The sequence below is a fragment of the Klebsiella sp. EMBS2024 genome (assembly GCF_036233805.1).
In the GTDB taxonomy this organism is placed as follows: domain Bacteria; phylum Pseudomonadota; class Gammaproteobacteria; order Enterobacterales; family Enterobacteriaceae; genus Klebsiella; species Klebsiella pneumoniae.
The window spans coordinates 4759994-4802066 of the sequence record NZ_JAZARW010000001.1; the positions used below are offsets into that span (position 1 = coordinate 4759994).

Genomic DNA, 42073 nt, shown 5'->3' on the forward strand with positions numbered 1-42073 from the left:
AGACGANGANNTTGATAGGCCGGGTGTGTAAGCGCAGCGATGCGTTGAGCTAACCGGTACTAATGAACCGTGAGGCTTAACCTTACAACGCCGAAGATGTTTTGGCGNNTTGAGAGAATTTTCAGCTCTGATNCAGATTAATCNATACGTTGGTGAAACGTGTTGATAAAACAGAATTTGCCTGGCGGCACTAGCGCGGTGGTCCCACCTGACCCCATGCCGAACTCAGAAGTGAAACGCCGTAGCGCCGATGGTAGTGTGGGGTCTCCCCATGTGAGAGTAGGGAACTGCCAGGCATCAAATAAAGCAGAAAGCCCGGTCGAAAGACCGGGCTTTTTGTTTTATCTGTTGTTTGTCGGTGAGCGCTCTCCAGAGTAGGACAAATCCGCCGGGAGCGGATTTGAACGTTGCGCAGCAACGGCCCGGAGGGTGGCGGGCAGGACGCCCGCCATAAACTGCCAGGCATCAAACAAGTNAAGAGCCCATCCTGNCGGATGGGCTTTTTGCGTTTCTGTCGTCCGGCCAGCGTGCCGGNATGNCTCCCCGGTGGCGCTGCGCTTACCGGGGCTACGGGCCTGTCGCGTTCTGTAGCCCGCACCGGTACACCACATCACCACCGGTAACGCCCCGCAATATCATTGCCCCTGTAATCAGACAAGCCTTCCCCCGCCAGATACGATAAACTAACGCCGATTTTGCATCAGGAAGCCACTATGAACCACTCCCTCAAACCCTGGAATACCTTTGGCATTGAACGCTTCGCCAAGACGATAGTACGCGCCGAAACTGAGCAACAGTTGCTAAGCGCCTGGCAAACCGCTGCCGCGGCAGGCGAACCCACGCTGATCCTTGGGGAAGGCAGTAATGTCCTGTTTCTGAACGACTATGCCGGTACGGTGATCCTCAACCGGATTATGGGGATCGAGGTGAGCGAAACGCCGGAAGCCTGGCGCTTGCACGTCGGCGCCGGCGAAAACTGGCATCAGTTGGTGCAGTTCACGCTACAGCATGCGATGCCAGGTCTGGAAAATCTGGCGTTAATCCCTGGCTGCGCAGGATCTTCGCCGATCCAGAATATTGGCGCCTACGGCGTTGAGCTACAGCGGGTTTGCGAATATGTTGACTGCATTGAGCTGGAAACCGGGCGTAAGCAACGTCTTTCAGCCGCGGAATGCCGTTTTGGCTATCGCGACAGTATCTTCAAACATGAATATCAGGACCGCTATGCCATCGTCGCGATTGGCTTATCGTTAGCGAAAACATGGCAGCCTGTACTGAGTTACGGTGATTTAACGCGTCTCGATCCGCAGACCGTCACGCCGCAGCAGGTATTTGATGCGGTCTGTCATATGCGAATGACTAAATTGCCGGATCCAAAGATTAACGGTAATGCCGGCAGCTTTTTTAAGAACCCGATCGTCAGCGCTCAGGTTGCGAAAGCGCTGCTGGCGCAGTTCCCTCATGCACCGCACTATCCGCAGGCAAATGGCAGCGTCAAGCTGGCCGCTGGCTGGCTAATCGATCAATGTGAGCTCAAAGGACAACGCATCGGCGGCGCGGCCGTTCATCGACAGCAGGCGCTGGTACTGATTAATGAAGATCGAGCGACCAGCGAGGATGTGGTAAAACTTGCTCATTATGTTCGCCAGCGGGTGGGTGCGAAATTCGATGTATGGCTTCAGCCCGAGGTGCGCTTCATTGGCACGCATGGTGAAGTCAACGCAGAGGAGAGCATTGCGTGAAAGACCATACTATCCCTTTAACGCTAATTTCTATCCTTGCTGATGGCGAGTTTCACTCTGGCGAACAGCTTGGTGAGCAGTTAGGCATGAGCCGGGCGGCGATTAATAAGCACATCCAGACCTTACGTGACTGGGGCGTCGATGTGTTTACTGTGCCGGGCAAGGGTTACAGCCTGCCGGAGCCTATTCATCTATTAGATGAGAAAAAGATTTCTCAAGAGATAGACCATGGTCGAGTGACGGTCCTTCCCGTCATCGACTCTACTAACCAGTATTTGCTGGACAGGCTTGATGAGCTGACGTCCGGAGATGCCTGTGTGGCTGAATATCAGCAAGCAGGGCGAGGCCGGCGAGGCAGAAAATGGTTTTCGCCCTTTGGCGCGAATCTCTATCTCTCGATGTACTGGCGTCTGGAGCAGGGCCCGGCAGCGGCTATTGGCCTAAGCCTGGTGATCGGTATTGTGATCGCTGAAGTTCTGCAGCAGCTCGGGGCCGAACAGGTTCGCGTGAAATGGCCAAACGATATTTACCTGCAGGATCGTAAGCTGTCAGGGATCCTCGTGGAACTGACGGGGAAAACGGGCGATGCCGCACAAATCGTCAGCGGCGCGGGTATCAACCTTGTGATGCGTCGCGTGGAGTCTGATGTCGTCAATCAGGGATGGATCAGCCTTCAGGAAGCGGGGGTGGTCATCGACCGTAACCTCCTCGCCGCGCGCCTGATTAAAGAGCTGCGCCTGGGACTGGAGCTGTTCGAGCAGGAAGGATTGGCTCCCTATCTACCGCGCTGGGAAAAACTGGATAACTTTATTCATCGCCCGGTGAAACTGATTATCGGTGATAAAGAAATTTACGGCATTTCGCGTGGCATTGACGCCCAGGGCGCACTATTGCTGGAGCAGGATGGTGTAATAAAAGCCTGGGTGGGTGGTGAAATATCATTGCGCAGTGCAGAATAAAAAAGGGAGCTTCGGCTCCCTTTTTTTATTTACGTAAGCGTACCTGATTCACTGAGTGATTGGCGCTCTTAGTCATGATCAGGCTGGCGCGCTCGCGAGTTGGAAGGATATTTTCTTTAAGATTCATTAGGTTGATTTCATTCCATAGCGAAGTGGCAATATCTACCGCTTCTTCCTTCGAGAGCTTAGCGTAATTATGGAAATAGGAATCCGGATCGGTAAACGCCCCTTCCCGGAATTTAAGAAAGCGGTTGATATACCAGCTTTTCAATAATTCTTCCGGGGCATCGACATAAATAGAAAAGTCGACAAAATCGGAAACGAATACATGATGGGGATCGTGCGGATAATCCATTCCACTTTGCAGAACATTCAGCCCTTCAAGAATTAAAATATCCGGTTGCGCGACGGTTTTGTCACCGTTGGGAATAACATCATAAATCAGATGGGAATAAACCGGCGCGGTTGCCTGCGGTACCCCTGATTTGAGATCGGAGACAAACTTCACCAGGCGATGCATATCATAGGACTGCGGAAAGCCTTTTTTCTTCATTAACCCACGTTCTTTTAAAACCGAGTTAGGGTGCAAAAAACCGTCAGTGGTAATGAGTTCGACATGGCGATGCTCCGGCCAACGACTAAGCAAAGCTTGCAGAACGCGGGCGGTGGTGCTTTTTCCTACCGCAACGCTGCCAGCGATACTGATAATATAGGGAATTCGCTGACCATTGGTGCCAAGAAATTGTTCGAGAACAGCCTGGCGACGCAGGTTAGAACTGATATAGAAGTTGAGCAAACGCGACAGCGGCAAATAGATCTCGGCAACCTCTTCCAGAGAGAGATCTTCGTTGATGCCTTTTAACCGCGTGATTTCTTCCTCGGTTAACGTCATCGGGACAGAATCACGAAGTGCAGCCCATTGGTGGCGGTTAAATTGTAGGTACGGTGTCATTAACGTCTGCTCTTTTTGGCTCATAAGCATGTTCTTACTATCACCGAATACCTTGAAACGGTGATGCTTCACACGAGTTAATCAGGACAATGGGCAGGAGGGTAACACCAGATTGCCGGGAATAATAAGAAAAAAACTCATTGAATGCTGCTTTCTCGCGCCAGCATCACAAGAGAAGAATAAGTTTCTTATTCTTTGCAAAGCATGGCCTTTGCTAACAGGCTAGGCTAGCGGCCTGAATCCTTTCCGTCAGCGGTCAGCATGCGATAGAGGTAACCGGAGATGATCGGACAGCGCCTGAAGCGCCGAATTATTGGCGAATATTTGCACTCCGCTGCTTGAAATTACACCGTTTTTTCGCGTGAGAGCACAAAATGTGAGCAAGAGAACGTTTTATGCAAATTTTTAGTTGCATGAACTCGCTCCTCTCCCTAGAATGCGCGCTACTTGATGCCGACTTAGCTCAGTAGGTAGAGCAACTGACTTGTAATCAGTAGGTCACCAGTTCGATTCCGGTAGTCGGCACCATAACAATTTGGGTGGGGTTCCCGAGCGGCCAAAGGGAGCAGACTGTAAATCTGCCGTCATCGACTTCGAAGGTTCGAATCCTTCCCCCACCACCACTTTCTGGCGACGCTTTGCGGAGCCGGAGTTGGTTGGGTAAACTAATCAGCTCAATACTAAAGAGAGCAGTCTCTTTAGTATTACAGAAAGAACTGGGTAGCCGAGTTTCAGGATGCGGGCATCGTATAATGGCTATTACCTCAGCCTTCCAAGCTGATGATGCGGGTTCGATTCCCGCTGCCCGCTCCAGACGTGCTGATATGGCTCAGTTGGTAGAGCGCACCCTTGGTAAGGGTGAGGTCCCCAGTTCGACTCTGGGTATCAGCACCACTTCTTTTCTCTCCTTCCCTGTTTCTCTTCTGTTATGTTCATTCAACAAGTCGGGCATGTTGCCTGGTTGATGTGGTGATATCACCGATTTATCCGTGTCTTAGAGGGACAATCGATGTCTAAAGAAAAGTTTGAACGTACAAAACCGCACGTTAACGTCGGTACTATCGGCCACGTTGACCATGGTAAAACAACGCTGACCGCTGCCATCACTACCGTACTGGCTAAAACCTACGGTGGTTCCGCTCGCGCATTCGACCAGATCGATAACGCGCCGGAAGAAAAAGCTCGTGGTATCACCATCAACACCTCTCACGTTGAATATGACACCCCGACTCGCCACTACGCGCACGTAGACTGCCCGGGCCACGCCGACTATGTTAAAAACATGATCACCGGTGCTGCGCAGATGGACGGCGCGATCCTGGTTGTTGCTGCGACTGACGGCCCGATGCCGCAGACTCGTGAGCACATCCTGCTGGGTCGTCAGGTAGGCGTTCCGTACATCATCGTGTTCCTGAACAAATGCGACATGGTTGATGACGAAGAGCTGCTGGAACTGGTTGAGATGGAAGTTCGTGAACTGCTGTCTCAGTACGATTTCCCGGGCGACGACACCCCGATCGTTCGTGGTTCTGCTCTGAAAGCGCTGGAAGGCGACGCAGAGTGGGAAGCGAAAATCATCGAACTGGCTGGCCACCTGGATACCTATATCCCGGAACCAGAGCGTGCGATTGACAAGCCGTTCCTGCTGCCGATCGAAGACGTATTCTCCATCTCNGGTCGTGGTACCGTTGTTACCGGTCGTGTAGAGCGCGGTATCATCAAAGTAGGTGAAGAAGTTGAAATCGTTGGTATCAAAGAAACCGCGAAAACCACCTGTACTGGCGTTGAAATGTTCCGCAAACTGCTGGACGAAGGCCGTGCTGGTGAGAACGTAGGTGTTCTGCTGCGTGGTATCAAACGTGAAGAAATCGAACGTGGTCAGGTACTGGCTAAGCCGGGCACCATCAACCCGCACACCAAGTTCGAATCTGAAGTGTACATCCTGTCCAAAGACGAAGGCGGCCGTCATACTCCGTTCTTCAAAGGCTACCGTCCGCAGTTCTACTTCCGTACTACTGACGTGACTGGCACCATCGAACTGCCGGAAGGCGTAGAGATGGTAATGCCGGGCGACAACATCAAAATGGTTGTTACCCTGATCCACCCGATCGCGATGGACGACGGTCTGCGTTTCGCAATCCGTGAAGGCGGTCGTACCGTTGGCGCGGGCGTGGTTGCTAAAGTTCTCGGCTAATCGCTGATAACATTTGACGCAATGCGCAATAAAAGGGCATCATTTGATGCCCTTTTTGCACGCTTTCACACCAGAACCTGGCTCATCAGTGATTTTATTTGTCATAATCATTGCTGAGACAGGCTCTGAAGAGGGCGTTTATACACCAAACCATTCGAGCCTCAGGGCGACGGCTAATCAACTCCTTCTTTGCAACAGCAGGGCAGGGGTGACACCACCGTCAACATTGAAGCAATTTGAATAGTTAAGTGTATAATCCGAAACTTAATTTCGGTTTGGATCGCCTCGCCCCCGCGGGGTGAAATTGTTTGTAGAATACTTCTGACAGGTTGGTTTATGAGTGCGAATACCGAAGCTCAAGGGAGCGGGCGCGGCCTGGAAGCGATGAAGTGGATTATCGTTGCCGTGCTGCTGATCGTGGCGATCGTGGGCAACTTCCTTTATCGTGACATTATGCTGGCGGTGCGTGCGCTGGCCGTGGTTATTCTTATTGCTGCTGCCGGTGGCGTCGCGCTGTTGACGACGAAAGGTAAGGCGACCGTTGCTTTTGCTCGCGAAGCGAGAACCGAAGTTCGTAAAGTGATTTGGCCGACTCGCCAGGAAACGCTGCATACTACGCTGATTGTTGCTGCCGTGACTGCAGTAATGTCACTGATCCTGTGGGGACTGGATGGTATTCTGGTTCGCCTGGTCTCCTTTATCACTGGCCTGAGGTTCTGAGATGTCTGAAGCTCCTAAAAAGCGCTGGTACGTCGTTCAGGCGTTTTCCGGTTTTGAAGGTCGCGTAGCCACGTCGCTGCGTGAACATATCAAATTACACAACATGGAAGAGTTATTTGGCGAAGTCATGGTCCCGACCGAAGAAGTGGTTGAGATCCGTGGCGGCCAGCGTCGCAAAAGCGAACGTAAATTCTTCCCGGGCTATGTCCTGGTTCAGATGGTCATGAACGACGCAAGCTGGCACCTGGTGCGCAGCGTACCGCGCGTGATGGGCTTCATCGGCGGCACCTCTGACCGTCCGGCGCCGATCAGCGACAAAGAAGTCGACGCCATCATGAATCGTCTGCAGCAGGTTGGCGATAAGCCGCGTCCGAAAACGCTGTTTGAACCGGGTGAAATGGTTCGCGTTAACGACGGTCCGTTCGCTGACTTTAACGGCGTGGTGGAAGAAGTGGACTATGAGAAGTCCCGCCTGAAAGTTTCCGTTTCTATCTTCGGTCGTGCGACCCCGGTAGAACTGGACTTCAGCCAGGTTGAGAAGGCGTAAGCCGGCGATCAAAAAAGCAGCGATTTAATCGTTGCATAGGGCGCGAAATTGGCATACAATTTCGCGCCTTTTGTTTTTATGGGCCCGGCCCGTAAAACGATGTTTAATCACGGGGAGCTTCTCTGAAGCGTTAATACCCAATTTGAGGATTTAAGAATGGCTAAGAAAGTCCAAGCCTACGTCAAGCTGCAGGTTGCAGCTGGTATGGCGAACCCGAGCCCGCCGGTCGGCCCAGCACTGGGTCAGCAGGGCGTGAACATCATGGAATTCTGCAAAGCGTTCAACGCCAAAACTGATTCCCTGGAGAAAGGTCTGCCGATCCCGGTTGTTATCACCGTTTACGCTGACCGTTCCTTTACCTTTGTTACCAAGACTCCGCCGGCTGCTGTTCTGCTGAAGAAAGCTGCAGGCATCAAGTCTGGTTCCGGTAAGCCGAACAAAGATAAAGTGGGTAAAATCTCCCGCGCTCAGCTGCAGGAAATCGCGCAGACCAAAGCTGCCGACATGACTGGTGCCGACATTGAAGCGATGACTCGCTCCATTGAAGGTACTGCACGTTCCATGGGCCTGGTAGTGGAGGACTAAGAAATGGCTAAACTGACCAAGCGCATGCGCGTGATCCGTGAGAAAGTTGATGCAACTAAACAGTACGACATCAACGAAGCCATTGCTCTGCTGAAAGAGCTGGCCACCGCTAAATTTACCGAAAGCGTAGACGTTGCCGTTAACCTCGGCATCGACGCTCGTAAATCTGACCAGAACGTCCGTGGCGCAACTGTACTGCCGCACGGTACTGGCCGTTCCGTTCGCGTAGCCGTATTTACCCAGGGCGCAAACGCTGAAGCTGCTAAAGCTGCAGGCGCTGAGCTGGTAGGTATGGAAGATCTGGCTGAGCAGATCAAAAAAGGCGAAATGAACTTTGACGTTGTTATTGCTTCCCCGGATGCAATGCGCGTTGTTGGCCAGCTGGGCCAGGTTCTGGGTCCGCGTGGCCTGATGCCGAACCCGAAAGTAGGTACCGTAACTCCGAACGTTGCTGAAGCGGTTAAAAACGCGAAAGCAGGCCAGGTTCGTTACCGTAACGACAAAAACGGCATCATCCACACCACCATCGGTAAAGTGGACTTTGACGCTGACAAACTGAAAGAAAACCTGGAAGCTCTGCTGGTTGCGCTGAAAAAAGCAAAACCGACTCAGGCGAAAGGCGTGTACATCAAGAAAGTTAGCATCTCCACCACTATGGGTGCAGGTGTTGCAGTAGATCAGGCTGGCCTGAACGCTTCTGCAAACTAATGCCTTTACGTGGGCGGTGATTTTGTCTACAATCTTACCCCCACGATTCTGTCAATAAGACAGACGCTATGCGAGTCATTTGAATTGCAGCAAGGCAGCAATCGAGTGAATCACCGGGAGTGTAGTTAACTACATGACCGGTGTGAACGAGAGCAGCTAACGCCGCTGCGGTTCGAAGGACGAAGTCATAGGAAGAATTTGTTCGTTGGAGCCTGGCCTATCCAGGCCTCCGTCGAAGACCGCAGGTGTTTCGCAAGAAACTTAATCCCCTGCGTAGACGGTGACAGAACGCTAAGATTATTTTTGGATATTCTGGCTTGTTTCTGCTCACCGTATTTAGACGCTCTTTTCGTTGAATTGAGTGAAGTGAGTTCCAGAGCATAGGCTCTGGCAAACATCCAGGAGCAAAGCTAATGGCTTTAAATCTTCAAGACAAACAAGCGATTGTTGCTGAAGTCAGCGAAGTAGCCAAAGGCGCGCTGTCTGCAGTAGTTGCGGATTCCCGTGGCGTAACTGTAGATAAAATGACTGAACTGCGTAAAGCAGGTCGTGAAGCTGGCGTATACATGCGTGTTGTTCGTAACACCCTGCTGCGCCGCGTCGTTGAAGGTACTCAGTTCGAGTGCCTGAAAGACACGTTTGTTGGTCCGACCCTGATTGCATACTCTATGGAACACCCGGGCGCTGCTGCTCGTCTGTTCAAAGAGTTCGCGAAAGCGAATGCAAAATTTGAGGTCAAAGCCGCTGCCTTTGAAGGTGAGCTGATCCCGGCGTCGCAGATCGACCGCCTGGCAACTCTGCCGACCTACGAAGAAGCAATTGCACGCCTGATGGCAACCATGAAAGAAGCTTCGGCTGGCAAACTGGTTCGTACTCTGGCTGCTGTACGCGATGCGAAAGAAGCTGCTTAATCGCAGTTATCTTTGTAAAGCATTCGCTTACGTATAAACTTATTCTGATATTCAGGAACAATTTAAATGTCTATCACTAAAGATCAAATCATTGAAGCAGTATCCGCTATGTCCGTAATGGACGTTGTTGAGCTGATCTCTGCAATGGAAGAAAAATTCGGTGTTTCCGCTGCTGCTGCTGTAGCTGTAGCTGCTGGCCCGGTTGAAGCTGCTGAAGAAAAAACTGAATTCGACGTAATTCTGAAAGCTGCTGGCGCTAACAAAGTTGCTGTTATCAAAGCAGTACGTGGCGCAACTGGCCTGGGTCTGAAAGAAGCTAAAGACCTGGTAGAATCTGCTCCGGCTGCACTGAAAGAAGGCATCAGCAAAGACGACGCTGAAGCTCTGAAAAAATCTCTGGAAGAAGCTGGCGCTGAAGTTGAAGTTAAATAAGCCAACCCTTCCGGTTGCAGCCTGAGAAATCAGGCTGAGGCTGGTGACTTTTTGGTCACCAGCCTTTTTGCGCTGTAAGGCGCCAGTAGCGTTTCACGCTGTTTGACTACTGGTTTGCCTCTCAATGCTTGTTTCTATCGACGACTTAATATACTGCGACAGGTTAGGGTTCCTGGGCTGTGTAAATCGCAATGAAATGGTTTAAGCGTGATAGCAACAGGCATTGCGGAAAGTGTTCCATTTTCCGGTCAACAAAATAGTGTTGCATAAAAAACTGCCCTCTGCGGGCAGATGGGTCGACTTGTCAGCGAGCTGAGGAACCCTATGGTTTACTCCTATACCGAGAAAAAACGTATTCGTAAGGATTTTGGTAAACGTCCACAAGTTCTGGATGTGCCATATCTCCTTTCTATCCAGCTTGACTCGTTCCAGAAGTTTATCGAGCAAGATCCTGAAGGGCAGTATGGTCTGGAAGCTGCTTTCCGTTCCGTATTCCCGATTCAGAGCTACAGCGGTAATTCCGAGCTGCAATACGTCAGCTACCGTCTGGGCGAACCGGTTTTTGACGTTAAAGAATGTCAGATCCGTGGCGTGACTTATTCTGCACCGCTGCGCGTAAAACTGCGTCTGGTGATCTACGAGCGCGAAGCGCCAGAAGGCACCGTCAAAGACATTAAAGAACAAGAAGTCTACATGGGCGAAATTCCGCTCATGACCGACAACGGTACCTTTGTTATCAACGGTACCGAGCGTGTTATCGTTTCTCAGCTGCACCGTAGCCCGGGCGTCTTCTTTGACAGTGACAAAGGTAAGACCCACTCCTCCGGTAAGGTTCTGTATAACGCACGTATCATCCCTTACCGCGGTTCCTGGCTGGACTTCGAATTCGACCCGAAAGACAACCTGTTCGTTCGTATCGACCGTCGTCGTAAGCTGCCGGCTACCATCATCCTGCGCGCGCTGAATTACACCACTGAGCAGATCCTTGACCTGTTCTTCGAAAAAGTGGTCTTTGAAATTCGCGACAACAAGCTGCAGATGGAGCTGATTCCAGAGCGTCTGCGCGGTGAAACTGCCTCCTTCGATATCGAAGCCAACGGCAAAGTGTACGTTGAGAAAGGCCGTCGCATCACGGCTCGTCATATCCGTCAGCTGGAAAAAGACGATATCAAGCATATCGAAGTGCCGGTTGAATATATCGCGGGCAAAGTGGCGGCTAAAGACTATATCGATGAAGCGACTGGCGAACTGATCTGCCCGGCGAACATGGAGTTGAGCCTGGATCTGCTGGCTAAGCTGAGCCAGTCTGGCCACAAGCGTATCGAAACGCTGTTCACCAACGATCTGGACCACGGCCCGTACATCTCTGAAACGGTACGCGTCGACCCGACTAACGATCGTCTGAGCGCGCTGGTAGAAATCTACCGCATGATGCGCCCTGGCGAGCCGCCGACTCGTGAAGCCGCTGAAAGTCTGTTTGAGAACCTGTTCTTCTCAGAAGACCGCTACGATCTGTCCGCGGTTGGTCGTATGAAGTTCAACCGTTCTCTGCTGCGCGACGAAATCGAAGGTTCCGGTATCCTGAGCAAAGACGACATCATCGAAGTGATGAAGAAGCTCATCGATATCCGTAACGGTAAAGGCGAAGTGGACGATATCGACCACCTCGGCAACCGTCGTATCCGTTCCGTTGGCGAAATGGCGGAAAACCAGTTCCGCGTTGGCCTGGTACGTGTAGAGCGTGCGGTGAAAGAGCGTCTGTCTCTTGGCGATCTGGATACCCTGATGCCTCAGGATATGATCAACGCCAAGCCGATTTCCGCAGCAGTGAAAGAGTTCTTTGGTTCCAGCCAGCTGTCTCAGTTTATGGACCAGAACAACCCGCTGTCTGAGATTACGCACAAACGTCGTATCTCCGCACTCGGCCCAGGCGGTCTGACCCGTGAGCGCGCAGGCTTCGAAGTTCGAGACGTACACCCGACCCACTACGGTCGCGTATGTCCGATCGAAACGCCTGAAGGTCCGAACATCGGTCTGATTAACTCCCTGTCCGTGTACGCGCAGACCAACGAATATGGCTTCCTTGAGACGCCGTATCGTAAAGTGACCAACGGTGTGGTTACTGACGAAATTCACTACCTGTCTGCTATCGAAGAAGGCAACTACGTTATCGCTCAGGCGAACTCCAACCTGGATGAAAACGGCCACTTCGTAGAAGATCTGGTTACCTGCCGTAGCAAAGGCGAATCCAGCTTGTTCAGCCGCGACCAGGTTGACTACATGGACGTATCCACCCAGCAGGTGGTATCCGTCGGTGCGTCCCTGATCCCGTTCCTGGAACACGATGACGCCAACCGTGCATTGATGGGGGCGAACATGCAACGTCAGGCGGTTCCGACTCTGCGCGCTGATAAGCCGCTGGTTGGTACCGGTATGGAACGTGCTGTTGCCGTTGACTCCGGTGTTACTGCCGTGGCTAAACGTGGCGGTACCGTTCAGTACGTGGATGCTTCCCGTATCGTTATCAAAGTTAACGAAGACGAGATGTACCCGGGCGAAGCAGGTATCGACATCTATAACCTGACCAAGTACACCCGTTCTAACCAGAACACCTGCATCAACCAGATGCCTTGCGTGTCCCTGGGCGAACCTATTGAGCGCGGCGACGTGCTGGCAGACGGCCCGTCCACCGACCTCGGTGAGCTGGCGCTGGGTCAGAACATGCGTGTAGCGTTCATGCCGTGGAACGGTTACAACTTCGAAGACTCCATCCTCGTTTCCGAGCGTGTTGTCCAGGAAGACCGTTTCACCACTATCCACATTCAGGAACTGGCGTGCGTGTCCCGTGACACCAAGCTGGGGCCGGAAGAGATCACCGCTGACATCCCGAACGTGGGTGAAGCTGCGCTCTCCAAACTGGATGAATCCGGTATCGTTTATATCGGTGCGGAAGTGACCGGCGGCGACATTCTGGTTGGTAAGGTAACGCCGAAAGGTGAAACCCAGCTGACGCCGGAAGAGAAACTGCTGCGCGCGATCTTCGGTGAGAAAGCGTCTGACGTTAAAGACTCTTCTCTGCGCGTACCGAACGGTGTCTCTGGTACCGTTATCGACGTTCAGGTCTTTACCCGTGACGGCGTAGAAAAAGACAAACGTGCTCTGGAAATCGAAGAGATGCAGCTGAAGCAGGCCAAAAAAGACCTGTCTGAAGAACTGCAGATCCTTGAAGCCGGTCTGTTCAGTCGTATCTACGCGGTGCTGGTCTCCGGTGGCGTTGAAGCTGAGAAGCTCGACAAGCTGCCTCGCGATCGCTGGCTGGAACTGGGCCTGACCGACGAAGAGAAACAAAATCAGCTGGAACAGCTGGCTGAGCAGTATGACGAACTGAAACACGAGTTCGAGAAAAAACTCGAAGCGAAACGCCGTAAAATCACCCAAGGCGACGATCTGGCACCGGGCGTGCTGAAGATTGTTAAGGTATATCTGGCCGTTAAACGCCGTATCCAGCCTGGTGATAAGATGGCAGGTCGTCACGGTAACAAGGGTGTTATCTCTAAGATCAACCCGATCGAAGATATGCCGCACGATGCTAACGGTACGCCGGTAGATATCGTACTGAACCCGCTGGGCGTACCGTCTCGTATGAACATCGGTCAGATCCTTGAAACTCACCTGGGTATGGCTGCAAAAGGCATCGGCGATAAGATCAACGCCATGCTGAAACAGCAGCAGGAAGTCGCGAAACTGCGCGAATTCATCCAGCGTGCTTACGATCTGGGCGCTGACGTTCGCCAGAAAGTTGACCTGAATACCTTCAGCGATGAAGAAGTTCTGCGTCTGGCTGAAAACCTGCGTAAAGGCATGCCGATCGCAACGCCGGTATTCGACGGTGCGAAAGAAGCTGAAATCAAAGAGCTGCTGCAGCTGGGCGACCTGCCGACTTCCGGTCAGATCACCCTGTTTGATGGCCGCACCGGTGAACAGTTCGAACGTCCGGTAACCGTGGGTTACATGTACATGCTGAAACTGAACCACCTGGTCGACGACAAAATGCACGCTCGTTCCACCGGTTCTTACAGCCTGGTTACTCAGCAGCCGCTGGGTGGTAAGGCACAGTTCGGTGGTCAGCGCTTCGGTGAGATGGAAGTGTGGGCGCTGGAAGCATACGGCGCGGCCTACACCCTGCAGGAAATGCTCACCGTTAAGTCTGATGACGTGAACGGTCGTACCAAGATGTATAAAAACATCGTGGACGGCAATCACCAGATGGAACCGGGCATGCCGGAATCCTTCAACGTACTGTTGAAAGAAATTCGCTCGCTGGGCATCAACATCGAACTGGAAGACGAGTAATTCTCGCTCAAACAGGTCACTGCTGCCGGGTTAACGCCCGGCAGCGGAATGTGCTAACTCCGACGGGAGCAAATCCGTGAAAGACTTATTAAAGTTTCTGAAAGCGCAAACTAAAACCGAAGAGTTTGATGCGATCAAAATTGCTCTGGCTTCGCCAGACATGATCCGTTCATGGTCTTTCGGTGAAGTTAAAAAGCCGGAAACCATTAACTACCGTACGTTCAAACCTGAGCGTGACGGCCTTTTCTGCGCCCGTATCTTTGGGCCGGTAAAAGATTATGAGTGCCTGTGCGGTAAGTACAAGCGCCTGAAACACCGCGGTGTGATCTGTGAGAAGTGCGGCGTTGAAGTGACCCAGACTAAAGTGCGTCGTGAGCGCATGGGCCACATCGAGCTGGCATGTCCGACTGCGCACATCTGGTTCCTGAAATCCCTGCCGTCCCGTATCGGTCTGCTGCTGGATATGCCGCTGCGCGATATCGAACGTGTACTGTACTTTGAATCCTATGTGGTTATCGAAGGTGGCATGACCAACCTCGAACGCAACCAGATTCTGACGGAAGAACAGTACCTGGACGCGCTGGAAGAGTTCGGTGACGAATTCGACGCGAAAATGGGCGCGGAAGCGATCCAGGCGCTGCTGCGCAATATGGATCTGGAGCAGGAATGCGAGCAGCTGCGTGAAGAGCTGAACGAAACCAACTCCGAAACCAAGCGTAAAAAGCTGACCAAGCGCATTAAGCTGCTGGAAGCTTTCGTTCAGTCTGGCAACAAGCCGGAGTGGATGATCCTGACCGTTCTGCCGGTACTGCCGCCAGATCTGCGTCCGCTGGTTCCGCTGGACGGTGGTCGTTTCGCGACGTCTGACCTCAACGATCTGTATCGTCGCGTGATCAACCGTAACAACCGTCTGAAACGTCTGCTGGATCTGGCTGCGCCGGATATCATCGTACGCAACGAAAAACGTATGCTGCAGGAAGCGGTTGACGCCCTGCTGGATAACGGTCGTCGCGGTCGTGCGATCACCGGTTCTAACAAACGTCCTCTGAAATCTTTGGCCGATATGATCAAAGGTAAACAGGGTCGTTTCCGCCAGAACCTGCTCGGTAAACGCGTTGACTACTCCGGTCGTTCTGTTATCACCGTAGGTCCATACCTGCGTCTGCATCAGTGCGGTCTGCCGAAGAAAATGGCGCTGGAGCTGTTCAAACCGTTCATCTACGGCAAGCTGGAACTGCGTGGCCTGGCCACCACCATCAAAGCCGCTAAGAAGATGGTTGAGCGCGAAGAAGCTGTCGTTTGGGATATCCTGGACGAAGTTATCCGCGAACACCCGGTCCTGCTGAACCGTGCGCCAACCCTGCACCGTCTGGGTATTCAGGCATTCGAACCGGTTCTGATCGAAGGTAAAGCCATCCAGCTGCACCCGCTGGTTTGTGCGGCATACAACGCCGACTTCGATGGTGACCAGATGGCTGTTCACGTACCGCTGACGCTGGAAGCCCAGCTGGAAGCGCGTGCGCTGATGATGTCTACCAACAACATCCTGTCCCCGGCGAACGGCGAACCAATCATCGTTCCGTCTCAGGACGTTGTACTGGGTCTGTACTACATGACCCGTGACAGTGTTAACGCCAAAGGCGAAGGCATGGTGCTGACTGGCCCGAAAGAAGCTGAGCGTATTTATCGCGCCGGCCTGGCCTCTCTGCATGCGCGCGTTAAAGTGCGTATCACTGAATACGAAAAAGACGACAATGGTGAGTTTGTCGCGAAAACCAGCCTGAAAGACACGACCGTTGGCCGTGCCATTCTGTGGATGATCGTACCGAAAGGTCTGCCGTTCTCTATCGTGAACCAGGCGCTTGGTAAGAAAGCGATCTCCAAGATGCTGAACACCTGTTACCGTATTCTGGGTCTGAAACCGACCGTTATTTTTGCGGACCAGACGATGTACACCGGCTTTGCTTACGCAGCGCGTTCAGGTGCATCCGTTGGTATCGATGACATGGTCATCCCGGAGAAAAAATACGAAATCATCAGCGAAGCGGAAGCGGAAGTTGCTGAGATTCAGGAACAGTTCCAGTCCGGTCTGGTGACCGCGGGCGAACGCTACAACAAAGTTATCGATATCTGGGCTGCGGCGAACGATCGTGTATCCAAAGCGATGATGGATAACCTGCAAACCGAAACCGTGATTAACCGTGACGGTCAGGAAGAGCAGCAGGTTTCCTTCAACAGCATCTACATGATGGCCGACTCCGGTGCGCGTGGTTCTGCGGCACAGATTCGTCAGCTGGCTGGTATGCGTGGTCTGATGGCGAAGCCGGATGGCTCCATCATCGAAACGCCGATCACCGCGAACTTCCGTGAAGGTCTGAACGTACTCCAGTACTTCATCTCCACCCACGGTGCTCGTAAAGGTCTGGCGGATACCGCACTGAAAACAGCGAACTCCGGTTACCTGACTCGTCGTCTGGTTGACGTTGCGCAGGACCTGGTCGTTACTGAAGACGACTGCGGCACCCTGGAAGGCATCACCATGACGCCGGTTATCGAAGGTGGCGACGTTAAAGAGCCGCTGCGCGATCGCGTACTGGGTCGTGTGACTGCGGAAGATGTTCTGAAGCCGGGTACCGCGGATATTCTGGTTCCACGCAACACGCTGCTGCATGAGCACTGGTGTGACCTGCTGGAAGCGAACTCCGTTGACTCCGTCAAAGTGCGTTCCGTTGTATCCTGTGACACCGACTTTGGCGTCTGCGCGCACTGCTATGGTCGTGACCTGGCGCGTGGCCACCTCATCAACAAAGGTGAGGCTATCGGCGTTATCGCGGCACAGTCCATCGGTGAGCCGGGTACACAGCTGACGATGCGTACGTTCCACATCGGTGGTGCGGCATCTCGTGCGGCTGCTGAATCCAGCATCCAGGTGAAAAACAAAGGTAGCATCAAGCTCAGCAACGCGAAGTCGGTTGTGAACTCCAGTGGTAAGCTGGTTATCACTTCCCGTAATACCGAGCTGAAGCTGATCGACGAATTCGGTCGTACCAAAGAGAGCTATAAAGTACCTTACGGTGCGGTTATGGCGAAAGGCGACGGTGAGCAGGTTGCCGGCGGTGAAACCGTCGCAAACTGGGATCCGCACACCATGCCGGTTATCACCGAAGTTAGCGGTTTCATCCGTTTCACTGACATGATCGACGGCCAGACCATTACTCGTCAGACTGACGAGCTGACCGGTCTGTCTTCGCTGGTGGTTCTGGACTCTGCAGAACGTACCGCAGGTGGTAAAGATCTGCGTCCAGCACTGAAAATCGTTGATGCTCAGGGCAACGACGTTCTGATCCCAGGCACTGATATGCCTGCTCAGTACTTCCTGCCGGGTAAAGCGATTGTTCAGCTGGAAGATGGCGTACAGATCAGCTCTGGTGACACCCTGGCGCGTATTCCGCAGGAATCCGGCGGTACCAAGGATATCACCGGTGGTCTGCCGCGCGTTGCGGACCTGTTCGAAGCACGTCGTCCGAAAGAGCCGGCTATCCTGGCTGAAATCAGCGGTATCATTTCCTTCGGTAAAGAAACCAAAGGGAAACGTCGCCTGGTTATCACCCCGGTAGACGGTAGCGAGCCGTACGAAGAGATGATCCCGAAATGGCGTCAGCTCAACGTGTTCGAAGGTGAACGTGTGGAACGTGGTGATGTGGTTTCCGACGGTCCGGAAGCACCGCACGACATTCTGCGTCTGCGTGGCGTACATGCTGTGACCCGTTACATTGTTAACGAAGTCCAGGACGTATACCGTCTGCAGGGCGTTAAGATTAACGATAAGCACATCGAAGTTATCGTTCGTCAGATGCTGCGTAAAGCCACCATCGAAAGCGCAGGCAGCTCCGACTTCCTCGAAGGCGAGCAGGTGGAATACTCCCGCGTCAAGATCGCGAACCGCGAACTGGAAGCGAACGGCAAAGTGGGCGCAACGTTCTCCCGCGATCTGCTGGGTATCACCAAAGCGTCTCTGGCCACCGAGTCCTTCATCTCCGCGGCATCGTTCCAGGAGACCACTCGCGTGCTGACCGAAGCAGCCGTTGCGGGCAAACGCGACGAACTGCGCGGTCTGAAAGAGAACGTCATCGTGGGTCGTCTGATCCCGGCCGGTACCGGTTATGCGTATCACCAGGATCGTATGCGCCGTCGCGCTGCTGGCGAGCTGCCGGCGGCACCGCAGGTGAGCGTGGAAGAAGCGTCTGCCAACCTGGCAGAGCTGCTGAACGCAGGTCTGGGCGGTTCTGACAACGATTAATCGTTGATGCACTGCTAAAAAGCCGGTCAGGTTTCCTGACCGGCTTTTTTTATTGTCTATTTTTCGCCGCTTTCCCGGCCATTAATTACATTTACGACATATTAAATCTTCATTTTCTTAGCAATTAATTCATGCAAAATATCTATTAGAAGCCTTTTTCTAAAACCTTTCTTTATGTATGGGTAAAACTTCTACTCATATCAAAAAATAATCAATTCAAAGGGTATATATTCAAAATACCTGATGAATCATGGGATTACTTCTGTTGCTGTATCTTCGGCGCGACGGCGCTGGAGAGGGATAGCCGCATCTCATGCTTCTCCCGGTCAGGCGCAGAAATAATCCCGAGAGGCAGGTAGGGATCATTTTTAGATCTGAGTGGACAGGCTTTGGGGGCTGCATGGAATTCGCGATACAACTCATTATTATATTAATTTGTCTGTTTTATGGTGCCCGAAAAGGAGGTATTGCGCTGGGGCTGCTGGGCGGCATCGGTTTGGTGATCCTCGTCTTTGTTTTTCATCTCCAGCCGGGCAAACCGCCGGTTGATGTGATGCTGGTGATCATTGCAGTGGTAGCCGCCTCGGCGACTCTGCAGGCGTCCGGCGGGTTAGACGTGATGCTGCAGATTGCCGAGAAGCTGCTGCGGCGTAACCCGAAATATGTTTCTATCGTGGCGCCTTTCGTCACCTGCACGCTGACCATCCTCTGCGGTACCGGCCACGTGGTGTATACCATCCTGCCGATTATCTACGATGTGGCGATTAAGAATAACATTCGTCCGGAGCGTCCGATGGCCGCCAGCTCCATTGGCGCTCAGATGGGGATCATCGCCAGCCCGGTCTCGGTGGCGGTGGTATCGCTGGTGGCGATGCTGGGAAATTTTACCTTTAACGGGAAACACCTGGAGTTTCTCGATCTGCTGGCGATAACCATTCCGTCCACGCTGCTGGGTATTTTAGCCATCGGTATCTTCAGCTGGTTCCGCGGCAAAGACCTGGATCAGGACAAAGCCTTCCAGGCGTTTATTGCGCTACCGGAGAACCGCCATTACGTCTATGGCGATACGGCGACGCTGCTGGACAAAAAGCTGCCGACCAGCAACTGGATAGCAATGTGGATTTTTCTGGCCTCTATCGCCGTGGTGGCGCTGCTTGGCGCTTTTTCTGAACTGCGCCCGGCCTTTGACGGTAAACCACTGTCGATGGTGCTGGTTATCCAGATGTTTATGCTGCTCTCCGGAGCGCTGATCATCATCATTACAAAAACTAACCCGGCATCGATTTCCAAAAATGAGGTCTTTCGTTCGGGAATGATCGCTATCGTCGCGGTGTACGGCATCGCGTGGATGGCGGAGACCATGTTTGGCGCGCACATGACCGAGATTAAAGGCGTGCTTGGTGAAATGGTAAAAGAGTATCCGTGGGCTTATGCCATCGTGCTGCTACTGGTTTCGAAATTTGTGAACTCCCAGGCGGCAGCGCTGGCGGCGATTGTGCCAGTAGCCCTGGCCATCGGCGTCGACCCGGCCTATATCGTGGCTTCTGCGCCGGCCTGCTATGGCTACTATATTCTGCCGACCTACCCAAGCGATCTGGCGGCGATCCAGTTTGATCGCTCAGGGACCACCCATATCGGCCGCTTTGTGATTAACCACAGCTTTATCCTGCCCGGGCTCATCGGCGTCGGCGTCTCCTGCGTGTTTGGCTGGGTATTCGCGGCGATGTACGGCTTTCTGTAAGAAGGACGGGCGCCGGCAGCGACGCCCGTTAAATCCGTGAGATTATTGCGCGAGGGGCAGACGACGATAGAGTTCAATCATGTCGGTCGCCAGATCCTGAATGACCATAGCGTTCATCAGATGGTCCTGGGAATGCACGGTGATCAGGTTGACCGGCAATTTACCGCTGCCTTCATCCATGCCGATAAGCTGGGTCTGAATTTTATGCGCATGTTTGACGAACTCATGGGATTCAGCCATGGCCTGCTCCGCGGCGGCAAAATCGCCTTTTCGCGCCAGCTGTAGCGCCGTCAGCGCCGCGCTACGTGCGGAACCCGCGTTAACCAGCAGCTCCATGATGATCGTTTCTAAATCTTCCATCGATTACTCCAGCATCTTAAGGGCTTTATCCAGAACGGCATCACCTTTCATCATGCCGTAGTCCATCATATCGATCACGGCGACCTTCTTGCCGAACGGGTCGGCCAGCGCCTGCAGCTTCGCCTGCTCATATTTCACCTGCGGGCCGAGCAAAATAATGTCGGCGGCGGCCAGATTATCTTTAAACTCAGCGACCGGTACGGCCTTGATAGAGACCTCAACACCCTTCTTCTGCGCGGCATCTTGCATACGCTGAACCAGCATGCTGGTAGACATACCGGCGGCACAGCACAAAACGATATTCTTCATAGTCAGTGGCCCTTGTGTTCCGTGATGTCTTATCTTTATCGCGGCCCTGGCGATGCGACAACCGCTTTACCGTGATTGTGTGTAAGGCATCACACAATAATTGAAACCGGTTTCATTTTTTCCGGAAAAAATAAAAAAGCCCACCGAAGTGGGCGGTGGCGGCGCTGAAGTCTTACGCGCGCAGGATACGGTTTTTACCCTGCTGTTTGGCTTTGTACAGCGCTTCATCGACGCTCACCACCAGCTTATCCAGTGGCTCCATATTCCATTCCCCGAGGCCGGCGCTGAAGGTGACCGTCAGGCCATCTTCGCGCCAGGTGCGTCGTTCGACGTTTACCCGCCATGTTTCCAGCAGCGTGCGGGCGTTATCGATATGTTCGGCAGGAAAGACCACCGCGAACTCTTCGCCGCCGTAGCGATAGAGGGATATCTCCAGCGGCTGGAGGACCTGTAGCCCTTCGCGAGCGACGTTACGCAGGACGATATCGCCATTGAGATGGCCCCAGGTGTCGTTGATCGATTTAAAGTTATCGATATCGACCAGCGCGAGGGCGAATGGCTGGTGATCGTTCATCAGGGCGGCAATATCGCTGTCGAAGGCGCGGCGGTTTTTGCAGCCGGTGAGAGCGTCGATGGTCGCCTGGCGGACGTAGGACAGTTCGCGCTGTTTATTGGTTTCAATCGCTTTACTCAGCATCGCCTCAAGGCGCGGGGCGCGTTTGACGTCACCGGTTTTAATCGCATTGATGATATTCATCAGCACGGTACGGGAAGCATGACGCAGATAAAGACCGAACAGGATAATAATGATCGCTGCGAGAGTGAAACCGCCGATCACTAAATTGGTCTCATGACGTGTCAGATTGACCAGGGTGGCGTTATCGACACGGAAAATCACAAACCAGTCGGGATTGGTAAAGGAGTAATAGTAATACCAGGTGTCGCTCCCGGGATCGTAAAGCTGCCCCTCTCCGCTGGTCATTTTATCCATCAGCTCGTCCCTGACGAAGGGTTTAAACAGCGCGCCCGGGTCGGAGTGCAGGACCACTTTGCCATCCCGTTGCACCACAAAAAATTCCCCCTGTACGGGCGCCACCATCTGGCGCAGCGCGAACCCCATGGAGGTGAGATCGAGATGAAAGGCCAGGCTGCCCTTGAGTTTCCCTTCGGGGGTAATGATGGGTTTGAAAATGGTAATCGTCGGATGGTGGGTGAAATAATCCATATACGGACTGGTGTAGTGGCTGAAGGTGCTGGCTTCCGCCTGTTTGATAAACCAGGGCCGCGTTCTGGGATCGAAAGCCCGGCTGTCTTCATTTTCCAGCACCTCCGGGGCGCGCAGATAGTGGCCCTTGGTATCCGCCAGCGAGATGGATGAGACGCTTGGCATCATGTTCTGTAACTGCATCAGCGTGGTTAACCCTTTCTCCGGCTCCACATTGACTGCGCGATTCAGTTCGTCATTCCGGGCAAAGAAGGCGGCTGCGCGCCCGAGGATAAAATCATTTTCCCGCAGCAGGGTTTCCGTATAGTTGATCGCCAGGTTATGGGTAAAATTGCGGTTAATATCGTGATAATCTTCGAGAAAATCTTTCTGTTGCGCCAGAGTCACAAAAATAGCGATCAGCATAAAACTGAGCAAAATACCGGCAAACCCCACGACGATCGGCGTCGTAAAAGAGAGCTTTCTGTTGTGTAGAGCCATGAATCGTTAATCGTCCCGGATGTATAAACCATGGGTCCGAACGCAGGTTGCGTCTGGGACGCCTGCCGATCGAATCAGTTCACTATTGCTCAATTATAACTCTGAGGCCTTCATGTATCGTGATTTATATTCGGCGATAATGTGCAGGCCTCTGCTCAGCGCGGAGAGGCAGGGCGAAAATGAGGAAGAAAAGGTTCGCCCTGGTCAGCGTCCGCTGCTGACCCGGGCAGAATAGAAAAACGGCGTCGGGCGGGCCAGCCTCCGTTTTTCATCTCTCATGCAGGCGCGCAAAATTATCAGGCGTTTACACTGTACATCATGAGGTTTGCGAAGCGCGTCCCAGCCAGCTATCCCAGTCTTTCCATACCGGCTGCAGGCCGCGGGCGGCCAGCGCGCTGGCGACCTCTTCAGGGCGGCGATCGTCGTGCGGGGCAAATTGCTCGAGCTCCGGATGATCGTCGGCGTAGCCGCCGGGCTGGGTTTTAGAGAAGGCGCTGACGTTATTGATCGCCAGCGGGATCACCCGGTCGCGGAACCAGGGTGATTCGCGGGTGGATAGCGACAGCTCAACCTCTGGCGCCAGCAGGCGGAAGGCGCAGATAGTTTGCACCAGCTGGCGCTCATCCATCAGCGAAGCCGGTTCAATACCGCCGGCGCAGGGACGCAGGCGCGGGAAGGAGACCGAATAGCGGCTGCGCCAGTAGCGCTGCTGCAGCCACAGCAGGTGCTCAGCGACTATAAAGCAGTCCACTCGCCAGCTGTCGGAAAGGCCGATGAGCGCGCCAAGGCCGATCTTATCGATCCCCGCCGCGCCTAAGCGATCCGGCGTATCCAGCCGCCAGAAGAAATCCTGTTTTTTTCCTTTCAGATGGTGTTGGGCGTACATGCTTTCATGATAGGTCTCCTGATAGACCATCACCCCGTCGAGCCCCAGGGTTTTCAGCTCGGCATACTCTTCAGTCGCCAGCGGCTGCACCTCCATATGCAGCGAGGCAAACTGGCTGCGGATAGCCGGTAGGTGCCGACGGAAATAATCCATTCCCACCTTACCCTGATGTTCGCCGGTCACCAGCAGCAGATGCTCAAAGCCCAGGTTGCGGATCGCGGCGCACTCGCGGGCAATCTCGGCGGCATCCAGCGTCTTGCGCTTAATGCGGTTGCTCATCGAGAAGCCGCAGTAGGTGCAGTCGTTAGCGCACAGGTTGGAGAGATACAGCGGCACGTAGAAGCTGACGGTATTGCCGAAGCGCTGCCGGGTGAGGCGCTGCGCGCGCTGGGCCAGCGGTTCAAGGTAATTGGCCGCGGCAGGCGAGAGCAGGGCCATCATATCATCGCGGGTGAGCTGTTTGGCCGCCAGCGCCCGTTCGACGTCGGCGGCGGTTTTGCTGTTGATGCGCAGGCGGATATCGTCCCACTCCAGCTGCCGCCAGCGATCGCTAAAGGTTTTCATGCCAGCGCCTCCAGGAATCCGGTGAGCGGGCTGGTGGCCTGCGCCTGCGTACTGCGTGCCCCCGGTCCGGCCTGACGCGCCAGTAATCCGGCATCGATCGCCATACGGAAGGCGCGGGCCATGGCCACGGGGTCGTCGGCGACGGCAATGGCGGTATTGACCAGCACCGCGTCCGCGCCCATCTCCAGCGCCTGCGCCGCATGGCTCGGGACGCCGATCCCGGCGTCGACCACCACCGGGACCGTCGCCTGCTCGATAATAATCTCCAGCATGGCTTTGGTTTCCAGCCCCTGATTGGAGCCGATCGGCGCACCCAGCGGCATCACCGCCGCGCAGCCTACCTCTTCCAGTCGTTTACACAGCACCGGATCGGCGCCGCAGTAGGGCAGCACCACGAACCCTTCGCGGACCAGCAGCTCCGCCGCTTTCAGGGTTTCAATCGGGTCGGGCAGCAGCCAGCGGGCGTCCGGGTGGATCTCTAGCTTCAGCCAGTGGGTACCCAGGGCTTCCCGCGCCAGGCGGGCGGCAAACACCGCCTCTTCCGCCGTCTTGGCGCCTGAGGTATTCGGCAGCAGGCTGACTCCCGCCGCCAGCAGCGGGGCGAGGATGGCGTCATTGCGCTGGCGTAAATCGACGCGCTTCATCGCCAGGGTTACCAGCTGGCTGCCCGAGGCGCGAATCGCCTCGACCATCACCTCCGGGGCGGCGAATTTGCCGGTACCGGTGAAAAGATGGGATTCAAACGTTTTGTCTGCAATACGTAACATGTCAGCCTCCAGCGATAACCTGAAAAAGCAGGACCCGATCGCCTTCCTGCAAGAGATGATCTTCCCACCGGTCGCGCGGCAGGATGTGTTGATTGAGCGCCAGCGCAACGCCAGGCTGCTGCTGTTCGAGCTGGGTCAGCAGGGCGCTGACGCTGAGATTGTCGGCGCACGCCAGCGGCTCGTCGTTAAACCAGATCTGCATGCCGCCCTCCGCACACCGGGCAGCTCCGGGAACGCTGTAGCGCAAGGGCGCGCCAGTTGCTGGTGCGGGCGTCGAACAGCCGCAGGGTGTTGCGCGGCGTCGCCATGCCGCTGAGCAGCTTAATTGTCTCCAGCGCCTGCAGGGTGCCCATCATGCCGACCACCGGGCCGACGATCCCCGCGGTGCGGCAGTTGCGCTGCGGTTCATCGCTTTCCGGCCACAGGCAGCGATAGCAGCCCTGCGTCCAGGGCGGGGTGAGCACCATCAGCTGACCGCCGAAGCCCACGGCGCTGGCGGTCACTAACGGGGTATCGAGGGCCACACAGGCGGCATTGATCGCCTGGCGGGTGACCATATTATCGGTACAGTCCAGCACCACGTCCGCTTTCGCCACTTCGGCGCGGAGCGCCTCGCCGCTTAAGCGCTGCTGGAGCGCCACCAGTTTGATCTGCGGGTTTAGCTGGCTGAGCCGGGTCTGTGCCGCTGCGGCTTTTGGCCGATCGATATCCGCGCTGGTGAACAAGATCTGCCGTTGCAGGTTGCTGAGATGCACCGCGTCGTCATCGGCCAGGGTGAGCGTCCCGACGCCAGCCCCGGCCAGATAGAGCGCCGCCGGGGAGCCCAGCCCGCCAAGGCCGATAATCAGCACTCGACTGGCTAACAGCTTCTGCTGCCCTTCGATGGCAATATCCTCCAGCAGCAGCTGGCGGCTATAGCGCATAAAGTCGTGATCATTCATCGCCCGCTCCCGCCAGCGCCAGCAGTTGGTCGGTCGCTGCCCGCCAGTCCGCCGCCTGGGTGATGGCGCTGACCACCGCGATGCTGCCGACGCCGGTCGCCAGTACCCCCGGCGCCTTTTCCAGGCTAATTCCGCCGATCGCCACGGTGGGGTAATCCGCCAGGCGTTGAATATGTCTGGCAAGCTGCTCGAGGCCCTGCGGCGCGGAAGGCATCTGTTTGGTTTGCGTCGGGAAGACGTGACCTAGCGCTATGTAAGAGGGGCGCGCCGCAAGGGCGACATCAATTTCCATATCATCGTGAGTAGAGACGCCAAGACGCAGCCCGGCCTGGCGGATAGCGCTCAGATCGGTGGTTTCCAGATCTTCTTGTCCGAGATGCACGCCATAGGCCTGATGCTTAATCGCCAGCTGCCAGTAATCGTTAATGAACAGTCGGGCGTGATAGCGGCGACCAAGGGCGATGGCGGCGATCACGTCATCCTCCACTTCGCTGTCGCGCCGGTCTTTGATGCGTAACTGAAGGGTACGTACCCCAGCTTCGAGCAGGCGCTCAATCCACGCCACGCTGTCCACCACCGGGTAGAGTCCGAGACGAAACGGGACGGGTGGAAAATCAGGTTGATACATCAGGCTTCCTCCTGTTTCAGGTAGATTTCGCCGCCGCGGGCGCGGAAGTTATTCGACATATCGGCCATGCCGGCTTCGATACTTTGCTTCGCGGCGTAGTCGCGGACCTCCTGAGTGATTTTCATCGAACAGAATTTCGGCCCGCACATGGAGCAGAAGTGGGCGACTTTGCCGGACTCCTGCGGCAGGGTTTCATCGTGATAGGCCCGCGCGGTGAACGGGTCGAGCGCGAGGTTGAACTGGTCTTCCCAGCGGAATTCAAAACGCGCTTTTGACATCGCGTTGTCGCGGATCTGCGCCCCGGGATGGCCTTTCGCGAGGTCGGCGGCGTGGGCGGCGATTTTGTAGGTAATCAGCCCCTGTTTGACATCCTCTTTGTTGGGCAGGCCGAGATGCTCTTTCGGCGTGACATAGCACAGCATGGCGCAGCCGAACCAGCCGATCATTGCCGCGCCGATACCGGAGGTGAAATGGTCGTAGCCCGGCGCGATGTCAGTGGTGAGCGGCCCCAGGGTGTAGAACGGCGCTTCGTGGCAGTGCTCCAGCTGTTCGGTCATATTGCGGCGGATCATCTGCATCGGCACGTGGCCAGGNCCTTCAATCATCACCTGCACGTCATATTCCCAGGCGATTTTCGTCAGTTCGCCGAGGGTGCGCAGCTCGGAAAACTGCGCCTCGTCGTTGGCATCCTGAATGGAGCCGGGGCGCAGGCCATCGCCCAGCGACAGCGACACGTCATAGGCGGCGCAGATTTCGCAGATTTCGCGGAAATGCTGGTAGAGGAAGTTTTCCTGATGATGCGACAGGCACCACTTAGCCATGATTGAGCCGCCGCGCGAGACGATACCGGTCAGGCGCTTCGCCGTCATCGGGACGTAGCGCAACAGTACGCCGGCGTGAATCGTGAAGTAGTCGACGCCTTGCTCGGCCTGTTCCAGCAGGGTATCGCGGAAGACTTGCCAGGTGAGATTCTCGGCGATGCCGTTGACCTTCTCCAGCGCCTGGTAAATCGGCACGGTACCAATCGGCACCGGGCTGTTGCGCAGGATCCACTCGCGGGTTTCGTGGATATAGCGGCCGGTGGAGAGGTCCATCACCGTGTCGGCGCCCCAGCGGGTTGACCAGACCAGTTTCTCGACCTCTTCTTCGATGGAAGAGGTCACCGCCGAGTTGCCGATATTGGCATTCACTTTCACCAGGAAGTTGCGGCCGATAATCATCGGTTCAGACTCCGGGTGGTTGATGTTGGCGGGGATGATGGCGCGTCCGGCGGCCACTTCATCGCGAACGAACTCGGGGGTGATGTTTTCCGGTAGGTGGGCGCCGAAGCCTTCACCTGCGTGCTGCTGGCGCAGAACCTCGCTGCGGATACGTTCGCGACCCATGTTTTCGCGAATGGCGATGAACTCCATCTCCGGGGTGACTATCCCCTGGCGGGCGTAGTGCAGCTGGGTAACGCATTTGCCAACGACGGCGCGTTTGGGCGTCAGCAGGCCGCTGAAGCGCAGCTCATCGAGACCGTCGTCGGCCAGCCGCGCTTTGGTATAGGCCGAGCTGCGTTCGCTGAGCGGCGCGCAGTCGTTACGCGCGTCGATCCACGGCTGGCGCAGCTTTGCCAGCCCCTGGCGGACATCAATGCTAATATCCGGGTCGCCATACGGCCCGGAGGTGTCATACACCGGGATCGGTTCGTTGGTTTCGTACCGGGGGTTATCTTTATCGCCGCCGACGAGAGTTGGGCTGAGCTGAATTTCACGCATCGGGACGCGGATATCCGCTTGTGAGCCGTGAACATAGATGCGGCGTGAATTAGGAAAAGCGGTACCCGCCAGCGTATCAATGAATCGCTGCGCGTGCTCGCGTTGTTCCCGACGGGTTAGTTTGGTAGTAGACATAGCGCATTCCAGTTAAAAAAGGACATGGCTTGTCAGACGACGGATGGAGTAACAGATGCGATCGGCCCTGACGGACTGACGCGAACAGCAGTTTACTCTTGTTCCCTTCGCAGGTATTAGCCTGATCAGGTTCCGCGGATCCCGAATTAACGGTCTCAGCCTTTTCCACGTTAGCCTGCGCATGGAAAATAGGCACTCCGACAAGATGAAATCCCTCCGCAGAGGGATAATGTACGTAAATTACGCGTTAACGGTTCACAACTCAAGCGGTCGGCGCAATATTATCGCGCACGTCATTGCTCAGGTTATGGGCGACAGCCAGGGCGATCAGTTTATCTTCCAGCGCGAAACGCGCCTCCAGCGACTCGCCGATATCCGACAGCGCCTGCTGAAATTCAAGATAGTTATCGTGATCGATGGCGTTTTCGAGGCAGGTATCGTAGTAGTCCATCATCTGCTGGGTATTGGCTTCCAGCTGCGGGTAAAGCCGGGTGGCGGCTAAAAGAGGGGTATCGCCTTCCATTTCGCCAATAATGCGTTCATAAATACTAAAATGACCGGATGAGAGGTAATCCACCAGACTTTGGCAAAAGTCATCCAGCGCCTTTTCGTTTAGCCGNATAAACGACTCTTTGCCCGGTTTCAGGCCAACCAGGTTGTAGTAAGCCACGAGCAGATGCTTACGCACTTGTAGCCAGCGATCGACCAGTTCATTACTACCGCCAACGCGCTCCGTCAGATTTTCCAGCTGGTTTAGCATGATTGACTCCGCTAGTTTTGATTTAAATCTGCTCACCAAAATGTAAATATAATGTTAACAACATGCCAGTGAAGCAAAGGTAGTGCAATAGATATGGATCGTATTATTGAAAAATTAGATCGCGGCTGGTGGGTTGTCAGTCACGAACAAAAATTATGGTTGCCTGGTGGAGAATTACCACATGGCGAAGCGGTTAATTTCGATCTTGTCGGCCAGCATGCGCTGCATATTGGCGAGTGGCAGGGCGAGTCCGTGTGGATGGTGCGCCAGGATCGTCGCCATGACATGGGATCGTTGCGCCAGGTGCTGGATCAGGATCCGGGACTCTTCCAGCTGGCTGGGCGGGGGATCCAGCTCGCCGAATTTTATCGCTCGCATAAATTTTGCGGTTACTGCGGCCACCCGATGCATGCCAGCAAAAGCGAATGGGCGATGCTGTGCAGCCACTGCCGTGAACGTTACTACCCGCAAATTGCCCCCTGCATTATCGTGGCAATCCGTCGCGACGATGCGATCCTGCTGGCGCAACATACGCGCCATCGCAACGGCGTGCACACCGTGCTGGCCGGCTTTGTCGAGGTCGGCGAAACCCTTGAGCAGGCGGTGGCTCGCGAGGTGATGGAGGAGAGCGGTATTCGGGTAAAAAACCTGCGTTACGTGACCTCTCAGCCATGGCCGTTCCCGCAGTCGCTGATGACCGCCTTTATGGCGGATTACGCAGATGGCGAGATCGTGGTCGACAAAAAAGAGTTACTGACCGCGGACTGGTATCGCTATGACGACCTGCCGCTTCTGCCGCCGCCGGGGACAGTGGCGCGGCGGCTTATCGAAGATACCGTCGCGATGTGTCGGGCAGAGTTCGAGTGACATGTTACACTGGGCGTATCAACGCTAAAGGAATGTAAAAATGACCGAACTGAAGAACGATCGTTACCTGCGCGCGCTGCTGCGTCAGCCGGTTGATGTCACCCCGGTGTGGATGATGCGCCAGGCGGGCCGCTATTTACCGGAGTACAAAGCCACCCGTGCGCAAGCGGGCGACTTTATGTCGCTGTGTAAAAATGCCGAGCTGGCCTGCGAAGTGACTCTCCAGCCGCTGCGCCGTTACCCGCTGGACGCGGCGATCCTCTTTTCGGACATCCTGACCATCCCGGACGCCATGGGGCTGGGGCTGTACTTTGAAGCTGGCGAAGGTCCGCGCTTCACCTCGCCGGTAAAAAGTAAAGCCGACGTCGACAAGCTGCCGATCCCGGATCCGGAGCAGGAGCTGGGCTATGTAATGAACGCCGTGCGCACCATTCGCCGCGAACTGAAAGGCGAAGTGCCGCTGATCGGTTTTTCCGGTAGTCCATGGACGCTGGCTACGTACATGGTGGAGGGCGGCAGCAGCAAGGCTTTCACCGTGATTAAAAAGATGATGTACGCCGAGCCGCAGGCGCTGCATGCGCTGCTGGATAAGCTGGCGAAGAGCGTTACCCTGTATCTCAACGCGCAGATCAAAGCCGGCGCGCAGTCGGTGATGATTTTTGACACCTGGGGCGGGGTGCTGACCGGCCGCGACTATCAGCAGTTCTCCCTCTACTACATGCATAAGATCGTCGATGGCCTGCTGCGGGAAAACGAAGGCCGCCGCGTGCCGGTGACTCTGTTCACCAAAGGCGGTGGTCAGTGGCTGGAAGCGATGGCGGAGACCGGCTGCGATGCGTTGGGTCTCGACTGGACCACCGATATTGCCGATGCTCGCCGTCGCGTGGGTAACAAAGTAGCGCTACAGGGCAATATGGATCCGTCGATGCTCTATGCGTCCGCCCCGCGTATTGAAGAAGAAGTGGCGACTATTCTTGCCGGCTTTGGCCAGGGGGAAGGCCACGTCTTTAACCTTGGACACGGTATTCATCAGGACGTTGACCCCGAGCATGCGGGCGTCTTTGTTGAGGCTGTGCACCGTCTGTCCGCACCCTATCACCAGTAGGAGATAAGCCCTATGGATTTAGCCGCACTACGTACCCAACAGCAACAGTTAGCCGCGTCGGTAGAGCGTGCGGATCGACTGGATCGCGACCCGCCGGCGTTGATCGGCGGCGCGGACGTCGGGTTTGAGCAGGAAGGGGAGATCACCCGGGCTGCGATGGTGCTGCTGACCTGGCCTGAGCTTGAGCTGGTGGAGTATCAGGTGGCGCGGGTCGCCACCTCTATGCCCTATATTCCCGGCTTTCTCTCGTTTCGCGAAACGCCTGCGCTGCTGGCGGCGTGGGAGCAGCTTTCGCAAAAACCGGACCTGCTCTTCGTTGACGGACACGGCATTTCTCATCCCCGGAGATTGGGCGTCGCCAGCCATTTTGGCCTGATGATTGATGTGCCGACTATCGGAGTGGCGAAAAAACGCCTGTGCGGCAAAATCGGCGACCTGGGTGATGAGCCTGGCGCGCTGGCCCCGCTGATGGATAAAAATGAGCAACTGGCCTGGGTCTGGCGCAGCAAAGTGCGCTGCAACCCGCTGTTTATTAGCACCGGCCACCGGGTAGGCATGGACAGCGCTTTAATGTGGGTTGAGCGCTGCATGCGAGGCTACCGTCTGCCCGAGCCGACGCGCTGGGCCGATGCGGTGGCGTCCCGTCGTCCGTCGTTTGTGCGTTGGCAAGCAAATCACAGCTGATTCAGGTACACTGCGCCTAATTTCTGACTTCGAGAATTCATCATGTTACAAAACCCGATTCACCTGCGCCTGGAGAAGCTGGAAAGCTGGCAGCATGTCACTTTTATGGCCTGCCTGTGCGAACGTATGTATCCCAACTACGCGATGTTCTGCAAGCAAACCGAGTTTGGCGACGGCCTGCTTTATCGTCGTATCCTGGACCTGATCTGGGAAACGCTGACGGTTAAAGATGCGAAGGTGAATTTCGACAGCCAGCTGGAGAAGCTGGAAGAGGCGATCCCGGCGGCAGATGATTTCGACATGTACGGTGTCTATCCGGCCATAGACGCTTGCGTGGCGTTGAGTGAACTGATTCATTCTCGTCTGAGCGGCGAAACGCTCGAGCACGCGATCGAGGTGAGCAAGACCTCCATCACCACCGTGGCGATGCTGGAAATGACCCAGGAAGGTCGCGAAATGACCGACGAAGAGTTGAAAGCGAATCCGGCGGTAGAGCAGGAATGGGATATTCAGTGGGAAATTTTCCGCCTGCTGGCCGACTGTGAAGAGCGTGATCTTGAGCTGATAAAAGGCCTGCGCGCGGACCTGCGCGAGGCTGGCGAGAGCAATATTGGTATAAATTTTCAGCAGTGAGACCAGAAAACGTGATTTACCGCCTGAATTGTAGCGTCTGAAGGCTTCCATTCCGCCCCCCGTCTGGTCTACATTTGGAGGGCGAAAAAAAGTGGCTATCGGTGCGTGTATGCAGGAGGGTGCTTTTTTGGCATTTCCGTCGCACTCGATGCTTAGCAAGCGATAAACACATTGTAAGGATAACTTATGAACAAGACTCAACTGATTGATGTAATTGCGGACAAAGCTGACCTGTCCAAAGCACAGGCTAAAGCTGCCCTGGAATCTACCCTGGCTGCAATTACTGAGTCTCTGAAAGAAGGTGATGCTGTTCAACTGGTTGGTTTCGGTACCTTCAAAGTGAACCACCGCGCTGAGCGTACTGGCCGCAACCCGCAGACCGGTAAAGAGATCAAAATCGCTGCAGCTAACGTGCCGGCATTTGTTTCTGGCAAAGCACTGAAAGACGCAGTTAAGTAAGACCGCGTGGCAGTGAACAGTTTTATCGAAGGGGCTATTAAGCCCCTTTTGTCTGTCTGGCGCCGGCCTCTGGCGCTGGCGGGCATCCTGTTGCTGACTGCCTGCAGCCACGACACGTCGCTACCGCCGTTTACCGCCAGCGGATATGCGGACAATCAGGGAGCGATGCGCATATGGCGTAAAGATTCTGGCGATGAAGTCCATCTTCTCGCCGCCTTCAGCCCGTGGCGTCACGGGGACACCTCGACCAGCGAATATCGCTGGCAGGGCGATCAACTGGCGCTTATCGAACTCAATGTCTATGGCAAACCGCCGGAACATATTCGCGCCCGTTTCGACGCGCAGGGCGATCTGAGCTTTATGCAACGGGAAGTGGACGGGCAGAAGCAGCAGCTCTCCAGCGACCAGGTCGCGCTATATCGTTATCGCGCCGAACAGATCCGCCAGACCAGCGACGCCCTCCGCCAGGGGCGGGTCGTCCTGCGGCAGGGGCGCTGGAACGCTGCCACGCATACCGTGCTGACCTGCGAAGGGCAGACGGTTACGCCCGACCTCGATAGCCGGGCCCTGGCGCACATTGAACGCCGCCAGAGCCACGCTTCCGCCGCAGTGAGCATTGCCTGGCTGGAGGCGCCGGAAGGCTCTCAACTGCTGCTGGTCGCCAATGAAAACTTCTGCACCTGGCAGCCGACGGAAAAAAGCTTCTAACCTTTACCAGTGGTTCATGCCCATATGGCCGCCGGCGCTACCGCGACAGCCGCCATATCCCATTCCTGCGCCGCGGGGAACGCCTGCCTCAGCCAGGGCGATATCAAACTTCACCCGCTGCTGATCCAGCTTCTGGCGTAAGCCTTCCATCTCCTGAGCGACAGCTTCAATCTTCCCGCTGTCCGGCTTTTGCGCCGTGAGCAGCGCATTGTACTCATAGCGTTTGGACTGCAGCTGCTGGCGCAGGGCGCTGGTTTGCGCATAGTAATCGTTATGCAGCTTTTGCACGGTAGCCTGCTGCTCCTGGGTCAGCTGACTGTAGCCCTGGTTGCCCATCCCGTTATTGTTGCCCCAGTGGTGGTTGGCCCAGGCCGCGTTGCTGGCGAAGGTCAGCGCGGCAAAGGTAACGAGGGCGAGAGGTAAGGTACGGTTCCGTTTCATGGCATTTTCTCCTGTGTGGTTTCCCTCGGTATTGCATCTTCCATGCCAGTCTGAAAAAGCCCGTCTGTGTGGGCCTGCCGAAGCCTTTGCCGAGGAGAGCGAGTAAAAATGACCCGTTCCGCCAGGGTCAGGCGAGTCATTTTTACTCGCTTAAGCGCAGGCGATATGTTTGAGAGCAGGATTGGCCGCGCGGAAACATGGCATGATTTCTGCTGAAGGAGCCTGCAGATAGTGAAAAAGAGATGACAAGGACTCGCCGATGAAGATCAAATCTCTCTCCCGGGACGCCGCCGCTGGCGCGCTGAGCTGGCTGCTGACCGGCACGGTTGTGCTGCTGGTCATGCTGTTCTCCGCGATGATCGTCCGCGACTACGGTCGCGAGACGACCGCTGCCCGACAAACCATTGAAGAGAAAGGGAGCGTGCTGATCCGCGCGCTGGAGTCCGGCACGCGCGTCGGGATGGGGATGCGTATGCATCATGCGCAGCTGCAGGCCCTGCTGGAAGAGATGGCCTGGCAACCGGGCGTCCTGTGGTTCGCGGTGACCGATGAAAACGGTAAAATTATCGCCCATAGCGATCCGCAGCAGGTGGGTAAAACGCTGTATAGCCCGGCGCAGATGCGTGCGTTAGCGGTTGGCGCACAGGCCCGCTGGCGCCGGCTTAGCGAACCGCAGCCGGCGCTGGAGATCTATCGCCATTTTCGCCCGCTTAATCCGGCCCGCGGCCACCATATGGGAATGATGAACCGCGGCAATAGCGCCCTGGCTCAGGCCATCGTCCCGCAGGTGATTTTTATCGCCTTTGATAGCCGCGAGCTGGATGCCGCGCAGGCCCGCGGGCAGCGGAATATGGCCATCATGCTGGGTGCCGCCGCGCTGGTGATAGCGGCGACGATCCTCGCTCAGTTCTGGTTCCGCCGCTATCGTCGCTCGCGGAAACAGCTGCTGGAGGCGATGGCCCGCAAGGAAAAGCTGGTGGCGCTTGGCCATCTGGCGGCGGGGGTCGCGCACGAGATCCGCAACCCGCTCTCGTCGATTAAAGGGCTGGCGAAATATTTTGCCGAGCGCACGTCGCCTGGCGGCGAGTCGCATCAGTTAGCCCAGGTGATGGCCAAAGAGGCTGATCGCCTGAACCGGGTGGTCAGCGAGCTGCTGGAGCTGGTCCGGCCCGCCCATCTAAACTACCAGACAGTCGATATCAACGCGCTTATCCGCCACTCATTGCAGTTGGTAAGCCAGGATGCGCAGAGCCGCGGGATCGCGCTGCAATTTACTCCGCGACCTGAGTTAACCACGATCAGCGCCGACCCCGATCGCCTGAATCAGGTGCTGTTGAATCTGTACCTGAATGCAATGCAGGCGATTGGCCGTGACGGCGTCATTCGCGTAACAGCAAGCGAAGCCGATCGTCAGCGGGTGAAAATCGTCGTCACGGATAGCGGTAAGGGGATGAGCGATGAAGAGTTACAGGCTATCTTCACGCCGTATTTCACCACCAAGGCGGACGGCACCGGGCTGGGGCTGGCCGTAGTGCAGAATATTATCGAACAACATGGCGGGACGATCCGCGCCGAAAGTCAGCCGGGAGCTGGAGCGATATTTACGCTTTGGTTACCGGTGGATGCTCAACGGAGGGAAGATGAGCAGCGATAAAGTACAGATTCTGGTCGTTGATGATGACGTCAGCCACTGCACGATCCTGCAGGCGCTGCTGCGCGGCTGGGGCTATCAGGTGGGGTTGGCTCACAACGGCCTGCAGGCGCTGGAGCAGACCCATCAGCAGGTCTTCGACCTGGTGCTGTGCGATATCCGTATGGCGGAGATGGACGGTATCGCAACGTTAAAAGAGATTAAGGCCTATAACCCGGCGATACCGGTGCTGATCATGACGGCGTTTTCCAGCGTCGGTACGGCGGTAGAAGCTATTAAGTCCGGGGCGCTGGATTATCTGGTTAAACCGCTGGATTTTGACACCCTGCAGCAGACGCTGGTTCAGGCATTGGCGCACACCCGGCAGAGCGAGAGCGACCCCAGCGTTGCGACGGATTCACGGTGGGGCATGATTGGCGACAGCCCGGCGATGCAGGCGCTTCTTAACGATATTACGCTGGTGGCCCCTTCGGACGCGACGGTGCTGATTTATGGGGAGTCGGGAACCGGTAAGGAGCTGGTGGCGCACGCCATCCACGCCTGCAGCGAGCGTCGTGACAAGCCGTTGGTCACGCTCAACTGCGCGGCGCTGAATGAGTCACTGCTGGAGTCGGAACTCTTCGGCCATGAAAAAGGGGCGTTTACCGGGGCGGATCGGCGACGGGAAGGACGCTTTGTCGAGGCGGATGGCGGCACGCTGTTCCTTGATGAAATTGGCGATATCTCGCCGCTGATGCAGGTGCGTCTGCTGCGGGCGATTCAGGAACGCGAAGTGCAGCGCGTGGGCAGTAATCAGACGCTTTCTGTCGATGTGCGGCTAATCGCCGCCACCCATCGTAATCTGGCGGAGGAGGTGAGCGCCGGGCGTTTTCGCCAGGATCTCTATTACCGCCTGAATGTCGTAACTATTGATATGCCGCCGCTGCGCCGGCGACGGGAAGATATTCCGCAGCTGGCGCAGCATTTTTTCAAACGCTATACCGAACGCAATCGTAAGACGGTAAAGGGGTTCACGCCACAGGCGATGGACCTGCTGATCCACTACCCCTGGCCGGGCAATATTCGCGAGCTGGAAAACGCGGTGGAGCGGGCGGTGGTGCTACTGACCGGAAACTATATCTCTGAGCGAGAACTGCCGCTGGCGATCGCCGGTACGCCGCTGCCATCAGGCGGGAGCGAGGAGGGGGGAATTCAGCCGTTAGTGGAAGTGGAGAAAGAGGTGATTCTGGCGGCGCTGGAAAAAACGGGCGGCAACAAAACCGAAGCCGCCCGTCAGTTAGGCATTACGCGCAAAACGCTGCTGGCGAAACTTAGCCGTTAGCCTTTTCACGTTCGATGGCGCGCCAGCCGATATCGCTACGGCTAAAGCTACCGTCCCAGCGAATGTCGGTCAGCAGCTGATAGGCGCGCTGCTGCGCCTGCGCCACGGAGTCACCCAGCGCGGTGACGCACAGCACGCGCCCGCCGTTGGTGACCACGCGCTGGTCGTCAGACAGTTTGGTGCCGGCGTGGAAGACCTTACCGTCTGCGACTTCCTGCTGCGGCAGGCCGTAGATCTCATCGCCCGTATTGTAGCTGCCCGGATAGCCGCCGGCGGCAACCACCACGCCCAGCGACGCGCGGTCATCCCACTCGGAGGTTTTCTCGTCCAGCTTGCCCGCGCAGGCGGCGAGGCACAGCTCGACCAGGTCGGACTTCATGCGCAGCATGATCGGTTGGGTTTCCGGGTCGCCAAAGCGGCAGTTGAACTCAATCACCTTCGGGTTGCCCTGCTTGTCGATCATCAGACCGGCGTAGAGGAAACCGGTATAGGTGTTGCCTTCAGCGGCCATGCCTTTCACGGTTGGCCAGATAATCCGCTCCATGGTGCGCTGGTGGACTTCGTCAGTAACCACCGGCGCCGGGGAGTACGCCCCCATCCCGCCGGTGTTCGGGCCGGTATCGCCGTTGCCGACGCGCTTGTGATCCTGGCTGGTGGCCATCGGCAGGACGTGCTCGCCGTCGACCATCACAATAAAGCTAGCCTCTTCGCCATCGAGGAACTCTTCAATCACGATGCGGTGGCCCGCGTCGCCAAAGGCGTTGCCGGCCAACATATCTTTGACCGCCGCTTCGGCTTCCTCGAGGGTCATCGCCACGATAACGCCTTTACCCGCCGCCAGACCGTCGGCTTTGATGACGATCGGCGCGCCTTTCTCGCGCAGATAAGCCAGCGCAGGCTCCACTTCGGTGAAGTTCTGGTATTCCGCCGTCGGAATATGATGACGGGCGAGAAAATCTTTGGTGAAGGCTTTTGAGCCTTCCAGCTGCGCGGCGCCTTCGGTTGGCCCGAAGATGTTCAGACCGGCGGCACGGAACGCGTCGACCACGCCAATGACCAACGGCGCTTCCGGGCCCACGATCGTCAGATCGATGTTCTCATCCTGCGCGAAGCGAAGCAGCGCCGGAATATCGGTGACGCCGATGGCGACGTTTTGCAGCGACGGCTCCAGAGCGGTACCGGCGTTGCCCGGCGCGACGTAGACGGTATCAACCAGCGGCGACTGAGCCGCTTTCCAGGCCAGCGCGTGCTCGCGCCCGCCGTTGCCGATTACTAATACTTTCATCTGCTGCTCCATGAATTAATGGCGGAAGTGGCGCATGTCGGTGAAGATCATGGCGATGCCGTGTTCGTCAGCGGCGGCAATCACTTCGTCGTCACGGATAGAGCCGCCCGGCTGAATAACGCAGGTGATGCCTACCGCGGCTGCGGCATCGATGCCGTCGCGGAACGGGAAGAAAGCGTCAGAGGCCATGGCGGAACCTTTCACTTCCAGACCTTCATCACCGGCTTTAATTCCGGCGATTTTCGCCGAGTAGACGCGGCTCATCTGACCGGCGCCTATGCCGATGGTCATATTATCTTTGGCATACACAATGGCGTTGGATTTGACGAATTTCGCCACTTTCCAGCAGAACAGCGCATCGCGCAGTTCCTGCTCGGTTGGCTGACGTTTGCTGACCACGCGCAGTTCACCTGCGGTGACCATGCCGAGATCGCGGTCCTGAACCAGCAGACCACCGTTAACGCGTTTGAAATCGAGGCCGGCAACGCGAGTATCCCACTGGCCGCAGGTCAGTACGCGGACGTTCTGCTTCGCGGCGGTGATTTTCAGCGCTTCTTCGCTGGCGGACGGCGCGATGATCACTTCGACGAACTGGCGAGAGATGATCGCCTGCGCGGTTTCAGCATCCAGCTCGCGGTTAAAGGCGATGATGCCGCCGAACGCGGAGGTTGGGTCGGTTTTGTAAGCGCGATCGTAGGCGTCAAGAATCGAGTTGCTGACGGCAACGCCGCACGGGTTGGCGTGCTTAACGATAACGCAGGCCGGCTCGTTGAACTCTTTTACACACTCCAGCGCCGCATCGGTATCGGCAATGTTGTTATAGGAGAGCGCTTTGCCCTGCAGCTGAGTGGCGGTCGCCACGGAGGCCTCTTTTACATTCTCTTCTATATAGAAAGCCGCCTGCTGGTGGCTGTTTTCGCCGTAGCGCATATCCTGCTTCTTAATGAAGTTCAGATTCAGGGTACGCGGGAAGCGGCCAGCGGCTTCTTTGCTTTCGCCGTGATAGGCCGGAACCATGCTGCCGAAGTAGTTGGCGATCATGCTGTCGTAAGCGGCGGTGTGTTCGAAGGCTTTAATGGCGAGGTCGAAGCGGGTGGCCAGCGTGAGAGAACCTTCGTTGGCGTCCATCTCATTAATAATGGCGTCGTAGTCGCTGCTCTTAACCACGATGGCGACATCTTTATGGTTCTTCGCCGCAGAGCGCACCATGGTCGGGCCGCCGATATCGATGTTTTCCACCGCGTCTTCCAGCGAGCACCCTTCACGAGCGACGGTCTGGGCGAACGGGTAAAGGTTCACGACAACCATATCGATAGGCGCGATACCGTGTTGCTGCATGATACCGTCATCCTGACCGCGACGACCGAGGATGCCGCCGTGTACTTTCGGATGCAGGGTCTTCACGCGTCCATCCATCATTTCCGGGAAACCGGTGTAGTCAGAGACTTCGGTAACCGGCAGGCCTTTATCTGCCAGCAGGCGAGCGGTGCCGCCGGTGGACAGCAGCTCGACACCACGAGCGGAAAGCGCCTGCGCGAATTCGACGATACCGGCCTTGTCAGAAACACTGAGCAGAGCGCGGCGGACTGGACGACGTTGTTGCATGGTATTAAATCCCCAGGATTTGAACATTACAGAGAGCGTTAGGTGAGTTTTTGCCTAAAAACTCACCTAACGCACCCAACCGGGCATCCGTGTCATAGCGCGGCATTGTAACGAAAACGTTTGCGCAACGCTCGCGAATTTTTATGTTTCTCTCCAGGCCGGTGATTCTCCTTCTATATAGCTGGCGATCCACGGGGCTAGCGGTCATGTTTTTACGCTCTCCTGTGGATAATTCTGTGTTTAACGAGGTATAAAGCGGGGTTTTGCTGGGGAATGCAGCAGTCAGTCATTTTTCTGCCATTTTTCTATTGCGGACGCTCGAGAACTCCCTATAATGCGCCTCCATCGACACGGCGGATGTGAATCACTTCACACAAACAGCCGGTTCGGTTGCAGAGAAAAATCCTGAAAAACGGGTTGACTCTGAAAGAGGAAAGCGTAATATACGCCACCTCGCGACAGAGCGCTAAAGCGCGTCGCAACTGCTCTTTAACAATTTATCAGACAATCTGTGTGGGCACTCAAAGTGACATGGATTCTTAACGTCCTCGGACGAAAAATGAATACCAAGTCTCAAGAGTGAACACGTAATTCATTACGAAGTTTAATTCTTTGAGCATCAAACTTAAATTGAAGAGTTTGATCATGGCTCAGATTGAACGCTGGCGGCAGGCCTAACACATGCAAGTCGAGCGGTAGCACAGAGAGCTTGCTCTCGGGTGACGAGCGGCGGACGGGTGAGTAATGTCTGGGAAACTGCCTGATGGAGGGGGATAACTACTGGAAACGGTAGCTAATACCGCATAACGTCGCAAGACCAAAGTGGGGGACCTTCGGGCCTCATGCCATCAGATGTGCCCAGATGGGATTAGCTAGTAGGTGGGGTAACGGCTCACCTAGGCGACGATCCCTAGCTGGTCTGAGAGGATGACCAGCCACACTGGAACTGAGACACGGTCCAGACTCCTACGGGAGGCAGCAGTGGGGAATATTGCACAATGGGCGCAAGCCTGATGCAGCCATGCCGCGTGTGTGAAGAAGGCCTTCGGGTTGTAAAGCACTTTCAGCGGGGAGGAAGGCGTTAAGGTTAATAACCTTGGCGATTGACGTTACCCGCAGAAGAAGCACCGGCTAACTCCGTGCCAGCAGCCGCGGTAATACGGAGGGTGCAAGCGTTAATCGGAATTACTGGGCGTAAAGCGCACGCAGGCGGTCTGTCAAGTCGGATGTGAAATCCCCGGGCTCAACCTGGGAACTGCATTCGAAACTGGCAGGCTAGAGTCTTGTAGAGGGGGGTAGAATTCCAGGTGTAGCGGTGAAATGCGTAGAGATCTGGAGGAATACCGGTGGCGAAGGCGGCCCCCTGGACAAAGACTGACGCTCAGGTGCGAAAGCGTGGGGAGCAAACAGGATTAGATACCCTGGTAGTCCACGCCGTAAACGATGTCGATTTGGAGGTTGTGCCCTTGAGGCGTGGCTTCCGGAGCTAACGCGTTAAATCGACCGCCTGGGGAGTACGGCCGCAAGGTTAAAACTCAAATGAATTGACGGGGGCCCGCACAAGCGGTGGAGCATGTGGTTTAATTCGATGCAACGCGAAGAACCTTACCTGGTCTTGACATCCACAGAACTTTCCAGAGATGGATTGGTGCCTTCGGGAACTGTGAGACAGGTGCTGCATGGCTGTCGTCAGCTCGTGTTGTGAAATGTTGGGTTAAGTCCCGCAACGAGCGCAACCCTTATCCTTTGTTGCCAGCGGTTAGGCCGGGAACTCAAAGGAGACTGCCAGTGATAAACTGGAGGAAGGTGGGGATGACGTCAAGTCATCATGGCCCTTACGACCAGGGCTACACACGTGCTACAATGGCATATACAAAGAGAAGCGACCTCGCGAGAGCAAGCGGACCTCATAAAGTATGTCGTAGTCCGGATTGGAGTCTGCAACTCGACTCCATGAAGTCGGAATCGCTAGTAATCGTAGATCAGAATGCTACGGTGAATACGTTCCCGGGCCTTGTACACACCGCCCGTCACACCATGGGAGTGGGTTGCAAAAGAAGTAGGTAGCTTAACCTTCGGGAGGGCGCTTACCACTTTGTGATTCATGACTGGGGTGAAGTCGTAACAAGGTAACCGTAGGGGAACCTGCGGTTGGATCACCTCCTTACCTTAAAGAACCTGCCTTTGTAGTGCTCACACAGATTGTCTGATGAACGTAAAGAAGCAAGGCGTCTTGCGATTGAGACTTCAGTGTCCCCTTCGTCTAGAGGCCCAGGACACCGCCCTTTCACGGCGGTAACAGGGGTTCGAATCCCCTAGGGGACGCCACTTGCTGGTTCGTGAGTGAAAGACGCG

Annotated in this window: 34 protein-coding genes, 5 tRNA genes, 2 rRNA genes, 1 riboswitch and 1 other annotated feature (1 of these 43 only partly in view); of the genes, 27 read left to right on the plus strand and 14 right to left on the minus strand. The window is 55.7% G+C overall.

The window, feature by feature from the left end; all coding sequences use genetic code 11:
* Positions 1–84, plus strand: a sequence feature (mutual gap in cmsearch alignment for this rRNA model is longer than 100); it begins 2818 nt to the left of the window's first position.
* A gap of 96 nt (positions 85–180) precedes the next feature.
* The 3 genes from rrf (at position 181) to birA (ending at position 2701) form a co-directional block, all read left to right on the plus strand.
* Positions 181–296: ribosomal RNA gene (gene rrf, locus VZP09_RS21830) — 5S ribosomal RNA — on the plus strand.
* A gap of 417 nt (positions 297–713) precedes the next feature.
* Positions 714–1742 carry a UDP-N-acetylmuramate dehydrogenase gene (gene murB, locus VZP09_RS21835; RefSeq protein WP_004177874.1) on the plus strand — a complete coding sequence of 343 codons (1029 nt, stop codon included), beginning with the start codon at positions 714–716 and terminating at the stop codon, positions 1740–1742.
* Positions 1739–2701: a bifunctional biotin--[acetyl-CoA-carboxylase] ligase/biotin operon repressor BirA gene (gene birA / locus VZP09_RS21840; protein WP_002883521.1), complete on the plus strand. Its 963-nt coding sequence runs from the start codon at positions 1739–1741 to the stop codon at positions 2699–2701. The genes murB and birA overlap by 4 nt, the downstream gene beginning before the upstream one ends.
* A 25-nt stretch (positions 2702–2726) precedes the next feature.
* Here the strand turns inward: birA and coaA are convergent, their stop codons facing one another.
* On the minus strand, positions 2727–3677 hold the full coding sequence (gene coaA, locus VZP09_RS21845) for a type I pantothenate kinase (protein ID WP_002883524.1): 951 nt from the start codon (positions 3675–3677) through the stop codon (positions 2727–2729).
* A 428-nt stretch (positions 3678–4105) separates the two neighbouring features.
* On the opposite strand from coaA, the gene VZP09_RS21850 reads away from it, so the two are divergent.
* The 14 genes from VZP09_RS21850 to VZP09_RS21915 all read left to right on the plus strand — a co-directional run bounded on the left by VZP09_RS21850 (position 4106) and on the right by VZP09_RS21915 (position 20144).
* Positions 4106–4181 (plus strand) — tRNA-Thr (locus VZP09_RS21850).
* A 10-nt stretch (positions 4182–4191) separates the two neighbouring features.
* Positions 4192–4276 (plus strand) — tRNA-Tyr (locus VZP09_RS21855).
* 115 nt (positions 4277–4391) lie between these two features.
* Positions 4392–4466, plus strand: a tRNA-Gly gene (locus VZP09_RS21860).
* 5 nt (positions 4467–4471) lie between these two features.
* Positions 4472–4547, plus strand: a tRNA-Thr gene (locus VZP09_RS21865).
* Between the two features lie 115 nt (positions 4548–4662).
* The gene (gene tuf, locus VZP09_RS21870) at positions 4663–5847 is read left to right on the plus strand and encodes an elongation factor Tu (protein ID WP_004174069.1); all 1185 of its coding nucleotides are present in this window, start codon (positions 4663–4665) and stop codon (positions 5845–5847) included.
* A gap of 336 nt (positions 5848–6183) precedes the next feature.
* Positions 6184–6567: a preprotein translocase subunit SecE gene (gene secE, locus VZP09_RS21875; RefSeq protein WP_002883772.1), complete on the plus strand. Its 384-nt coding sequence runs from the start codon at positions 6184–6186 to the stop codon at positions 6565–6567.
* Between the two features lies 1 nt (position 6568).
* Complete coding sequence (gene nusG / locus VZP09_RS21880) at positions 6569–7114, plus strand: transcription termination/antitermination protein NusG (protein WP_001287521.1); 546 nt, start codon at positions 6569–6571, stop codon at positions 7112–7114.
* Between the two features lie 156 nt (positions 7115–7270).
* Entirely contained in the window at positions 7271–7699 is a 429-nt protein-coding gene (rplK, locus tag VZP09_RS21885; protein WP_002884034.1) for a 50S ribosomal protein L11, read from the plus strand.
* Positions 7700–7702: 3 nt separating this feature from the next.
* The gene (rplA, locus tag VZP09_RS21890) at positions 7703–8407 is read left to right on the plus strand and encodes a 50S ribosomal protein L1 (RefSeq protein ID WP_002884036.1); all 705 of its coding nucleotides are present in this window, start codon (positions 7703–7705) and stop codon (positions 8405–8407) included.
* A gap of 413 nt (positions 8408–8820) precedes the next feature.
* The gene (rplJ, locus tag VZP09_RS21895; RefSeq protein ID WP_001207203.1) at positions 8821–9318 is read left to right on the plus strand and encodes a 50S ribosomal protein L10; all 498 of its coding nucleotides are present in this window, start codon (positions 8821–8823) and stop codon (positions 9316–9318) included.
* Between the two features lie 66 nt (positions 9319–9384).
* Positions 9385–9750: a 50S ribosomal protein L7/L12 gene (rplL, locus tag VZP09_RS21900; RefSeq protein WP_002884142.1), complete on the plus strand. Its 366-nt coding sequence runs from the start codon at positions 9385–9387 to the stop codon at positions 9748–9750.
* 324 nt (positions 9751–10074) lie between these two features.
* Positions 10075–14103 (plus strand): DNA-directed RNA polymerase subunit beta, encoded by a 4029-nt coding sequence (gene rpoB, locus VZP09_RS21905; RefSeq protein ID WP_004152306.1) that lies wholly within the window; start codon positions 10075–10077, stop codon positions 14101–14103.
* 76 nt (positions 14104–14179) lie between these two features.
* Positions 14180–18403 carry a DNA-directed RNA polymerase subunit beta' gene (rpoC, locus tag VZP09_RS21910; protein ID WP_002884146.1) on the plus strand — a complete coding sequence of 1408 codons (4224 nt, stop codon included), beginning with the start codon at positions 14180–14182 and terminating at the stop codon, positions 18401–18403.
* 400 nt (positions 18404–18803) lie between these two features.
* Complete coding sequence (locus VZP09_RS21915) at positions 18804–20144, plus strand: anaerobic C4-dicarboxylate transporter (RefSeq protein WP_048974651.1); 1341 nt, start codon at positions 18804–18806, stop codon at positions 20142–20144.
* Positions 20145–20186: 42 nt separating this feature from the next.
* Here VZP09_RS21915 and VZP09_RS21920 read toward each other — a convergent pair whose 3' ends face one another.
* The 10 genes from VZP09_RS21920 to rsd form a co-directional block, all read right to left on the minus strand.
* Complete coding sequence (locus VZP09_RS21920) at positions 20187–20504, minus strand: PTS lactose/cellobiose transporter subunit IIA (protein ID WP_004212847.1); 318 nt, start codon at positions 20502–20504, stop codon at positions 20187–20189.
* 3 nt (positions 20505–20507) lie between these two features.
* Entirely contained in the window at positions 20508–20813 is a 306-nt protein-coding gene (locus VZP09_RS21925; protein WP_002884150.1) for a PTS sugar transporter subunit IIB, read from the minus strand.
* A 172-nt stretch (positions 20814–20985) separates the two neighbouring features.
* A complete protein-coding gene (locus VZP09_RS21930; RefSeq protein ID WP_023285699.1) occupies positions 20986–22518 on the minus strand; it encodes a sensor domain-containing diguanylate cyclase in 1533 nt (510 codons plus the stop codon).
* A gap of 316 nt (positions 22519–22834) precedes the next feature.
* Complete coding sequence (thiH, locus tag VZP09_RS21935; protein WP_004212852.1) at positions 22835–23968, minus strand: 2-iminoacetate synthase ThiH; 1134 nt, start codon at positions 23966–23968, stop codon at positions 22835–22837.
* On the minus strand, positions 23965–24735 hold the full coding sequence (gene thiG, locus VZP09_RS21940) for a thiazole synthase (RefSeq protein ID WP_004146302.1): 771 nt from the start codon (positions 24733–24735) through the stop codon (positions 23965–23967). The genes thiH and thiG overlap by 4 nt, the downstream gene beginning before the upstream one ends.
* A gap of 1 nt (position 24736) precedes the next feature.
* The gene (gene thiS / locus VZP09_RS21945; RefSeq protein ID WP_002884183.1) at positions 24737–24937 is read right to left on the minus strand and encodes a sulfur carrier protein ThiS; all 201 of its coding nucleotides are present in this window, start codon (positions 24935–24937) and stop codon (positions 24737–24739) included.
* The gene (gene thiF / locus VZP09_RS21950; protein ID WP_004177871.1) at positions 24921–25676 is read right to left on the minus strand and encodes a thiazole biosynthesis adenylyltransferase ThiF; all 756 of its coding nucleotides are present in this window, start codon (positions 25674–25676) and stop codon (positions 24921–24923) included. Before thiF ends, thiS begins: the two co-directional genes overlap by 17 nt.
* Positions 25669–26304, minus strand: coding sequence for a thiamine phosphate synthase (gene thiE, locus VZP09_RS21955; RefSeq protein ID WP_004152310.1), 636 nt, complete (start codon positions 26302–26304; stop codon positions 25669–25671). Before thiE ends, thiF begins: the two co-directional genes overlap by 8 nt.
* Entirely contained in the window at positions 26304–28199 is a 1896-nt protein-coding gene (gene thiC, locus VZP09_RS21960) for a phosphomethylpyrimidine synthase ThiC (RefSeq protein WP_009485012.1), read from the minus strand. Before thiC ends, thiE begins: the two co-directional genes overlap by 1 nt.
* An 85-nt stretch (positions 28200–28284) precedes the next feature.
* Positions 28285–28409, minus strand: a riboswitch (TPP riboswitch).
* Between the two features lie 52 nt (positions 28410–28461).
* Positions 28462–28959: a sigma D regulator gene (rsd, locus tag VZP09_RS21965; protein WP_328795407.1), complete on the minus strand. Its 498-nt coding sequence runs from the start codon at positions 28957–28959 to the stop codon at positions 28462–28464.
* A gap of 93 nt (positions 28960–29052) precedes the next feature.
* Between rsd and nudC the strand changes: the two genes are divergently transcribed.
* The 6 genes from nudC (at position 29053) to VZP09_RS21995 (ending at position 33415) form a co-directional block, all read left to right on the plus strand.
* Complete coding sequence (gene nudC, locus VZP09_RS21970) at positions 29053–29826, plus strand: NAD(+) diphosphatase (RefSeq protein ID WP_002884327.1); 774 nt, start codon at positions 29053–29055, stop codon at positions 29824–29826.
* Between the two features lie 40 nt (positions 29827–29866).
* Positions 29867–30931, plus strand: coding sequence for a uroporphyrinogen decarboxylase (gene hemE, locus VZP09_RS21975; protein ID WP_002884329.1), 1065 nt, complete (start codon positions 29867–29869; stop codon positions 30929–30931).
* A 12-nt stretch (positions 30932–30943) separates the two neighbouring features.
* The gene (gene nfi / locus VZP09_RS21980; protein ID WP_004152311.1) at positions 30944–31615 is read left to right on the plus strand and encodes a deoxyribonuclease V; all 672 of its coding nucleotides are present in this window, start codon (positions 30944–30946) and stop codon (positions 31613–31615) included.
* A gap of 42 nt (positions 31616–31657) precedes the next feature.
* Positions 31658–32248 (plus strand): YjaG family protein, encoded by a 591-nt coding sequence (locus VZP09_RS21985; RefSeq protein WP_002884331.1) that lies wholly within the window; start codon positions 31658–31660, stop codon positions 32246–32248.
* A gap of 186 nt (positions 32249–32434) precedes the next feature.
* Entirely contained in the window at positions 32435–32707 is a 273-nt protein-coding gene (gene hupA / locus VZP09_RS21990; protein ID WP_002884342.1) for a nucleoid-associated protein HU-alpha, read from the plus strand.
* Between the two features lie 12 nt (positions 32708–32719).
* Positions 32720–33415, plus strand: coding sequence for a DUF1481 domain-containing protein (locus tag VZP09_RS21995; RefSeq protein ID WP_016530968.1), 696 nt, complete (start codon positions 32720–32722; stop codon positions 33413–33415).
* A 3-nt stretch (positions 33416–33418) separates the two neighbouring features.
* Here VZP09_RS21995 and zraP read toward each other — a convergent pair whose 3' ends face one another.
* Positions 33419–33856 (minus strand): zinc resistance sensor/chaperone ZraP, encoded by a 438-nt coding sequence (gene zraP / locus VZP09_RS22000; protein WP_002884346.1) that lies wholly within the window; start codon positions 33854–33856, stop codon positions 33419–33421.
* Positions 33857–34115: 259 nt separating this feature from the next.
* Here zraP and zraS point away from each other — a divergent pair, with 259 nt between their 5' ends.
* Both zraS and zraR read left to right on the plus strand, forming a co-directional pair.
* Complete coding sequence (gene zraS / locus VZP09_RS22005) at positions 34116–35510, plus strand: two-component system sensor histidine kinase ZraS (RefSeq protein WP_048269938.1); 1395 nt, start codon at positions 34116–34118, stop codon at positions 35508–35510.
* Entirely contained in the window at positions 35497–36828 is a 1332-nt protein-coding gene (zraR, locus tag VZP09_RS22010) for a sigma-54-dependent response regulator transcription factor ZraR (protein ID WP_004212861.1), read from the plus strand. Before zraS ends, zraR begins: the two co-directional genes overlap by 14 nt.
* Here the strand turns inward: zraR and purD are convergent.
* Both purD and purH read right to left on the minus strand, forming a co-directional pair.
* Positions 36818–38113 (minus strand): phosphoribosylamine--glycine ligase, encoded by a 1296-nt coding sequence (gene purD / locus VZP09_RS22015; protein WP_002884357.1) that lies wholly within the window; start codon positions 38111–38113, stop codon positions 36818–36820. The genes zraR and purD overlap by 11 nt on opposite strands.
* Positions 38114–38128: 15 nt before the next feature.
* Positions 38129–39718 carry a bifunctional phosphoribosylaminoimidazolecarboxamide formyltransferase/IMP cyclohydrolase gene (purH, locus tag VZP09_RS22020; RefSeq protein WP_004178254.1) on the minus strand — a complete coding sequence of 530 codons (1590 nt, stop codon included), beginning with the start codon at positions 39716–39718 and terminating at the stop codon, positions 38129–38131.
* Positions 39719–40345: 627 nt separating this feature from the next.
* Between purH and VZP09_RS22025 the strand changes: the two genes are divergently transcribed.
* Positions 40346–41885: ribosomal RNA gene (locus VZP09_RS22025) — 16S ribosomal RNA — on the plus strand.
* 85 nt (positions 41886–41970) lie between these two features.
* A tRNA-Glu gene (locus VZP09_RS22030) sits at positions 41971–42046 on the plus strand.
* The last annotated feature ends 27 nt before the right edge of the window (positions 42047–42073 follow it).

What these genes read in the sequence shown, in the direction of transcription:
- coaA (WP_002883524.1), bottom strand. Translation starts at nt 3,677, where the DNA reads ATGAGCCAAAAAGAGCAGACGTTAATGACACCGTACCTACAATTTAAC.
- VZP09_RS21920 (WP_004212847.1), bottom strand. Translation starts at nt 20,504, where the DNA reads ATGGAAGATTTAGAAACGATCATCATGGAGCTGCTGGTTAACGCGGGT.
- rplL (WP_002884142.1), top strand. Translation starts at nt 9,385, where the DNA reads ATGTCTATCACTAAAGATCAAATCATTGAAGCAGTATCCGCTATGTCC.
- VZP09_RS21925 (WP_002884150.1), bottom strand. Translation starts at nt 20,813, where the DNA reads ATGAAGAATATCGTTTTGTGCTGTGCCGCCGGTATGTCTACCAGCATG.
- murB (WP_004177874.1), top strand. Translation starts at nt 714, where the DNA reads ATGAACCACTCCCTCAAACCCTGGAATACCTTTGGCATTGAACGCTTC.
- hemE (WP_002884329.1), top strand. Translation starts at nt 29,867, where the DNA reads ATGACCGAACTGAAGAACGATCGTTACCTGCGCGCGCTGCTGCGTCAG.
- purD (WP_002884357.1), bottom strand. Translation starts at nt 38,113, where the DNA reads ATGAAAGTATTAGTAATCGGCAACGGCGGGCGCGAGCACGCGCTGGCC.
- thiH (WP_004212852.1), bottom strand. Translation starts at nt 23,968, where the DNA reads ATGAAAACCTTTAGCGATCGCTGGCGGCAGCTGGAGTGGGACGATATC.
- hupA (WP_002884342.1), top strand. Translation starts at nt 32,435, where the DNA reads ATGAACAAGACTCAACTGATTGATGTAATTGCGGACAAAGCTGACCTG.
- VZP09_RS21915 (WP_048974651.1), top strand. Translation starts at nt 18,804, where the DNA reads ATGGAATTCGCGATACAACTCATTATTATATTAATTTGTCTGTTTTAT.
- secE (WP_002883772.1), top strand. Translation starts at nt 6,184, where the DNA reads ATGAGTGCGAATACCGAAGCTCAAGGGAGCGGGCGCGGCCTGGAAGCG.
- zraP (WP_002884346.1), bottom strand. Translation starts at nt 33,856, where the DNA reads ATGAAACGGAACCGTACCTTACCTCTCGCCCTCGTTACCTTTGCCGCG.
- thiF (WP_004177871.1), bottom strand. Translation starts at nt 25,676, where the DNA reads ATGAATGATCACGACTTTATGCGCTATAGCCGCCAGCTGCTGCTGGAG.
- nfi (WP_004152311.1), top strand. Translation starts at nt 30,944, where the DNA reads ATGGATTTAGCCGCACTACGTACCCAACAGCAACAGTTAGCCGCGTCG.
- zraS (WP_048269938.1), top strand. Translation starts at nt 34,116, where the DNA reads ATGAAGATCAAATCTCTCTCCCGGGACGCCGCCGCTGGCGCGCTGAGC.
- rplJ (WP_001207203.1), top strand. Translation starts at nt 8,821, where the DNA reads ATGGCTTTAAATCTTCAAGACAAACAAGCGATTGTTGCTGAAGTCAGC.
- VZP09_RS21930 (WP_023285699.1), bottom strand. Translation starts at nt 22,518, where the DNA reads ATGGCTCTACACAACAGAAAGCTCTCTTTTACGACGCCGATCGTCGTG.
- nusG (WP_001287521.1), top strand. Translation starts at nt 6,569, where the DNA reads ATGTCTGAAGCTCCTAAAAAGCGCTGGTACGTCGTTCAGGCGTTTTCC.
- nudC (WP_002884327.1), top strand. Translation starts at nt 29,053, where the DNA reads ATGGATCGTATTATTGAAAAATTAGATCGCGGCTGGTGGGTTGTCAGT.
- thiE (WP_004152310.1), bottom strand. Translation starts at nt 26,304, where the DNA reads ATGTATCAACCTGATTTTCCACCCGTCCCGTTTCGTCTCGGACTCTAC.
- rpoB (WP_004152306.1), top strand. Translation starts at nt 10,075, where the DNA reads ATGGTTTACTCCTATACCGAGAAAAAACGTATTCGTAAGGATTTTGGT.
- zraR (WP_004212861.1), top strand. Translation starts at nt 35,497, where the DNA reads ATGAGCAGCGATAAAGTACAGATTCTGGTCGTTGATGATGACGTCAGC.
- rplA (WP_002884036.1), top strand. Translation starts at nt 7,703, where the DNA reads ATGGCTAAACTGACCAAGCGCATGCGCGTGATCCGTGAGAAAGTTGAT.
- rplK (WP_002884034.1), top strand. Translation starts at nt 7,271, where the DNA reads ATGGCTAAGAAAGTCCAAGCCTACGTCAAGCTGCAGGTTGCAGCTGGT.
- thiS (WP_002884183.1), bottom strand. Translation starts at nt 24,937, where the DNA reads ATGCAGATCTGGTTTAACGACGAGCCGCTGGCGTGCGCCGACAATCTC.
- purH (WP_004178254.1), bottom strand. Translation starts at nt 39,718, where the DNA reads ATGCAACAACGTCGTCCAGTCCGCCGCGCTCTGCTCAGTGTTTCTGAC.
- thiG (WP_004146302.1), bottom strand. Translation starts at nt 24,735, where the DNA reads ATGTTACGTATTGCAGACAAAACGTTTGAATCCCATCTTTTCACCGGT.
- VZP09_RS21985 (WP_002884331.1), top strand. Translation starts at nt 31,658, where the DNA reads ATGTTACAAAACCCGATTCACCTGCGCCTGGAGAAGCTGGAAAGCTGG.